We start from the raw sequence: 57,671 nt of genomic DNA on the forward strand, positions 1-57,671 counted from the left end.
TTCATTTCTTTAGGTTCATCGCCGGTAACATCAATAATTTTAGTTGAAGCAGTTAGCACTACATTCGCGCCTAAAACGGCTTCTTTTTCAACTTTAACACCTTCAACCACAATACTTCTTGATCCTAAAAATGCATTATCTTCAATAATTACCGGTGCAGCTTGCAATGGTTCTAAAACACCACCAATTCCAACGCCACCACTAAGGTGGACGTTTTTACCAATTTGAGCGCAACTACCAACGGTAGCCCAGGTATCTACCATGGTACCTTCGTCTACATAAGCGCCAATATTTACATAACTCGGCATCATGATTACTCCGCTGGAAATATAGGCTCCATGTCGTGCTACAGCATTAGGAACCACTCGAATTCCCTTTTCTTTATAACCTCTCTTTAATGGAATTTTATCATGGTATTCAAAAATCCCGGCCTCTAAGGTTTCCATTTTTTGGATAGGGAAATAAAGCACCACTCCCTTTTTCACCCATTCGTTTACCTGCCAACCGTTTTTGGTAGGTTCGGCGGTTCTTAATTTACCTGCATCTAATAGAGATACAACTTCGCGAATGGCCTTTATGGTTTCTGTCTCTTTTAGTAAATCCCGGTTTTCCCAGGCTTCATTGATCTTAGCTTCTAAATGATCCATTTTTCTTGATTTTTAGCAAATATAAGAGCTTAAGGCTAAATTTTGGTGGTAAAGCAATATAAACATTACCTTTGCGCAAATTTTGCAGATGGCACGAATTATGGCACTTGATTTTGGGACAAAACGCACCGGTATTGCCGTAAGTGATGAACTAAAAATGATTGCTTCGGGACTTACTACAGTAAAGACTCCTGAATTGCTTGAATTTCTTGAGAAATATTTTACTGCAGAAAATGTTGAATTGGTGTTGGTGGGAGAACCCAAGCAAAAAGATGATTCAGCTTCTGAAAGTGAGGTGTATATACAGGAATTTTTAAAAGTTTTTACTAAAAAATTTCCGAAAATGCCGGTAAAAAGAATAGATGAACGGTTCACCTCAAAAATGGCATTTCAGTCTATGATAGACAGCGGACTCAAAAAGAAAAAGCGTAGAGATAAGGCACTTATAGATGAAATAAGCGCGACGATTATTCTGCAAACTTATTTATACGAATAATTAAATAAGGATAAATAATAAATTAGAAGCTGAAACATCCTGAAGTTTCGGGACAGCTTAACATTAAAAAGACTTTTTTAAAAAGGTTATTATAAAAAAATAAAATCAAAAAAATGATTTTACCAATTGTAGCTTACGGAGATCCGGTTTTACGAAAAAAATGTAAAGAAATTCCGGAAGATTATCCAAAACTGGATGAGTTAATAGATAATATGTGGGAAACCATGTATAATGCTTTTGGAGTAGGTTTGGCAGCACCACAAATTGGTCGCCCTATTCGGTTATTCCTTGTAGATTCAAGTCCGTTTGCAGAAGATGAAGAACTGGAACTGCAGGAACGGGAAGAACTCAAAAAACTTAAAAAGGTTTTTATTAATCCTAAGATCGTGGAAGAAGAAGGGGAAGAATGGGCTTTTAACGAAGGTTGTTTAAGTATTCCTGAAATTAGAGAAGACGTATTTAGAAAGCCAAAGATTACTATAGAGTACCAGGATGAGAATTTTAATTCACATCGAGATACTTTTACCGGTTTGGCAGCGCGGGTAATTCAGCACGAATACGACCATATTGAAGGAATTTTATTTACCGATAAACTTTCCAGCTTAAAAAAGCGTTTGCTAAAAGGAAAACTCGCCGGCATTTCAAAAGGGAAAATAAAAATAGAGTATAAAATGCGTTTTCCGGAAATGAAAAAAGGCCGGTAATCACTTTGATAATTAGTTCTGGCAGCTGATATTTGCCAGCCAAAATTTAACACACACTTTATGGGATTAGATAAAATATTAGCGATTTCGGGAAAACCCGGTTTATATGAATTAACCGCTCAAAGTCGTGGCGGATTTATTGTAAAATCAATTCCTGACGGAAAAAAAATGGCCGTGAACATTCGCCATAACGTAAGTTTATTGAGCGAAATTGCTATTTATACGTACACGGAAGAAGTTCCGCTTGCAGAAATCTTTGAAAAGATCAAAGAAAAGGAAGATGGAGGAGAAGCAATTAGCCATAAATCTAATAAAACTGAATTGGAGAATTATTTCGCTGAAATTCTTCCGGATTATGATGTAGACCGGGTTTATGCCAGTGATATGAAAAAGATCTTTCAATGGTATAACCTTCTAATTAAAAACGGCATTACCGATTTTGCTACCACTGAAGAAGAAAATTCAGCCGATAAAGATAATTCCGGGGAAGAAGAATAGGCGACCTATGTTCCACTCGTCATTGCGAGGAACGAAGCAACCTTCTTAAAGATTTTTCATTTCTATGACATTCAAAAAAACCTCAGAGGTTCAAAATCTGTGAGGTTTTTATTTTATAAAATATTATAACCAAAATTTAAGGTGATTGGATTTTTTAGTTTACCGTTAAAGCCCTCATTTCTCATTACATTATTTATTGAATAAATAATTTCTAAACTCATTTTCTTGTACCTAATCCCAGTCCCTAGATCTATATTAGGATCTGCAATAGTTTTCTCAAATGTAAAATTCGATTGAAAGTTCTCCAAATTATAGGCTCCAGAAGGGTCTGTTAGGATATTGGCAACAGCAGCACCCTGAAGATATAGGTTTATATCCTTTTCCAGATGATAATAATACCTAATTCCCAAAGGAATTATTATACGAGAATAATCTATAAATAAGTCTTCCTTTTCTCCTGCCCAGGCGTCTGGATTGGAGGGTGTAAATCCTTTTTTGTAAATTAATGTTTCATTTGAGGTTTTGCTGTATTGAAAAGACGGAGAAGATAAAATAGAAAATTTATTATTAAGGAAGGGGAATATGTATTCTATTTCTACACCTAATCGTGGCGATAAGAATGAATCTGAATCTTGTTCATTTGAAAAAGATCCCATTTGTACAAATTTTATAGCCGAATAATATACTCCCGCTTTTACGGCCAGGTTCCATTCTCCTTTTCTTCTTTTATCGGTAAAATTCACGAATTTTTCTTCTTGACAATTGTTGTATTTAGTGAATATTTCAATTAATGAATTGTCTTTATATTTTAAATTAGAGAATTGTACCGGATCTATAGAATGGCATTCCAGATTATTTATTAATTGCTGTTTGTATCTATTGTTGGTTCTTATTTTTGTATCATCAACTAAATACTTTTTAAAAATTAGCGGTTCGATTTTTCCCTTATCCATACTATAGAAAAATCTTGCAGGGAGATTTTTAGATTTGTAAGAATATAAACTTGCTTTACCTTCTATAGCAACCTGCAGGAATAGTGTATCCAGAGTGTAGTTAGGATCTCTCTTATCATCCAAATTTTTATGGTCATCTTTAGAAAGATCTAAATTTACGATGGCTCTTTCAAATTTATAGGGTGTATTTAATATTTCAAAGACTTTTACTTCCTCAATTGATTTGTCTTTAATTTCATCATTTTGGGATAATTTATATTGAAAACCTTCTGGATTTTTTATTGCTTCAGGATTATCAATTAAACATTCTATTTTTTCTCCCTCATTATCGATAAAATATCCCGGTTGAAAATTTTGTGAATAAGATGATAGGCTAAAGCATAAAAGTGTAAAGCTTAATAATAATTTTTTCATTTTTTTTGAAGATGATTAGTGATAGCGAAGATATCTATACATCTTTTTTTAACAAAAAATTAAGGCTTTAATTTTAAGAAAATTAGTCCAATACCCCCAAAAACTTCAGTCCAAAAATAAAAGCGCCTTCCCGTTGGCCATCCATATTGGAGATCACGTAATCTAATCTTAGCAGTCTGTATTTTCCAAAACCGAGATTATCTATACCTACAGAATATTCAGAATAAGGTTTTTGGTCTTCTGTATAAAGTGCGTGCGCCCCAACAACTAAATTATAATTCAACTGATTTAAAAAGGGAATTTTCCCTAAAATCCAGCCTTTAAAATCGTGTTCGGCGTGAGCTTCAGCATAGGTATTATTAGTACTCATCGCATAATAGGGTAAAAGATTAAACCTTGATAAATTGATGAATCCATTGTTTACCCGCGTTTGATTGCCAATAAAATGGCGGTAATCTACAAACGCCATATCTTCAGCATTTAAAAACGTTCCCCCATTTAAGTTATAACCAAATTCACCTTTATTGCCCAGTTTAAATGTTTGTGTAACCGAAGCTTTAAATTGATCGAAATTATATTCTTCTATACTTGCACCAAAACCTTTTTCATAGCCTAAATACAGTGTAGGATATTTCTCGTTGTTAATATTAAATTTCCCACTTGGATAACTCATATATTTTTGTCCAAACCTAATTCGGGTATTAAGGTTTAGTTTAAAAATATCGTGTTCTCTAAATGGCACCGAACCCAAATTATCGGGTTGCAGAGGATTGTTTGAAGTGTATTGCACATCGTCATTATCAATGATTACCTGATCGGTAGTGTTGATTAATGGGTTCCTGCTTTCATAACTAAAGTCTCCAAAAAAATAGAGCCCGTTCATTATTTCCTGCTGATAAGCAATTTCAGCAAAGGAACGTTCGTAAAGCTTCAGGTAATTTCTTTCAAAAAAGATAGTGGTAATATCGTTTAATCGTTCAGAAATTGGAGTTCTGTCATTAATTTGTGCGGTTTCAATTCCGCCGGAAATACTTAAAACTGGCCTGCTGGAATTATTAAATTGTTTCTGAAACCCACCTTTTATCCTAAAGCGGTCATCACTGAATCCATAATTAAGTGTAGAGTACAAACGCCAGAATTCCCCGGAATTCTCATTTTCATTATCATTTTGGCGGTAAGAAATGGTGGTAGAAGTATTCCAGCCCTGCACGGTATTAAAGTGTGTACCCATAAGCGGGGAACTTATATTAAAATACCTGTCTTTGTGGGAATTTTGCCAGGAATAACCGAAAACAGGATCGGTTAAATTGAATTTATTTCGCACGTTATCTATAGAATCTAAATAGGGCATAGAATTTCTAAGTGTTTGAATGCTGTCTTTCTTTACATAATCGTTAATTTCTTCATCTGTTAAAGGCACCGGTCGCAATTTTTCCCAGTAAGCCGAATCTTTTTTATTGGCAGCTTCGGCAAAAGACATTATCTCTCTGCCAAAATCATTTTTATTGAATTCTGGGTCAAAATTATAATCGCTGTAAACCGCTGTAAATCTTCCATCTCCTGAAATTCCAAACATGGCAAATTCAAAATCTACCGTTTGTGAAATTTGAACATAAAACCCGTTTTCTTTAGAAAAGCGGTAGTTCTGTTTAAAATCTAAAGTCTCAATGGGAGGCACCTGTACGGCCTGACCGGTGGTTTGCAATTCTACACCAAAAATTTGCCAAAGCTCTTCAACAATATAAATATGGCCTGAAAAAACACGGTCTTTTTCACGCTTCGGGCTTACTTTTATCTTGTTGATGAGGTTCCCATTTTCATCATAAAAAATTCCATCTAACTTATAATCGTAATAGTTAAAAGCATATTCTGCGATTGGAGAAACCATTTCACTATTAATCTCAATGGTATTTTCATAAAATGAAAAATAAGATTCCTGCGCCGAGTTTAAACTGAAACCATTATCGTCGCCACTCACTTTAGAAGCAATAATCTTTTCCTTAAAATCATCGGGACGTTTGTATGAAATTTCAGAAATTGTTTCACTTAAATAAACGATACCGCTTCGGGTAGAGTCGAGTCCGCCGCCAAGATCGCCAACTTCCTGTCCCAGTATTTTTTCCGGGGCATTTTTAATTCGCCATAATCCGCGGGAATAATAATCGGCGGTATAAGCTTCAAGTTTTTCGGCGTTTCGTTTTCTGAAATCTATCGCTTTTCTGATTATCGCGTTTGCGGGATTTTCACCTGAAGAAATATTTACTTCATCCAGACTGGTAGTTTCGGGTATTAAGCTTATATCTAATTCGTGGGGAAATTCTTCAATTGAAATAGTTTTTTTCTGAGTTTGATAACCCAAAAACTGAAAGACTAAATTGTAATCTCCCGGCCTATTTATTTTTAGTTCATAAACGCCATTTTCATTAGTCGTAGTTCCAAATCTCCCATCTTCAGTATAAATATTGACATAGGGGAGCGTTTCGTTTTCCGTATCGGTAACCTTGCCGGTAATTTGGGCAGTTAAGTTAATTGATGAAAGAATAAGAAAAATGATGATGATTTTTTGATGCATGATGATGAATTTAAGAAGTGGCCAAATTAGGCAAAATAATTATGCTTAGTCTATTTATCTGTTTGCTAAAGCTGTACTTTTTTCTGAAATAATCCCCACAAACCCAGGGCAGGTCCTATAGCAAGCAAACTTAAACTATACACCGGTTCCAATTGATTCAAATAAGTAATTAACTGGATACTCACAATAGTAATGGCAAAACCTATGGAATTTACAATGGTAAGGGCTGTGCCTTTAATTTCCGGTGGGGCGTTTCTAGCTACCAATGTTGAGAATAGAGGTGAATCGGCGACTACCATAATTCCCCAAAAGCATAAAAATGAGATGAGTATTGTTGCTGAAGGCTGTAGAAAAATGAAAGGAAAAATTATACAACATAAACCCGATAGGAGTAAAGCGGTCGCAGCGGTTCGTTTTATCCCGGCAATTTCTGAAATATAACCACCCAAAACACAGGAAAGTCCGCCAATTCCAATAATTATAAATGACCAAAACGGAATATCAAAATTACTTTCGGGAAACGAAATTTTATAAGTCGCTAAAATAATTGGAACAAAAGCCCAAAAAGTATAGAGCTCCCACATATGCCCGAAATAACCAAAAGCGGCGCTAAGCAGATTTTTATTCTTAAAAACGCTAAAAACAGCATCAACTTTAAACTTGCCCTTTGCTTTTCTAAATGGACCGTTGGGAACAAATAGAAAAATTAAAAATCCGCCCAGAAATGCGAAACCGGAAGTGGCAATAATAACATAACGCCAGGGTAGGTTTTCGGTACCGGTGAAAGTCTTTAAAAAATGCGGAAAAGCAGTACCTAAAACCAGGGCTCCAACCAAATAACCGAGCGATTTCCCGAGGCCCATGTCATAATAATCTGCAGCGATCTTCATTCCTACAGGATAAATTCCAGCCAGGGAAAATCCTGTGAGAAAACGCAGTAAAAGTAAGGAGTTTAAATTGTTGTTTTCGAGAACAATTCCTAGGTTAAAAATTGCTCCAAAAACCGCAGAGATAAAGAAGAGTTTTGAAGGTGGAAACCGGTCGGCAAGGCTAAGAAAAGCAAAGATGAGCGTGCCCAGAATAAAACCGAATTGTACCGCAGAGGTTAAATGTCCTAAAGCTTCGTCTTGTAAATTAAAATTGAGGTAAAGCTCAGGCATCACCGCATTACCGGCAAACCAAAGCGAGGTGCAGCAAAACTGGGAAAAAACGATTAGCGGTAGAATCTGTTTTGCCGGCTGCATCCAGGATTTATTTGTATTCTTTCTTAATCCTGTCTAATTTTCGTTTGCTTTCGCGGTCTTTAATAGTCTCTCTTTTATCGTAGAGTTTTTTACCTTTTGCAAGCGCTATTTGCATTTTCGCGAGTCCGCGGTCGTTAATAAAAACTCGCAGCGGAATAATGGTAAGTCCGGAATTCTTTACTTCTTTTTCTAGTTTTCGTAATTCGCGGCGCTGCAAAAGGAGTTTCCGCTCACTTTTTGGATTATGGTTAAAATGAGTGGCGTGAGAATATTCTTCAACGTGCATATTAATCACGAATAATTCGTGATTCTGAAATTCACAAAAACTTTCGGCTATAGAAGCTTTTCCCTGCCTAATGGCTTTTATCTCGGTACCGGCCAGTTTTATCCCGGCCACATATTTATCGAGGATTTCATATTCAAACCGAGCCTTTCGATTTTTTATATTTATGGTATTGCTGGTCTTCTTCATAAGAAACAAAAATAGGAAGCTTTACAGAAACATTACCTGTATTTACAGAATTCGTAACACTTTATATCGAATTTCCGTTGGATTAGCCGTTATTCCCTTGTAAACCTCTGTTGTACCCCTTCTTCTTCCCCGTCATCATCAACATCATCCATTCCTTCTACGAGGAGCGTTTCAGAATTTAGGGTAACAATATCCATAACAACCACATCATTTCCAGAAACGGTAAGACTAATGGTGTTACCAGTCGCGGTGTATGTTCCTTCCTCATCAACGTCTTCTTCACAACCCCATATATCAATCTGTCTGTAAGTTCCGTCTTCGTTGAATTCAACATAATCCTTACCGCAATCTTCGTGGTCGTTATAAGGTGTTTCTTCACCTTCAACAATTAGAGCGTCTATATACCAGATGCCCAGTAATTCTTCATTAATTTGCGGTGTTTCATTTGGTGAATCATCATCTGTGTCACAGGCTGTGAATAATCCAAAGCTTAAAAATGCTAAAAGTAAAATTGGTTTTTTCATAGGTGTATTTAGTTTGAAGCCGCAAAATAGTAAAATGAAAATGAAATAAGGAAAATCACAACTGCTATGTGTGACTAATGTTACCCGTCAATTCATCATTTTATCTACCTTTGCAAACCATTTTGTTATCTCAACAGCCTGTAATCTTTATAATTTTTAAGATGAAAAAATACTTTTTAGGAGCACTTATTATAGCACTCACTTTTGCATGTAATTCTAATGAAGAAACTGCGCAGCAAATTATAGATAAAGCCATTGAAAATGCAGGCGGAGAAAATTATAAAAAGGCCGAAATAAGTTTCGATTTTAGAAAAGGTTCCTATAGCAGTAGTAGAAAAGGTGGGAAATTTGAATTAGAGCGCATCCTGGCCGATTCTACCGCCACCCAATACCGGGACGTAGTAAAGAATGAAGGTTTTACCCGTTATTACAAAGATACCGCAGTACAACTTTCAGATTCTATGAAAAACGTTTATGCAAATTCAGTGAATTCGGTTCATTATTTTGTGCAGCTGCCTTTTGGTTTAAATGATGCCGCAGTAAATAAAGAATTAATAGGAAAAGACACCATTAACGATAAAGAATATTATGAAATAAAGGTTACTTTTAATGCAGAAGGTGGAGGTACAGATCACGAAGATGTTTATATGTATTGGATTAATACCCAAAATTACCACGTAGATTATCTTGCATATAGTTTTGAAGTTAATGAGGGCGGGTTGCGATTTAGAAAGGCTTACAACCCCAGAACTATAGAGGGCATTCGGTTTGTAGATTATGAGAATTACAAAACCGATGATTTGGATACTCCTCTAAATGAACTAGATGATCTTTACGAAGCCCGGCAACTGGAATTACTCTCCAAAATTGAAAACAGAAATATAGAAGTCAATCTTTTGAATTAAATTCTGAAGAATATTCTTACGCACACCTGTTAATTCTTCCTAATTAACGTGTTGTTTTAAAAGCTTTAACAACGCCTTAGTTCACATTCTTTGCCTCAGTTCATAACTTTAAATTTCCAAAAAAATAGTTATGAAAGAGAAAACATTGAAAACCATTAACCCGGCCACGGGTAAAGAATTAGACACTTACGAATATTTTACAGACCAGGAAGCAAAAGATGCCGTGGAAGAATGTCACCAGGCATTTTTAAAATGGCGTGAAAAATCTCCAAAACAAAGAGCTGAGGTAATTAAAGCAATAGGGGAGAAGCTAACCGAATACAAAGCCGAATTGGTAAAATTAATGACTGCCGAAATGGGTAAATTACTCAAGCAAGGAGAACAGGAAATTGATCTTTGTGCAGGAATTTGTGAATGGACAGCAGCCAATGGTCCCGAAAATTTAAAAGATGAAGAACGTGAGTTGCCAGATGGCGGTCGCGGAATAATCACTTACTCACCTATTGGAGTAATCTACGGAATCCAACCCTGGAATTTCCCCGCTTACCAGGTAATTAGATATACAATTGCCAACCTTATGGCTGGAAATGGAGTTTTACTGAAACACGCTGAAAGTGTGACCGGTTCAGGATTACTTCTCGAAAAAATATTTAAAGAAGCCGGTTTGCCCAAAGACCTTTTTAAAGTGCTTTTAATAGACCACGACCAGTCAGATTCTATAATTGAACACGATCTTGTGAGGGGTGTAACCTTAACCGGAAGCCCGGGAGCCGGGAAAATAATTGGTGAAAAAGCAGGCGCTAACCTTAAGAAAACTGTTTTGGAACTTGGTTCTAATGATGCTTATTTAGTACTTGAAGATGCCGATATTAAGAAAGCTGTGGAATGGTGCGTAAAAGGTAGAGTTTATAATAATGGCGAAACCTGTGTGGCTGCCAAAAGATTTGTGGTTACCGAGAAAGTCTACGATGAATTTAAAGAAGCTTTTGTAGAAAAGATGAAGAATTTAAAAGCTGGAGATCCAACCAGTGATGAGAGCGACCTTGGGCCAATGGCACGAGAAGATCTTCGCGAAGAATTGCACGAACAGGTTGAAGACAGTGTGAAGAAAGGAGCGGCAGTACTATGCGGCGGTAAAATTCCCGATGGTGATGGCTTTTATTATCCTGCTACCGTTTTGGCAAACGTAAAGCCGGGCCAACCTGCTTACGACGATGAACTTTTTGGACCCGTGGCTTCGTTGATAAAAGCTAAAGATGATGAAGATGCAATGCGAATTGCTAATGATAGCCGTTTTGGACTTGGAGGGGGAATTTTCTCTGAAGATGTAGATAAGGCCGTAGAATTGGCCAGTAAGCACTTTGATACCGGGATGGTATTTATTAATTCATTCGGGCTTGCACAACCAAATATGCCTTTTGGCGGAGTGAAAAATTCAGGTTACGGCCGTGAACACGGTGGCTTCGGACTTAAAGAATTTGTAAACGCCAAAGCGATTAATATTCTAAACGGATAATTTTTCGTAATAATTATATAAAAATGTAGTTTGAAAGCTTTTAGTTTTTAAACTACATTTTTTAATTCACATATAAAACTTGTGAAGTTCTTGAATCGTCTGGATGTACGGTTACTATAAATAAACTACCGTAAACTTTTTCATCAATATCCTGGTATTTTTTTCTTCCTAAGATGTAATTTACCCATTCGGGGTTTAGGTTGCTATGCCCAACTACCAAAACTGTTTTATTTTTTGTGTTTTTCTGAAAATCTTTATCGTTTAATTTTTCTGTATTGTAGAACTTAACCTCTTTGTTTTTAGCTTCAGCTATAGGCCGGGCGGTATTTAAGGTTCTTTTGTATTCTGAACTATATATAAGATCAAAATCTATATCCTTAAAGGTTTTTACCCAATCCTGGGTTCTTTTTTCACCTGTTTCGGTTAATTCGGGGTCTTCGTTTTGAGCATCTGTGGTATCCTTTTCAGCATGCCGTATAAAATAATAGGTGGTAATTGCTTCTGAAGGATCTTTGGCAGCTTCCATAATTTCCTCTGGTTCTTTATCTTCAAAATTGCAGGAGGTTAAAAAAATAAGACTCAAAACTAAAAGATATGGTTTCATATTTATTTTATTTCCAGTTCTAAAAGAATAAACTGCGTAATTTGATCACTAAAGCTACTAAAATTATCGTCTGAAACCAGCAACAAAGATTTTTTTCCGTTTAGTAAATCGGGGCCAAAGGTCATTCCTTCAATATTATCTATAGTTTCCTCGGTGAGGAAATTTTTAACCGATTTAAAATCGAAAACCAGTCTTTTTTCAGCATACTGGTAATTAGATTTACGAAGATTTTCCAGTGCTAAAGTATTGGTAGCTTCTGAAGCATCTACATCAAAAATCTTGACCGTATTCCCGTTAGAGCCATACCCGGCAGAATAAGCGCGTTCCAGAACAAGAAATTTATCTTCAGCATATTCCAAAATTTCGGTAACCCCATTTACAGCAAACCAGTTAATTGGAAACTTTGAAATTCCGTCTAATTTATATGCGAATTGTCGTTCTGGCTTTTGCGTATTTTTATTGTATTTGGTAATTCTTACCGGCGAGTTTGTAGCATAGATTTTAGGTTTAGGACCATCTTTTTCCAGTGGAAGTTCCATTGCTACCCAATAAGCTTTTTTATCAAAACTTTGGGCTAAACCTTCAAAAACTCCATTATTTCTGGGTTTTTGTTCTCCCGAAGCTTTAAAATAATCCGGAATTTCGTAAGCTGATAAAAATTCTCCCTTGGTAGAAATATGAAAAACGGAGGGATCTTTCCCATTTTGAATAGAACCTTCGGCTGATAATACTAATTCATTTTTTTCAGCATCAAATCTAAATCCTTCTAGATCGGGCGTGTGTTGTTTGTAAAACTCATAGTTTCTATTCAATTTAATAACTTCAGTAATTAAAACTGTGTCTATAGATCGGTTCAACAAGGGAATTTCAGCTTTATAAACTCGCGGATTGGAAGCCTGGTCGCAAACAAGGTAATAACTGCCATTGTGAAAATCTATACCTGAAAGTCCGCCCACTATGGTGCCTTCAACTTCAAGATTTTGCGGGAGTACCACATCGTCTAAATAGCGCAATTTAATATTTGAATTGTCAATATTTTTTGTTGTAGCGCAGCCAAAAAAGCTTACAGCCACCAGGAGTAAAAGGAGTCTTTTCATCAAGGTATTTTAGCTTCAAAAATAACAAATCCTTAAGAGAAATATGGGAGTTTATTGAGAGTTTAAGCTGGCTTCATATTGTAAATTGAAATTATTATTAACACCTAAAACCATATATTATGAATAATGATCAGTTAGAAGGAAAGTGGAAACAAGTTAGAGGTCAGTTTAAGCAAAAGTATGGTGATGTGACCGATGATGATACCACTTATTCTGAAGGAAAATTTGATGAAATGCTTGGTCGTTTACAGGAAAAAACTGGTAAGACTAAGGAAGAATTAAAAAGAGAAATTGATAGTATGTAATTTGCAACTATGAAAAAGAGAAAAGGCTGGATAAATTTTTATCCAGCCTTTTTTTTTGATTTTCATCTAAAATTATTCGGTTTCTACCGGGTTGGTTTCATTTCTAAATACCAACTCCTCGTTAAACTCATCTATTAGAATAATACTGTCGGTTTTAATATTTCCCGCGAGAATTTCTTTAGATAGCTTATTTAAAACTTCCCGCTGAACTACTCTTTTTACCGGCCTTGCGCCAAACTGTGGATCAAAACCGCGACTGGCAAGGAAACTAATTGCTTCATCTGTAGCATCAAGAACAATGTGCTGTTTTTCAAGCATTTTCTTCACCTCTTTAAGCTGAAGTGAAACAATTTTCCTGATATCTTTTTGCGTTAAAGGACTAAACATTATAATATCGTCTATCCTGTTTATAAATTCTGGTCTTACGTTTTGCTTCAATAACGCCAGAACTTCAGTTTTTGCAGATTCCATTGCGGTATCCAGGTCTTTCATATTTTCATATTTATCCTGAATAATATGGCTTCCCATATTGGAAGTCATAATAATAATGGTGTTTTTAAAATCGGCCAGGCGTCCTTTATTATCGGTTAGCCTTCCTTCATCCAGCACTTGCAATAAGATATTGAAAGTATCTGGGTGGGCTTTTTCAATTTCATCTAAAAGCACCACGGAATAAGGTTTTCTTCGCACTGCCTCGGTAAGCTGGCCACCTTCGTCATAACCTACATACCCTGGAGGCGCTCCTACCAAACGACTCACAGAATGCCTTTCCTGGTATTCACTCATATCAATACGTGTCATTGCAGATTCATCATCGAATAAGTATTCTGCAAGCGCTTTAGCCAGCTCGGTTTTTCCAACTCCCGTGGTTCCAAGAAACAAGAAAGAACCAATTGGCCGTTTTTGATCCTGTAAACCAGCCCGGCTTCTTCGTACCGCATCACTTACAGCAATTATGGCTTCTTCCTGTCCAACCACACGTTTATGTAATTCGTCTTCAAGTTTTAATAACTTTTCACGATCGCTTTGCAACATTTTAGTCACCGGGATTCCGGTCCATTTTGCCACAACTTCAGCAATATCTTCGTTGGTTACTTCTTCCTGGATAAGTGATTTTTCATTCTGATTCTCGGTTACGGTTTTTTGCAATTCTTCCAGCTTCTCCTGGGCTTCTTTGATCTTTCCGTAGCGAATTTCGGCTACTTTCCCGTAATCGCCTTCACGCTCTGCACGTTCTGCTTCAACTTTAAAGTTTTCAATATCAGATTTTAAATTCTGAATATTATCTACCACGCCCTTTTCATTCTGCCAGCGCGCGTGCAACTCGTTTCGCTCTTCTTTTAGGTTTGCCAGTTCAGCCCGTAGTATTTTTAGCTTATTTTCATCTTTTTCGCGTTTTATTGCTTCAATTTCAATCTCCAGCTGCATAATTCTTCTATCCAGAACATCGAGTTCTTCGGGTTTAGAATTAATCTCCATCCGTAGTTTTGATGCCGCTTCATCCATTAAATCAATGGCTTTATCGGGCAAGAAGCGGTTGGTAATATAACGCTGAGATAATTCTACCGCGGCAATAATTGCTTCGTCTTTTATTCTAACCTTGTGGTGAGTTTCATATTTTTCTTTAATTCCGCGTAAAATAGAAATTGCACTTTCAGTATCTGGTTCATTTACAATAACTTTCTGAAACCTTCTTTCCAGGGCTTTGTCTTTTTCAAAATATTTTTGATACTCATCTAAAGTAGTGGCACCAATAGCACGCAATTCTCCACGAGCCAAAGCAGGTTTTAAAATATTCGCGGCATCCATAGCGCCCTGGCCGCCACCGGCACCCACAAGCGTATGAATTTCATCTATAAAAAGCACGATATTCCCATCACTGGAAGTTACTTCTTTAATAACTGCTTTAAGGCGTTCTTCAAACTCTCCTTTATATTTTGCCCCGGCTATAAGCGCTCCCATATCCAGGTTATAAATCACCTTATTTTTGAGGTTATCTGGAACATCGCCGGCAATAATTCTATGTGCCAAACCTTCGGCAATTGCCGTTTTACCGGTTCCCGGCTCTCCAACCAGCATTGGGTTGTTTTTAGTTCTTCGGGAAAGGATTTGCAAAATTCTACGAATTTCTTCGTCACGGCCAATTACAGGATCCAGTTTTCCTTCTTCGGCCATTCGGTTTAAATTATTGGCGTATTTATCTAAAGAATTATAGGTTTCTTCTGCGCTTTGTGAAGTTACACGATCACCTTTTCGTAATTCTTCTATTGCTGCTTTTAAAGATTTCTCAGTCGCGCCCTGGTCTTTTAAGATCTGGGCTACTTTACTGGAAGATTTAAAAATTGCGAGAATAAGATGCTCAATAGAAACATATTCGTCATTCATCTTCTTAGCGATTGTAGAAGCTTCGTTAACTGCTTTTCCTGCTTCGCGTGAGAGAATAATATCGCCTCCGCTTACTTTGGGAAAACTCTGTAAGGTTTTATCTAAAATTTCGTTGAAGAGGTTGACGTTTATGTTTAATTTTTTCAATAGAAAAGGCGCTACATTTTCGTCTACAATACTTATTGCTTTAAAAATGTGTTCATTTTCAATTTGCTGATGACCTAACTCCTGAGCAAGTTGTTGTGCCTGCTGGATGGCCTCCTGGGATTTTATGGTAAAATTATTAAAATTCATAGTCGTTTATTTTTTGAATGAATAAAGCAATTGATATACCATTAAAAAATTAAGACAAAATGGCTGTTATTATTCAGAAATTAACGCCAAATTGACACTTGGGTTAAAGTTTTGAAAATAATTTTGATTTGAGAAGGAGATTAAATTTATTAAGAATTAATTTTATACGAAAGAAATAACTATGGGATTACTAGATAAAATTTTTAAAAGTGATGGGGATGAAGCGAAAGAAAAAGCTGAATTTCCCTGGACAGATTTAACCGATAAAGACCAAATTACCATTGCGAAGGAAGAATCTAAAGAAAGAACGATAGGAATTTTTAAGCATTCCACCAGTTGTGGAATTAGTAAAATGGTGTTGAGGAATTTTGAAAGGGAATATGAAGAAAATGAAAATACGAAACTTTATTTTCTGGATCTAAGAAAGCATCGTGACGTTTCTAACGCGGTGGCCGATGAGTTGAGTGTGAGACACGAAAGTCCGCAGTTAATTATTCTGCAAAATGAAGAAGTAGTGCACCATGCTTCTCACCAGGATATTGATGCCACAAAATTGAAGGATTTATCCTAAAAAATAAATTCTTGTTAAAACTGCCAGTAAGCTGAGTTTGATGAAATTCCATTTGTATCTTTTATCTACAAAAACCAATAAATTAAACTGTAATGGCTAAGAAGGAAGATATTAAAAAAATGGAGGAGAACTGGGAGTCTTTAAAAAAGGAGGATAAAAACCGGGAGCAGGAAGAATTCCGTGATCTTAAGCAAAAAGAACGCGATAGGGATAAAAGCAAATCCAAGAAGCAACCGAATAAAGAAGATTCTACAAAAACCGGGAAAGCTAATGCCCGTGAAGAGCGCGAGTTTATGGATCAAACCCAGAAAGAGAAAACGGCAAATAAAGATAAATTGTAGAGGCCTTAGAATACTTTATATTTAGTTCAAAATTTTATAAGACCTGCCCAGATTATTCAATGGAGCAGGTCTTGCATTTCATTTTTTCAGGAAAACGATTAAGAGTTATTCTTTTGCACTTTCCTGTTTTGCATCTTCAAACTCAATATCGGCGTCTATAGATCCTTTGAAAGCTTCAATCCAGGCATTCTTAAAGATATTTAAGACTGTTGTCCAAACGCCAGATTCAACATTATTTAGGTCTCCTTCTAAAGGAACACGGGTTGCCAAAGTATCAGTGCCCTGGTTTTTGAGAGCGAACTTTAAAAAACCGACAAAACCTTCCCATAACTTCTTGAAAATTCCGCCATCATCATCTTTTTCAATAAGCTTAGTGTTAATCAACATGGGTTTTATATAACCTTTCAGAAATCCATTGGCTATAGCAAGTTCACTGTATAATTCAAAGGTTCCACTTTCAAAATCCACTCCCGCGTAGCGGCGGGTAATTTCGTTTAACGATGTAGCCTCAGCTTTTTTTAGACTAAATTCCATATCCATATCGGGAATTTGTTTTAGTAAATTTAGATTTCCATGAATTCCTACATCGCCACCGCCCATAGAAACAGCATTGGCCCATAAATGGGAAGGAAGTTCTTTTTCCCTGTCTACAACATTGCTAAGATTATGTGCTTTTAAACTAATTTTTTCTAAAAACAAACTAATTTGAGGCTCTGTAGATACTTCTACAAAATTCGCAGTTCCGTTATGTACTACAAAATGGTTTATATCTATAGGTACTAAATTGGTGAGAGCTTTAGTCCAGTCTTCAACATCTGCTTCATCTTTCTTTTCCTGGTTTTCAAAAATGTAGTTGAAATTAGGATCTTGCATCTCAATTTCACTCACAATTTTGCCTTTAAACAAAGAGCGCCAATCTATTGAAATATCACTATAAGGAAAGTCTAACAGCGGTTTTTCTCCCTGGGAGTTTTCTTCCATTAAGATTAAACCTTCAATTTGGTAAGCGCCACGCCAAAGGGAAAGATCAACATCTGAAACACTACCTTCATAGCCCGGAATATTATTGAGGGTTTTAGTAACATAATTTTCTAAAATATAGGGAAGTGCAATCCTACCAATAATCAATAGCACGACGATAAGAACTGGTAACACATACCTTTTCTTAGTGTACTTTTTTCTTTTCTCATTTTTACTCATGCCCAGAAGTTTATGCTAAAATGAGATTAAAAATCAGTATGTTAAGTTAAAAAATTTTTAAAAATGCATCAGCAAAAAAAAGCTAAGGAATATTAACCGTATAGGACGCTTCAAAAGTTTTATTGGCTTCTAGAATTTCAATCCCTTCTTTGGTTTTTAGGTTTTGATCGGTGCCCTCAATATCGGCAATTCCTAGCCAGGGTTCAATGCAAACATAGGGTGCGCCCGGTTTAGCCCAAATTCCCAGGTTTTTAAAATCTGAATATTCTACTGATAAAATTGCACCAGAATTTTTACTTTTTAATGCAACTTTTTTAGACCTAATATTTTTGAAAATCAGTGCGTCTTTGGCAAAAAGCTCTTTATGTAGTCTAATTTTATCTTCGTTGTCTAATATTCCCTCGGTGTTATAACTTACCAGTCCATTTTTGCTTAAAACATGGGTTCGTAAGTCCATTTTTTGATCAAATTCCAGGTAATAATCTTCGTAAACTTCATTTTTACTAATAGGAGTATTAAACGCAGGATGCCCGCCCAGTGAAAAATAAAGGGGTTTTTCGTCTAAATTGAAAACTTGATGTTTAATTTTCAGGCTTTTTTCATCCAGAATAAATGAGATTTCAAACCTAAATTTAAATGGATAAATTTCTAAAGTTTTTTCTGAATATTCCAGTTGAAATGCTAAAGAATTTGAAGTTTTTTCCTTGAATTTAATTTCTTCATTATACCTAATAAACCCGTGTTTAGGCATTTTATAAGTTTTTCCGTCAAAAATATATTCCCCGTTTTTTAAGACACCAATTACTGGAAACAAATTAGGCGCCTGGCTTGCCCAAAATTCAGGATTTCCCTGCCATAAATGTTCTATTCCGGTTTCCAGGTTTTTAAGGCTGGATATTTCTGCGCCAATGGAATTTACGTTAATACTTAAGAACTCGTTCTGTAACTCGTGCATTTCAACAATTATTTTTTCTTTCTCCTGTTCGCATTTTTATCCCCGCGAGTTTTTGGCTTTTTATACTTTTTGGCAATTTCTCTTCGGTAAGATCCGCCAAGATTCTCTTTCCTGTTTTTTTCTTTCTTCTCGTGAAAAGCAGGGCCGGGAGCGTTTTCGTCCTTATTTTTCCCCGGGTTATTAATTTCAAAAACCTTAGGTTGCTCTTCCGGAATTAATTCTGAAGAAATTTCAATTTCCGCAGGTAATTCTTCCTGCGGAACTTCCATTTTCATCAGAGCTTCAATTTTTTCAAGTGATTCCAATTCAGCTTCCGTAGTCATTAATATCGAATTCCCTTCCTTTTCGGCCCTTCCGGTACGGCCAATTCGGTGCATATAATTTTCAGGATATTTTGGCGTATCAAAATTGATCACGTGGCTTACCGATTCAATATCAAGTCCACGAGCCATAACATCGGTTGCAACTAAAATTCGGCAAAATCCGCTGCCAAATTGTTTGATACTACGCAAACGATAATTTTGGGTTTTATTGGAATGAATAACCGTGCATTCATCATGGAAATACTGTTCTAATTCCGGGTAAAGTCGGTCGGCCATTCTTTTATAAGCCACAAAGATCAAGACCTTGGAGTAGGTTTCTTTATCGGCTAAAAGATGTTTTAGTAAATTTACTTTAGTATAGAAGTTCGGGATTTTATAACCGGTTTGTTTAATATTATCAAGGGGCGTTCCACTGGCAGCGACAGAAATAGTTTGCGGACTTTTAAAATTAGCCTCGATTAGATTTTCAACATTTTCAGTAATTGTTGCTGAAAACATAATGTTTTGTCGGTTCTGCGGAAGCAATTCAAAGATATTATTGATCTGAAATTTAAAACCCAGGTCTAACATCACATCTACTTCATCTATCACTAATTTTTGAATAGATTTTAACTGAAGCGCGCGTCTAAGTACAAGATCGTACAATCTTCCCGGTGTGGCTACCACAATATCCTGGCCCTGTAAAAGCGATTGATGCTGCGTGTTCATATTTACACCACCATAAATACCGGTGATACGAACATTCATATAAGCGGTTAGTTTTTCAATTTCTTCAACTACCTGCACCACAAGTTCGCGCGTAGGCACCAAAACCAGTACCCGCGGATTTTTTTGTTCCGAATATTTAAGCATTCGTAATATTGGAAGCATATAGGCAAAGGTTTTCCCGGTACCGGTTTGCGCGATGCCCACCATATCTTTCCCAGACATAATTGTAGAAAAAGATTCCTCTTGAATAGGTGTAGGCGTGTTAATGCCAATATCTTCCAGCGCATTGCGCAGGGGAGTGGTAATATTTAAATCCTGAAAAGTCACTAAATGAAGTTTTTATGAACCGGCAAAGTTAGTGAAACTCTAATTTAAAATTGCTCCTGGCAATTTTAAATTAGTTAGTTGAACTAATCCCGTGGCAGGACGGGAAATAATCTATAAAAGTTCTGAATTATTTTATTTTCAAAAACCGTCTTGCTGAACTTGTTTCAGCATCTAAGATGAATAAATGTAAAACTCAACTAAGACCTCCGATAGAAATCGGAGCAGGCTCTGAACCTAGTTCAGAGTGACGAGGAATTACAAACTTAGAATAAAATGAAAGCTCACAAGTTTTTCAATTCTATCAATAAGGAATCATTTCATTTATTTCGGTATTTTTGATAAAAATCATTTAGATGAAAAAGATTCTTGCCTTTACCGGTTCCAATAGTAGTACTTCCATTAATTTTCAGTTATTAACACATGTAGCTAATCGCATACAGGGGCACGAGGTAAAAGTTCAGGATTTTACCCAGTATGAATTACCAATTTATAGCGTCGATAGGGAAATGGAGAAGGGTATGCCTATAGGCGCCACCATAATTAATAATATTATTAAGGACCACGACGCATTGGTAATTGCGGTGAATGAGCATAATGGCAATGTTTCAGCTTACTTTAAAAATATAATCGATTGGCTTTCCCGATTAGACCGTAATTTCCTTGAGGGAAAAAAGATTTTATTGATCAGTACTTCTCCCGGCAAACGTGGAGCCGCATCAGCTTTAGAATATACTAAGGGGATTTTACCAAGATTTGGCGGCGAGGTGATAGAAAGCTTCAGTTTACCTTCCTTTAATGATAATTTTAAAGACGGGAAGGTGCTAAATGAAGTACTGGATATGGGAATAGAAGATGTGTTAACCACTTTTTCTCATCAACTGGAAGAATAAAATTATCTCGCTTTTTTTATATTGAATTCTTCGTTGGCCTTGCCAATACTGGACAATTCAGTTTCAGATTTCCCTGTAAGTCCCATATCTTCCTTGTGTTTGTCTACCGGGCTTCCGAATAATATAAGCCAGGCTTCTTTTAGTGATTTAGCCTTCCAGATATCCTTGCCAACCTCAATCCATTCGTGGAAAACGAGGAAAAAAGGATTGTAGGAGTTTACCGGTTTGGTAATACCATAACGGGGTTTTTCATCTTCTTCCTGGAAAGTTCCGAAAATACGATCCCAGAATATAAAAGTAGAACCATAATTTTTATCCAGATATCTTTCATTTACCGAATGGTGTACCCGGTGGTGCGAGGGCGTAGTAAAGATATACTCGATTGGCCGGGGTAATTTTTTTATTAATTCGGTATGAATCCAGAATTGATAAAGTACTTCCAGTTGATGCACAATAAAGAACACCAAGGGATGAAAGCCTAACAATACTACCGGTAAAAAGAAAATGATCTTTAAATTCTGCGTCCAGGATAATCTAAAAGAAGTTGATAAATTATAATGTTCAGAAGAATGATGAACCACGTGTGTAGACCACCAAAAACGTTGTTCGTGAGCAAATCTATGTGCCCAATACCTGCTAAAATCCAATAATATTAAACATAATACATAAGACCACCAGGTATGTGGAATTTTAAACGGCGCCAGATTAAAAAAGAAAAGGAACACCATAAAGACTCCTATTTTCATAAACCCGTTCAGGATTAAATTACCAATCCCAATGGCTGTAGAAGCCAGGAAATCTTTCCCCGAATAAAGATTTTTGTACTTTTTTCTACCAATAAGGAATTCAAGTAAAACAAAAAAGAACATAAGTGGGGCCACAACCCAAATAACAGTAGTGAAATCAAGGTTTTCTATATCGGCTAAAGTAAGTTTTTCTGAATCTGTAAACATTGAAAATATTGGATCTTTATATTGAATTTTGCGCTTGGGAGGACTTGTCTTAATATTAAACTTTTTTCCTGCGATTTCAAAAGTATTTTTAGTTAATTTTTTTTCTGCTTTAATAAGGCTTTGTTTTCAATTAAATTTTTGGCAAAATCACAAAAGATTTTAAATATGTGCTACGTTAAATTGTTCTTACCTTTGCGCCCAAAATTGAAGCCAGGTGCGTACTAAACTAACTTATACTTTAGAAAAGCCGTTAAAATTCAAACAGCAACTCTTGCAATGGAGTAAGCAGTTTGAAGAAATTGCCTGGCTGGACAGCAATAATTACCATCAGGAGCATGGCGAATTTGATGCTTTGCTGGCTGTGGGCGCATTTACCGCAATAAAAACCGATTACCACCAGGCTTTTGCCACACTTCAGGAATACCAGCAAACCACTAAAGATTGGATTTTCGGTTACCTGTCTTACGATCTTAAAAATGACGTGGAAAGACTTTCTTCTAAAAACCACGACGGATTGGATTTCCCGGATCTCTATTTTTTTCAGCCTCAAAAACTATTCTTGCTGAAAGGAGACCAGTTGGAAATGCATTATTTAAATATGCTGGACGATGAAATTGAAGAAGATTTTACCGAGATTTCAAATCTATCAATAAACCAGATTGAAACCGGAAAACCGGAAACCGAAAACCCGGAATCAAAAATACAGGCTAGAATCTCTAAAGAAGAATATCTTCAAAAAGTCGAAAAAATGCTCGCTTATATCCAGCGCGGCGATATTTATGAAGCAAATTTTTGCCAGGAATTTTTTGCTGAAAATAGAGAGATTGAGCCTTTTAAAGTTTTTCAGGACCTTAATGATCTCTCGGGCCCGCCATTTGCGACTTTTCTCAAACTGGAAGAACATTATTTGCTTTCGGCTTCGCCAGAGCGCTATTTAAAGAAATCAGGATCAAAATTAATTTCCCAACCTATAAAGGGCACAGCCAGGCGCTCGCAGAATTCAGAAGAAGATATCAAAATTGCCGAGGAGCTTTCCAAAGACCCGAAGGAGCAATCTGAAAATGTGATGATCGTAGACCTGGTGCGAAATGACCTCTCTAAAATTGCGAAAATAGCCAGTGTAAATGTAGATGAACTTTGCAAGGTTTATTCCTTTAAACAAGTGCATCAAATGATTTCTACAGTTTCTGCGGAACTTGATGACGGCATTCCGCCGGTAGAAGCTTTACGAGCAACATTTCCTATGGGAAGTATGACGGGGGCGCCAAAGATTTCAGCAATGAAAATTATTGAAGAGCTGGAAGAAACAAAACGCGGACTCTACAGTGGTGCGGTGGGTTATTTTACTCCAAACGGCGATTTCGATTTTAACGTGGTTATACGCAGTATTTTATATAACTCGGCGAAAAAATATGTGTCTTTTTCGGTTGGAGGCGCAATTACTGCCGGTTCTAAACCGGAGAAAGAGTATGAGGAATGCCTGTTAAAGGCAGCCGCAATGCGGCATGCTTTAGAATAAATTTTTCAAGAATTTCAAATAATCTTGGCCAAAAAGGTATTTTAAAGTCCTCCCTTTCGGGGAGGATTTAGGAGGGGCTTTTCGTATCTTTGATTTTCTATGGAAAAAGCTTTCAAAAATGAGATCAAATCTCAATTCCCGTACTTGTGTAACACCAGGCTTTTGCTTGCAGTAAGCGGCGGGGTAGATAGCGTGGTACTGGTCCATTTATGTAATTCGGCTAAACTTGATTTTGCTTTAGCACATTGCAATTTTAACCTTAGAGATGAAGAAAGTGATGCCGATGAAGATTTTGTAACCGACCTTGCAAAAAGGTTAAAAGTGAAGCTTTTTGTAGAGAATTTTGATACCGAGCAATACGCTAAAGATAATGGCCTATCCATTCAAATGGCGGCACGAGATCTTAGGTATGAATGGTTTGAAGAATTAAGAATAAAACATCAATTTGATTATACCCTCACGGCTCATCACGCGAACGATAGTTTAGAAACTTTTTTTATTAATTTATTACGAGGTGCCGGTCTGGAAGGTTTAAGCGGTATAAATGCTGACAGTAATAAGATAATAAGACCTTTGCTTAATTTCTCCCGAAAAGAAATAGAAGCTTACGCGAGAGATAATAATATTGCCTGGCGAGAAGATAGCACGAATGCTTCTACAAAATACCTTCGGAATAAAATTAGGCACGAGCTTGTACCTGTTTTAGAAGAAATAAATCCGCAGTTTTTAGAAACTTTTTTAATAACTCAATCTCATTTAAAAGAAAATGAGGAATTGGTAGAGGATTATATGAGTTTGCTCTACCCAAAAATTATAGGTAAAACAAAATACGGTTACAGCCTGGATATAAATTATCTTAAAAAAGTACCGAATACTTCAGCCATTTTATACCAATTGCTTAAATCTTTCGGCTTTACCGAATGGAACGATGTTTACAATTTATTAGATGCACAACCGGGAAAAATGGTTTTTTCAGCATCACACAGGTTAATAAAAGATCGGGATTATTTGCTGCTTACCGAAATTGATAAAACGGAAAATAAAACTTATAAAATTGCGAAAAATGAAGATTTTGCAATGTTGCCAATGGGAACTTTTTCATTTTCAGAAGTTAAAGAAATAACAGAAAAAACTTCAAATTGTATTTATGTAGATCCTGAAAAATTGGATTATCCGCTCATGGTAAGAAAATGGCAGGAGGGCGATATATTTTATCCTTTTGGGATGAAAGGAAAGAAGAAGTTAAGCGACTTCTTTAAAGACAAAAAATTATCTTTGCCCGAGAAAGAAAACAGCTGGTTGCTGTGCTCTGGCGAAAAAATTGTTTGGGTGATTAATCAGCGTGCCGACAGGCGTTTTTCAATTACTTCACCCGATCAAAAAATTATAAAAATCACTTTCAGTTTATGAAATATCTGGCGAGTCTGCTCTTATTTTTTATTCCATTTATCCAATTACAGGCACAATATTTTGACGACGGGAGCGGAGATTCCCAAATGGCAGATCCCATAAGCTGGGAAGCTTCCGTAGAAAAGGAAAACGATAGTATCTTCACGCTTATTTTTACTGCAAATCTTGAAGATGGCTGGCATTTATATTCGCAAAAGGAAGCCGATATTGATATTGCGCCTATCGCCACGACTTTCTCTTATAATAATACTGAAGAAAATTTTGAACTTATTGGTGAAACTACAGAGCCAGATATAGAACCTATTTACGACAAGGTTTTTGAAGCCGATATCACCTATTTTGAACATGAAGCGGTTTTTAGGCAACAAATAAAAGTACAGCCTGAAAGTGATCCTGAAATTATTGCCGAAATTTATTTCTCTGTTTGTGATGATGAAAAATGTTTGCCTCCGGAAACCGAACGTTTCAATATTTCTCTTGAAGACAATGAAATAACCGCAGGTTTTACCGACCTGGAAATTTCTGAAAAAGACAAAGAACTTACCGAAGCATTAAACATTAATGTTTCAGGAATGGAAAAATTTGCCCCTGAAGAGGAAGAGGGCAATAATTTTCTAAATATTTTTCTGCTTGGTTTTATTGGTGGTTTAATCGCTTTGCTTACACCTTGTGTTTTTCCTATGATTCCGCTTACGGTTTCATTTTTTACCAAGGGCGCTAAAAACCGACAAAAAGGATTGGTTAACGCGATTTTATACGGTTTTTTCATATTCATTATCTATGTTTTGCTCAGCTTACCTTTTCATTTACTGGACAGTGTAAATCCTGAAATTCTCAATAATATCTCCACAAATGTTACGCTGAATATTATTTTCTTTATCATTTTCATCATTTTCGCGTTCTCTTTTTTCGGTTATTATGAGATCACCTTACCGAGTTCCTGGAGTAATAAGATGGACGATAAAGCTTCTAGCGTGGGAGGTTTTGTAGGCATCTTTTTTATGGCACTTACATTAGCTTTAGTTTCTTTTTCCTGTACCGGCCCTATTTTAGGTTCACTCCTTGGTGGATCGCTTACCAGTGATGGTGGTGCGATGCAGCTTTCTATGGGAATGGCTGGTTTTGGTCTTGCGCTGGCGCTTCCTTTTGCACTTTTCGCTCTATTTCCTAACTGGCTTAATTCTTTGCCAAAAAGTGGCGGTTGGCTAAATACGGTAAAAGTAACCTTAGGTTTTATAGAATTAGGACTGGCCTTTAAATTCCTTTCTAACGCCGATCTTGTGGAACATTGGGGACTTCTAAAGCGTGAAATTTTCCTTGGAATATGGATTCTTGTAGGTTTAGGACTTATGGCTTATTTATTCGGATTTATTCGTTTTCCTCACGATGGGCCTAAAAAGAAAATCAGTAAAGTTAGATTTGGTGTGGGCGTGCTTACTTTCTTATTTGTACTTTATTTAATTCCCGGTTTAACCAATACTTCTGCAGCCAACCTTAAATTATTAAGTGGTTTTCCTCCACCATTATTTTATAGCATTTACGACAAAGGTACCGAAGCACCTTTAGGCCTGGAAGCATACAAAGACTGGGATAAAGGCCTTGAAGCCGCCCGGGAGCAAAACAAACCTATAATCCTGGATTTTACCGGTTGGGCCTGTGTAAACTGCCGGAAAATGGAGGAGCAGGTTTGGAGTAATCCAGAAGTTTTTGACGTTTTAAATGAAGAATATATTCTTATTTCCCTGTATGTAGACGATAGAAAGGAACTCCCCGAGGCAGCGCAGTTTAATTATCTAAAACCAAAAGGAGGAATAAAACCTATTGAAACTATTGGTGATAAATGGGCAACTTTTCAAACCCTTAATTTTAAAAATAATTCCCAACCATTTTATGTGTTGCTGGATAATGATGTAAATCTTCTTAACGAACCTGTTGGTTACACGCCAAACGAGTCAGAATATCTTACCTGGCTTCAAGAAGGTCTTACTAAATTCCAGGAGACAGCGGTAAAATAATCTAAAGCGGGTTAAGCCAGGAAGGCATAAAAGGGAAAATGTTTTTAATTTAGAAGCAGGCCTTGACGCATTTAAAACTCGATTATCGACTAAAATTCCTTTAGGTTTGTCGGGGTAATTTCTATCTTAGGGGCTTAAAATATCCCTTAACTATGAAATTACTCCGTTTAAGTTTTATTCTTCTGTTTTTGAGTTTTTTACCCGTTCATCTTATTTCACAAGAAGAATATGATGTAAAAGAACATTATAACAAAACAGAAGTAGATATCCCAATGCGGGACGGAACTTTGTTACACACTACCATCTATTCCCCAAAAGATACTACTAAAGAATATCCTATTTTAATGCAACGAACTCCATATAGCTCCCGGCCTTATGGAAAAGATCAATTTCGTTCGCTTATTAGCCCGAATGAATATTTGATGAAAGAAGGGAATATAGTGGTTTACCAGGATGTACGGGGCCGCTGGATGAGTGAAGGGAGGTATGATAATATGCGGGCAATTATTCCGAAAAAATCTGGAAATGAATTTGACGAATCCAGCGATACTTATGATACTATTGAATGGCTTATTGAGAATGTAGATAATAATAATGGTAGGGTAGGAACCTGGGGAATTTCGTATCCCGGTCACTACGCTGTTGCTTCTTTAGTAGATGCTCACCCAGCTCTAAAAGCCTCATCTCCACAAGCCGGAATAGGTGATTTCTTTTTTGACGATTTTCATCACAATGGGGCTTATTTATTGAGTTACTGGAGAGCAACCGCACTTTTTGGATATGACAAAACCAGCCCTACTACCGAAGCCTGGTACGAATTGCCGGGTCTTGGTACCCAGGATCAGTACCAGTTTTTTTTAGATGTGGGACCACTTAGTAATCTGGACGAATATTATGGAGAAGACAATATATTTTGGCAACAACTAAAAGAGCATCCAAATTATGATGAATTTTGGCAGAGTCGCGGGATTATTCAGCATTTAGAAGATATTGAACCCGCCGTAATGGTTGTGGGCGGATTGTTTGATGCTGAAGATCTTTACGGTCCTTTTAATACTTACAAGAAAATTGAAGAAACCAGTGATAATTATAATATCATGGTTTTTGGCCCGTGGAGCCACGGCGATTGGGCGAGACAAACCGAAAGGCAGGCTGTAGGAAATGTTTATTTTGGCGATAATATTTCTGAAAATTATCAAAGAAATATTGAAACAAAATTCTTTAACCACTTTTTAAAAGAAGACGGCGATGGTGATGTAGATCTAGCTGAAGCTTATGTTTACGATACCGGAGCCCGAAAATGGAATTCTTATGAAGCCTGGCCTCCAAAAGAAGCAGAATCTAAAGTTTTTTACCTGGGAGATAACCAGGAATTAACCAACGAAGCTACCAATAATGAAGAAAGCTTTGTAAGTGACCCTGCAAAACCTGTATCATATAATAATGAAATTAAAGCGGTGTTCACTCCAAGAGAATATATGACAGGCGACCAGCGTTTTGCCGCCAGGAGACCAGATGTTTTGGTTTTTGAAACCGAAGTACTGGAAGAAGATATGAAACTTACCGGTGAGATTTTGGCACGTTTAAACGTGGCAACCACAGGAACTGCGGCAGATTGGGTGGTAAAAGTAATAGATGTTTACCCGGCCGACTCAGAAGATTACGAAGAAACCATGGACCATCTTGATATGGACAACTACCATATGATGGTGCGTAGTGAAGTGATGCGAGGCAGATTTAGAAACAGTTTTGAAAATCCCGAGCCATTTGAGCCTAACAAGAAGACCCCGGTAAATATTACGCTGCAGGATATTAACCATACCTTTAAAAAAGGACATAAATTACAAATTCAGGTGCAAAGTACCTGGTTTCCGCTTATAGACAGAAATCCTCAAACTTTTGTGCCAAATATTTTTGAAGCCGAAGAAGAAGATTTTCAGAAACAAACCCACACCATTTATGGAGATTCTGCAATAGAATTTTCAATATTAAAAGAATAGCCTATGAGTATTAGATTTATTCATAAAATCCTTCTAATCAGTTTCCTGTTTTTAGGTATTTCATGTAGTCAAAAAGAAGGAAATTATTCCGAAGAAGAAATAGCAGAACATTCGGCAGAATTAAATGAATATTTTGAAAAAGAATTTCAAAAAGACGTGGAAGAATCGCCTATGATGCAAACCCAATTGGGACAAAAAACCAATTATGGGAAGTGGGACGATTTTTCACACCTTAAATATGCCGAAGATCGAAAAAAAGCTAAAAAGCGTTTAGAATATTTAAAGAAAGTAGATGCTTCAGCCCTAAACGAGCAAACGCGTTTGAGTTACGATTTATACCTTCAGAAATTAGAAAATGAAGTCGCCGATTATGATTTTCGGTTTTATAATTATCCGGTAAACCAGATGTTTGGGCGCCATGCCGAGCTGCCAGCTTTTTTAATTAATATGCACCGTATAGATTCTATAAGCGATGCCGAAGCTTATATATCCAGGCTAAAGGGGATTCCCAAGGTTATGGAAGAGGTTATTGGAAATCTAAAAATTAGGGAACAAAATGGGATTGTTCCGCCGGTTTTTGTTTTTGACAGGGTTTTGGAATCCAGTAGAAATGTAATTAAAGGCAAACCCTTCGGCAAATCTGTAGAAAACAGTGCCTTACTCAACGACTTTAAATCTAAGCTATCTAAGCTGGAAATTACAAAAGCGCAGGAAAAAGAACTCATTTCAAAAGCTGAAAATGCTCTGGTTAAAGAAGTAAAACCCGCTTACGAAAATTTAATTTCTTTTCTGGAAACTCAACAAAAACGTGCAAATAATGATGCTGGCGCGTGGAAATTTCCAAAAGGAGACGAGTTTTATGCCAATGCTCTTAAAAGAACTACAACTACTAATCTTTCGGCCCAGGAAATTCATCAAATAGGGTTGGATGAAGTAGCACGTATTCACGGCGAAATGGAAAAAATAAAAGAAGAGGTAGGCTTTGAAGGCACACTACAGGACTTCTTTGAGTTTATGCGTACTAATGAGCAATTTTATTACGCCAACGATTCTCTTGGTAAACAAAAATATCTTGCTGAAGCTACCGAAATTATAAACACAATGAAGGCGAATTTAGACGAACTTTTTCTCACAGAACCTGAAGCAGAACTGGTAGTAAAAGCGGTAGAACCTTTTAGAGAAAAAAGTGCCGGGAAAGCATTTTACCAACAACCTGCAAAAGATGGTTCAAGGCCGGGAACTTATTATGCTAATTTATACGATATGGCTGCTATGCCTACTTACCAAATGGAAGCTTTGGCATACCACGAAGGTATCCCAGGCCACCATATGCAAATTGCCATAGCCCAGGAGTTGGAGGATATTCCGCAGTTTAGAAAGTTTAGTTTTTACACCGCTTATGTGGAAGGTTGGGGCCTCTACAGCGAATTATTACCAAAGGAAATAGGGTTTTACAAAGACCCTTATTCTAATTTTGGTAGATTGGCAATGGAACTCTGGCGTTCTTGCAGGCTAGTGGTAGATACGGGAATTCACGCTAAAAAATGGACCAGGCAGGAAGGAATAGAATATTATAAAGCGAATACGCCCAATGCAGAAAGTGACTGCGTGAAAATGGTAGAACGACACATTGTTATGCCGGGGCAGGCTACAGCCTATAAAATAGGAATGAATAAAATACTGGAGTTAAGGGAAGAAGCAGAACAAAAACTAGATGATGATTTTGATATTAGGGAATTCCATGATGTAATTCTATTAGATGGAGCTTTACCTTTGAATATTCTGGAAGAAAAAGTAGATAACTGGATTTCCGGTAAAACCAACTAAAAAAAATAATTTGAAAACTCAAAAAGAAGATTTAAAAACGGTAGCTATTGTTAATAATAACGGGAGTGAACTCCAGGTTCTTAACTATGGTGCTGCTGTTATAAGCCTTAAAATAAAAGATAAGGCCGGGAATAAAGTGAATGTGGTGGTTAGCCCGCGGGCAGAAGAATTTATAACTTCGGCCTATAAAGAGCATAATAAATGTTTTGGTGCTTCGGTGGGGCGTTATGCCGGTAGAATTTCCAATGGGGAGTTTCAGTTGGATAATACTACCTATAAATTAAATGAAACCAATAATGTTCATCTTCACGGCGGCGAGAATGGATTTCAGTATAAAATATGGAAAATTGAAGAAGAGGAAGTGGCGCCCAATCCTTCAGTAAAACTAACTTATTTCAGCAAGGACGGGGAAGAATATTATCCTGGGAATTTACAGGTTGAGGTTAAATATACGCTTACTGAAAATGATGAATTGCTTATAGAATATTCGGCTAAAACCGATAAAAAAACTGTGATTAATCTTACCAATCATACTTATTTTAACCTTAATGGAGGTGGCAGTATAAGCGATCATTTTTTAAAGATTGAAGCTGAAAAAATCCTTGAAGTAGATAAAAACTTATTGCCTACCGGTAATTTAACCAAACTTAAAAAGCATCCTAAAAACTTTATTGAAGGTAAATTAATTGGAAACAGGAGCCTGGATGATACCTATGTTTTAAAATCTGATAAAGATGAAGTTGCGGCAAGGCTTTTTGCTCCTTTAACCGGAATAAAGATGGAAGTAAAAACCAATCAAAAAGCACTGGTGGCTTATGCTCCAGAAAACCTTCCGGAAGATTTGAATTACCATACCGAAATCGCTGAAGAATATCCTTCGTTATGTTTAGAGGCACAAAATTTCCCTGATGCTCCTAATTTTAGAAACTTTCCTGAAGCGGTTTTAAAACCGGGAGATCAGTACTACAATTGGATCTCATATAACTTCTCGGTTAGCGGTCAATAATAAGTTTATGCCTTAAGTAGGATCAAAACTCATATATAATTTTATATTTAACAAAATTTTTAAATAAGCTATGGTTGGAATTTTATCATTCATTGGTTTTACCCTATTAGTGGCTGTAATTGCCTATTTAGCCACCAGAAAAACCGATGAAAGTACAAGTGATGGATATTTTCTTGGTGGAAGGAGCCTTACTGCAGGAGTTATTGCAGGTTCGGTTTTACTCACAAATTTATCTACAGAACAAATTGTAGGTTTAAATGGCCAGGCTTTTAGTGAAGGAATTTTAGTAATGGCCTGGGAAACCCTTGCAGCCATAGCCATAGTAATAACCGCATTATTCTTACTACCACGTTATTTAAAAGGAGGGCTAACCACAGTACCACAATTTTTAGAAAAACGTTTTGATAGAGGAACCAAAACCCTGGTTTCGGCGCTATTCCTATCGGGGTATATGATTATTTTCTTACCTATTGTTTTGTATTCCGGTGCATTAGCAATTAGTACGATGTTCGGAATTCCTGAAATGTTGGGAGTTAGTGCAAATACCGCCTTATGGCTTACGGTATGGGGGATAGGGATCGTAGGATCTATTTACGCAATTTTTGGAGGGTTAAAAGCTGTAGCAGTTTCAGATACTATTAATGCTGTAGGTTTACTCGTAGGAGGTTTGTTAATTCCCATTTTTGGACTTATGGCTATTGGAGACGGCGGAATTATTAATGGGCTGGAAGTTTTAGTAGATTCTAATCCCGAGAAGTTTAATTCTATTGGAGAGCCTGAAGCTTCGGTTCCTTTTTCAACAATATTTACCGGAATGATGCTTGTGCAATTATTTTACTGGGGAACCAACCAGGCAATTATTCAGCGAGCTCTGGCGGCTAAAAACCTTAGGGAAGGCCAAAAAGGTCTAATGCTAGCTGCTTTTATAAAGATTCTCGGGCCAATTATCGTAGTTCTTCCGGGTATTATTGCCTGGCATATGTTTCAGGGCGATTTAGAGAATGCCGACCAGGCATATCCTGCTTTGGTAAATGCGGTACTACCACCGGTGCTTACAGGATTTTTTGCGGCTGTACTTTTCGGTGCAATTTTGAGTTCTTTCAATTCAGCATTAAACAGTTCGGTTACCCTTTTTGGAATAGATATTTACAAACAATATTTTAACCAGGAAGCCAGTGAAGCGAAAGTAGTAAAACAAGGAAAACGCTTTGGAATATTCCTGGCCATTGGAGCTATGCTTATTGCGCCTTTTATAGCCAATGCGCCCCAGGGGCTTTTTGGGTATTTGCAGGAAGTAAACGGAAGTTACAGTATTCCAATTTTAACTATTGTTATTGTAGGTTATCTTACTAAACGAATTCCAGCGATTGCGGCTAAAGTGGCTATTTTTAGTGGGGTTGGGTTCTATTTAATCTATTTAGGACTAAAGTATTTTGTGGTAGGAGAAGATGCACTACCGCATTACCTTCACGTAATGGCGATATTATTTGTTCTGAACGTACTTATTATGTTTATAATCGGTAAATGGAAACCAAGAATTGAACCTTTTATTTTAGATTATACCAGGCAGGTAGATATTCAACCCTGGAAACTGGTAAAACCGGTTGGGCTTGGAATTGTGGTACTCGTGGTATTTATCTATGTATATTTTGCTCAATAATTAAGTGCAAAATCCGAGCTTAAAGAATTTTTATATCTTAGTTTAAACTTCAATTTTTAATGAAACCGTTTCAAAAGGATTTCTACATTCAAGAAGATAAAATGTACGTGGCTACAGACTGCGTAATTTTTGGATTTGATGAAGGAAACCTGAAGCTTCTCATTTTTAAAAGAAGGGTTAAACCACTTATGGGAACCTGGTCTCTTATAGGAAGTTTTGTGAAATTGGATGAAGATGTGAAAGAAGCCGCAAAACGTGTTTTAAAGGAAATAACCGGCCTGGAAAACGTGTTTATGGAAGAACTAAAAACCTATGGCACCACGTTTCGTGATCCTGGATATAGAACTATTTCTATTGCCCAGTATGCTTTAATAAGAATTGGCGAGTATGATAAGGAACTGGTAGAGAGACATGGAGCGCATTGGTATGATATAGAAGATGTGCCAGATTTGGTGCTGGAACATAATCAAATGGTAAAAGATGCCCTGCTTAGAATACGCAGAAAAGCCAGGTATAAACCCATAGGATTCGAATTACTTCCAGAGAAATTTACCATTCCGCAATTACAAAAGCTTTATGAGGCCGTTTATCATAAAGAAATCGATTCCCGAAACTTTAGAAAAAAAGTACTTTCCTTAAATGTGTTGGTTAAATTAGACGAAAAAGATATGTCTACTTCGCGGCGCGGTGCATTTTTATACAAATTTGACCGCAAAAAATACCTGAAACTTCAAGAGTCCGGCTTCAATTTTGAAATCGCCTAATTGAAGTTTTTTCTTCTAAAATGTGTTAAGAAAATTTTAAAAAAAATCTATTCCGAAAAATTTGTTTTCTGAAAATTAATTGTAAATTTTACGTTTATAATAATTTGCGAAGAAAAGATAGTTGTGGAATACATATTTGAGTCAATCGTTTTTCCTTCAGCCTTGTTTTTATAATTAAAGTCTTATTCCTGGTGAGTTTCACCTGAATTTTGACTTTTCTATTTTCTATTTTATTATACCAACTTAATATATAAATAATGGACAAGAAATTCACAAGACGTAATGCGTTAAAAAGTATAGCCATTGGTTCAGGGGTTTTGAGCCTGGGTGGAGTAGCATCTTCTTTTGCTGCTATGAAATATATAGATAACAACAGCTTACCTAATAGAAAAAAGAACAATGTTAAGCATTCGGTTTGCCGATGGTGTTTTCAGAATATTCCTTTAGATGAATTTGCAAAAACCTGTGCGAGTATGGGAATTCAGGCAATAGATCTTTTAAAACCTTCAGAATGGGATACAGTGGAAAAATATGGCCTGGTTTGTTCTATGGCAACAGACGATTTTGCCATTATTGAAAATGGATTTAATGAGCCAAAAAACCATAAAGATCTTCAGGAAAAATATAAGGGTTTAATTGATAAAGCTTCAAAACATAACATTAAAAACGTAATTGTTTTCTCGGGAAATAGACGCGGAATGGATGAGAAAACCGGAATTAAAAATTGCTCAAAAGGTTTAAAGCCGCTGCTTAAATACGCTATAAAGAAAAATGTAAACCTGGTAATGGAGTTGCTTAACAGTAAGGTTAATCATCCAGATTATATGGCAGATCATACCGAATGGGGTGTTGCCCTGGCTGAAGAAATGGGAGCAGATAACTTTAAATTGCTCTACGACATTTACCATATGCAGGTAATGGAAGGAGATATTATTGCTACAATTAAAAAGCACCATAAACACATAAATCATTATCACACTGCCGGAGTTCCCGGTCGTAACGAAATTGGTGATACCCAGGAACTTTTTTATCCTGCAATTATGAAAGCCATTGTAGAAACCGGTTTTGAAGGTTTTGTTGCCCAGGAATTTATTCCTACCAATTCCGATGAAATTTCTTCATTAAAGAAAGCTATTGAAATTTGTGATGTTTAAAATTTATATATGAAGAAGAGATTTTTGCTGAGTTTTATATTTTTTGTAATCAGTTTTATAAGTTTTGCCCAGGAAAAAGAAGATGTTTACGTAGATAATGAAGGCCTGATGCGTTGGGGGCATAACGATGCAGAAGTCAAAGGTTTTGGAGTCAATTATTCGGTACCTTTTGCGCACGGCTATCGAAGTGGTGAGAAATTAGGTATAGATCTAAAAAAAGCGATAGATAAGGATGTTTATCATTTTTCCCGACTCGGTTTTGATCTTTATAGAATTCACGTTTGGGATACTGAAATTAGTGATGAAGAAGGCAATTTAATAGTAAACGAACATCTCGAGTTATTTGATTATTTATTGAAAAAGCTCAAGGAACGTGATATAAATTTCGTGGTTACACCCATTGCTTATTGGGGAAATGGCTGGCCGGAACCCGATGAAGATACTCCCGGATTTTCTAACAAATACGAAAAAGCCGGAAGCTTAACTGAGCCCGGTGCTATTAAAGCTCAGGAAAATTATTTGAAGCAATTCCTGAATCACGTGAATCCGCATACGGGCGTAGCTTATAAAAATGAGCCAAACCTTATTGCTTTTGAAATTAGCAACGAACCGCACCATAAAGGAGAGCCTGAAGAAGTGCAGGAATTCATTGAGAAAATGGTGAAATCAATGAAAAGCACCGGCTCTAAGAAACCAATTTTCTATAATGTAAGTCATAGTATTCATCTCGCCGAATCTTATTTTGATGCTGGAATAGATGGCGGAACTTTTCAATGGTACCCAACAGGATTGGGGTTTCAGAAGGAATTGGAAGGGAATTTGTTACCAAATGTAAACGATTATCATATTCCGTTTAATGATGTAATTGAAGAAAATAACGCGGCGAAACTCGTGTACGAATTTGATGCCGCCGATGTGATGAAATCTTATATCTATCCTGCAATGGCAAGGAGTTTCCGGGAAGCCGGAATCCAGATAGGAACTCACTTCGCTTACGATCCTACTTATTTGGCGTTTGGAAATACCGAATACAATACGCACTATATGAACCTGGCCTACACGCCACAAAAAGCCCTCTCCTTAATGATGGTGGGAGAGATTTTTCATCAGGTTCCTGTAAATGGTGATTTTGGTATTTATCCAGAAAACCTGGAATTTCAGGATTTTACGATTGATTATGAAAAGGATCTCGCGGTATTAAATTCTGAAGAAAAATTTATTTATACCAATACGAATGATAATCAGCCAAAATCCTTAAAAAACCTCAAGCAAGTTGCCGGTTTTGGTAATTCTGAAGTGGTTAAATATGAAGGTAAAGGCGCCTATTTTCTCGATAAATTAGACGACGGTGTTTGGCGATTGGAAGTAATGCCTGATGCTATTTTGGTCGATAATCCTTTTGGAAGCAACAGCCTTGAAAAAACCGTTGCGGTGATCAAATGGAATGAATGGGAAATGACTTTAGATCTTGCCGGTTTAAATGAAGACTTTAGCCTGAAAGTTTTAAACAAAGACAATGAGTTTACACCTGAAGTTAAGGGGAAAACTTTTAAAATTCGTCCCGGAACTTATCTTTTGAAAAATAAAGGAGCCGAAATTGATGAAAATTCAGATATAAATTTAAGGTTCGAGCTGGAAGAGTTTACCGCTCCCGAAAGTACCGTAGCGCAAACTTATGTTATGCACCATCCGATAAAAGAACTTACCGAGAATTCTTCAGCAGAAATTAATGCAGAGATCGTTTCAGACAAAGAAATAGAAAAAGTAGAAGCCTGGCTGCAAAACGGGAATACTTATGAAGCTATTGAGCTTAAGAATAATAACGCTTATAATTATTCGGCGGAAATTCCGGAAAATGTGTTGAAAAATGGCTTTTTGGAGTATCGAATTATCGTTACTACTAATAAAGGAAAAGAAACTTTCCCCGGTGAAGTTTCTGGAAGTCCTGAAGATTGGGATTTTTATTTTGAAGAGGTATATACCACACAAATTGTAAAAGAGACTAAACCGCTTTATATTTTTAATGCTTCAGAAGACGAAGATTATGTAGTAGGCGAGTGGAGCCCTGAAAATAAGCTCGTGCCAACTGATATTCCGGGCGAAGCAGATTATCAGGTAAAAGTGGAGAAACTTTTTGAAAAAGATGTTGAAAACCCTGAGGCAGAACCGGTTTACGATTACTCTTTTCGATATAATTTCAATAGAAAAATTACGGGTCGTAAAAGCGAGTTAAATTCCAAAAATAGCCTTGTGATCAAAGCCAGAGCATTAACCGAAAGAACAGATAAACTTCAAATTGCCTTGGTAATGAAAAACGGAGCGGCTTTTGGAACTACATTAGATCTTGACCAGGAGACCAAAACTTATAAAATTGATCTTTCCGCTTTAAAACCGGTTAAAACAGTGAGTCTGCCAAGACCTTATCCTTCATTTTTACCGTATTATTTCGAACATTCTTATGAAGGCGATTTTGAATTAGAAAATACAGAAGCGCTGCAATTTTCAATCGGCCCGGGAATTGAAGATATTAAGCTGGAAAAGCCGCAGGGAGTTGGGATTATTTCGGTGAGTTTGGAATAATAAAATGAAAAAGGCGGTTTGAATAAACTTCATTCGTCAAGCTGAACTTGTTTCAGCTTCTAACTTGTTCTAATTGCTAGCATCTTAGATTCTGAAATGAATTCAGAATGACGAGTTAAAAATATTTTCCTTCCTACAAACAAAAATGCCTTTTGAAAATTTTCAAAAGGCATTTTTTATCTAATCTAAACAAGAGACTATCCGCATTTGGAAGAGCCGCAATCCTGACAGGTAAGGCAGCCTTCCTGATAGATAAGATTAGATGAATTACAATTGGTACATTTTTGTTTCTTGGCAACGGTACCATCGGCGATAAAGCGTTTTAGCGCCCTGGCAACTCCGTTTTTCCAGGTGTTTATAGATTCACTGTCTAGCTGCAGGCTGCTTATTAAATCTACAACCTTTTCAATTGGCATCCCGTGTCTAAGCGTGGTAGAGATCAATTTAGCATAATTCCAGTATTCCGGGTTGAATTTATGCGATAAGCCTTCTATAGTTGTCTTGTAACCTCGTTTGTTTTCATATTGGAAATCGTAACGAGAAGTTCCATCTTCATTTCTAGCTTTTATAATTGTCCCTTCAGTTACCCAGCGTGGAAGCAGAATTCCTTCTTCATCATCGGCAAAACCGGTGAAGATCTCGTAAGGTCTATCGTCAATTAAGCCAATGAAAGCAATCCATTTGTCTTTGTTATTCTGAAAACGAACCACATCTGCAGTTAAGCTTTGCGGACGAGTAGTTGGGAATGGCGTATTGTTTTCTTCTTCAGCCTCTTCTTTTTTCTCTTCGTTAGAAATTAGAACTCCAGAGCGAGAACCATCACGATACACGGTAACTCCTTTGCAACCGGCTTGCCAGGCTTCTAAATATAGCTGACCAACCAATTCTTCGGTAGCATCGTTTGGTAAATTAATGGTCACACTAATAGAGTGATCTACCCATTTTTGTACAGCTCCCTGCATTCTTACTTTACTCAGCCAATCAACATCGTTAGAAGTGGCTTTGTAGTAAGGAGAAGCTTTTACAAGTTTGTCCAGCTCGGCTTGTGTATAATCATCGGTTATTTCGTGGCCATTAACCTTCATCCATTCTTTAAATCGATGGTGGAAAACCACGTATTCTTCCCAGGAATCGCCAACTTCATCTACAAAATCTACACGGGAATCTTTATCGTTAGGATTTACTTTTCTTCTTCGTTTGTAAACAGGCATAAATACCGGCTCAATTCCAGAACTGGTTTGCGTCATTAAACTCGTAGTACCTGTAGGAGCAATAGTAAGTAAAGCAATATTACGGCGGCCGTATTCCAGCATATCATAATACAATTTCTCATCTGCCTCTTTAAGTCGAAGAATAAAAGGATTTTCTTTTTCTCTTTCTGAATCAAAAATTCCGAAAGCACCTCTTTCTTTTGCTGCATAAACTGAAGCTCTGTAAGCTTCAATAGCGATGTGCTTATGGATTTTTACTGAAAAATCTACACCTTCATCACTTCCGTATTTAATACCTAAAGCGGCAAGCATATCACCTTCAGCAGTGATGCCAATTCCGGTTCTTCTACCTTCTTTAGCTTTGGTTTGAATGTTTTTCCAAAGATTATATTCTACACCTTTAATTTCTGAACCTTCAGGATCTGCTTCAATTTTAGCAAGAATTGCATCAATTTTTTCTAATTCAAGATCAATGATATCGTCCATAATGCGCTGTGCAGCGGCAATATGTTTTTTGAAAAGTTCAAAATTGAAAGAAGCCTCTTTAGTAAACGGATTTTCTACATAAGAAAATAAGTTTATAGCTAACAGCCTACATGAATCATAAGGACAAAGCGGAATCTCCCCACATGGGTTGGTAGAAACCGTTTTGTAACCAAGATCGGCATAACAATCTGGGACCGATTCGTTAATTACGGTATCCCAGAAAAGAATTCCAGGCTCAGCCGATTTCCAGGCGTTATGTACTATTTTTTTCCAAAGCTTATTAGCTTCGATCTCTTTAGATTTCTTCGGATTTTCGCTAAAAATTGGATATTTCTGAACATAATTGCGATCTTCTTTAACCGAGCGCATAAATTCGTCATCAATTCTTACCGATACATTGGCGCCGGTTACTTTTCCCTGCTCCATTTTTGCATCTATAAAGTCTTCAGAATCTGGGTGATTAATAGAAACAGAAAGCATAAGCGCTCCACGACGCCCATCCTGCGCAACTTCACGAGTGGAGTTAGAATATCGTTCCATAAAAGGAACGATACCGGTAGAAGTAAGGGCAGAGTTTTTTACCGCCGAGCCTTTTGGGCGAATGTGGGAAAGGTCATGACCAACACCACCACGGCGTTTCATAAGCTGAACCTGTTCCTGGTCTATTTTCATAATCCCTCCATAAGAATCTGAATCGCCATCGTTACCAATTACGAAACAGTTAGAAAGGGAAGCAATTTGGTAAGGGTTACCTATACCGGCCATTGGGCTACCTTGAGGGACAATATATTTAAAGTCTTTAATAAGGTCAAAAACCTCATCTTCACTCATTGGGTTTGGGTAGCGTTGCTCTACACGGGAAATTTCTTTTGCAATTCTACGATGCATATCGTTTGGCGTAAGCTCATAAATATTCCCCTGGGAATCTTTAAGCGCATACTTATTTACCCACACCCGTGCGGCTAAATCATCTCCTTTAAAATAGTCTAACGAAGCTTTAAAAGCCTCATCCTGGCTATAAGTCTTAGGAGCGGCGGTAGTAGTGTTCACACCCATATTAATTTTAGATTTTGGATTAGTAATAGTTTCAAGCGGAATGTAAATATAGACAAAGAAGTACAAGAATATAAAATCTTGTTAAAAAAAGTTATCAAACAAAAATTGTTAATAAGCTTATTATCAGTTAAATATGAATTTATCAACATTTGAAAGTTGACAAATTTGTAAAAAAATAGAATTAAAGTTTGTGCGGGAGTAAATTGCTGAAGCTGAAGTAGAGAAAGTGATTTTTACTGGATAATCGGTACTAAATGCTCCGAAGACTGCCTCGAAATCAAATTAAATTTTTCAATAATAATGCGTGAATTTGCTCCAAAATTCTTTACTGAATTATAGCTTAAAATCTACGAATATTTTAGTGGAATTTAAACAAAAACGGTCACCTATGTAATAACATCTTTAAAGAAAGATGCTATTACATAACCACAAAGATTTATAGAAAGCTATTATTTAATTTTATGTCCTTTAACTGCAAAAAACCATATATATAAATAACTTGGGATAACAATCCAGTAAGCTGATTGCGGATCAAAGGTATCAGCAAGATAGCCATAAATAAGTGGTAAGATTGCACCTCCCGCCAGGGCCATAATTAAAAATGAAGATCCAATTTTAGTAAACCTACCCAATCCGTGTAGTGCAAGTGGCCATATGGCCGGGAATACCAGGGCATTAGCAAGACCTAACAAAGAAATACTTAAGACCGATATGTATCCATTTGTAAAAATGGCGACCAGGCCCAATATTATTCCTAATATTCCAGAGAGCTGTAAGGCATTCTGCTGACTAATATATTTTGGAATCGTTACGGTACCAATTAGATAACCAACGATCATTGCAATTAATGTATAAGTGGTGAAAAATTTAGCTACATTGGTAGGGATATCGTGGGCATCTCGGGCATAGCTAATCACTGTATCCCCGGCAATTACTTCCACACCAACGTAAAGAAACATTGCAAGGGTACCCAATAATAAATTAGGGAATTGTAAAACATTGGTTTTATTTTTATTGGCGGCTGCGAGTGTTTCATCTTCTTCATCAGTTTTAATTTCAGGTAATGATGAATAGTAAATTAAAACAGAAAGGCCTATAAGGATTATTGCCATTACAATATATGGTGTTATTACCCGTGCTGAAAGCGCATCCAGTTCAGCGGCTTTTTCTACCGCATTCATCCCAGTAAGGCTCGCTTCCACTTTGTCCATATTTTTAAGCAAAATAGCACCAAAGATGATTGGGGCCAGTGCTCCTGCAAGTTTGTTACAGATTCCCATTATACTCATCCGTTTTGCCGCACTTTCAATAGGACCTAAAATGGTAATATAAGGGTTAGCAGCAGATTGCAGCAGGGCTAAACCAGTGCCTTGAACAAATAATCCGAATAAGAATAAAACGTAAGTTCTTGATATAGCCGCTGGAATAAAAATTAGGGCACCAACAGCCATAACAACTAATCCCGTAGACATACCCTTTTTAAATCCTATTTTTTTTAGAACCCATGCCGAAGGTATTGCCATAACCAGATAGGAGATGTATGAGGCGAAAGCTACAAGGTAGGATTCAAAATTATTGAGCTGACTCGCTGTTTTGAGATATGGAATTAAGACAGAGTTCAACCAGGTAACGAAGCCGAAAATGAAAAATAATACTCCAATTATGATGATGGATTTGTTTGTTTCTTTAGTCATGGATTTATTTTTAATATTCTATTTACTTAAAACAGTATTGTGATAAAGGCTTAGCTCATTGCTCAATTTGCCTTTGGGTTATTTTATGATAATCGGTACATATTAGAATTTTAAGCGAAAAATTTACCAGTAACCCCGGTTACTGGATTTATAAAGAATACACTTAAAATTTTCATAGCAATATTTTTATAAGTTCTGTAAAGCCTTTTGAGCTTTATCTATCATTACAGAAGCTGATTTATTGTTAAGCTCATCTATTGTGAAAGAGGACAGTATTTTATCAATTTGTAAAAGCGCTTCAGTATTATTATTCCTTTTAAATTCAGACTTTAAGATTTGAATTTTTTCATAGGCTTGTATTCCAGCTAATAGCTTTTCAAAGCGTATAGATGTTCTTCCGCCCGGATAAATAAAATAGGTGTCTCCAGCTGCCCAGGTGGTAAACCTGCTGTCTAAAAGTGGCTCCAGAACCCAACTGTTGTAAGCCCAACGTAAAAAACCATCTAACTTTTTATTGGCGGCATACCAGCCATACCATTCGGTTTCTGAAGGCTCACTAAAAGTGAAGCTATTGGGATAGGGATGGGAGCAACTGGTATAGAAAGTACTTGTTTTCCCCTGTTTTTTACGGGATTCAATAATTTTATCGGGATAATTTTCACTTAATGTAATGGAATAATCATCTATAGCATCAAACAATTCAGGATGACTATTACCTGCAAAAGATATTTTAAAATTCTTATCAGCATTTTTTATAACTTTCATAGCCGCTTCCATAGATTCCATAGGGCGTTCATCCATAGCGATATAAGTTTTATCAAACCATCCTTTTTCTTTTAAATGGGCAGCGAAGGCTTTAAGCATAGCTGTCCAGGAATTTTTGTATTCTTCCTCTCCGGGTTTGGTTTTAAGGTGTTTTGTAGTATTGGCAGCTTCATCAAAATAAGCAAAGCTTAGTTTCCAGGGAATCATACTGTAGGCATTAATTTGTTTGGTCACGCCTGAATCCATCATAAATTCTACCCACTTATCAAAAACATCAAAACTAAAATCCCATTTGCCATCAAGCTTCTTAGTCCACCGAACCATAGAATGAAAAGCATCCTGTGTTTGGCCATCCCAGGGACGGTCAATAATACTTGCTGTAATAGATTTTCCTCCAGCATTTACATAATGATGAATATCCTCTTCCATAGCTTTAAAGTGTTCATCACTCCATAAATCGGTTTTATAATATCGGGCTGCAGCATATGGATTTTGCCATAGATCCAGATGGAAGTTCCATTCTTTTGGAGCTGACAAACGGCGTTCTTCTACCGTAATAGTTATAAATAACTTTTTTAAAATTTTACTACCATCCTTTATTTTTAAAGTTCCCGAATAAAGCCCTGGTTTGGTATTCCGGGGAACCTGAATGGATAACCAGCCGGGTCTTGTAGTTTGTTTTAATACCTTGAAATCTTTTATTTTATGATCTATAACATCGGCCACTAAAGTTGAATCAAAGTTTGCCGGGACGCGATGGCCACAGGCTCCTTTTTGATCTTTATTAAGTTCATCGGTTAATACATAGCGAACAAATGCACTTTCTATTTGCTCCTTTGAAATAACCTGGTTATTATTTCTGTTTTTTAAATCTGATATTTCTACACTTAGGCTTAAATCTTTTTTTCCTGCTGAAACTACCCATTGGGCAGAAAGTTTTTCTCCCCTCCAGCCTTGCAGGTTTAAATCAGTTGAAAGTGAATCTTTCGATACCGGTTTTTCTTTCTCGTACCTCTTACTGGTTTTACCCCATCCCACTATAGTTCTTTGAGAATCATTCCAAAGTTTAACAGGAGTGGGAGTTGGGTTTGCTAATTCGTGATACGAATCAACTGGAAAAGGCATCTGGTTTGTGTGTTGCCCGGAGTGAGTGACTCCTTCCGGACTTTGTGCCTGAGAAAAATTGAACCAACCCAGGAGAATAATAGCGCTCCAGGTTTTTATTATTCTGAATTTTTTGAAAGTCATATGATGAAATTGAATATTATAATCAATTTAGCTTCTTGTAGCGCTAAATACTGCTTTTAGTGGATTAAAATCAATATTGATTTAGACCCTCAATTTGGTATTGATTGAACCACCATTCACCAGGTTAATAGGCTTCACATTTTATATTTTTAAGCATATCTATAGTTATTTTCTTAAGATCGTATTTAGGTTTCCAACCCCATTCCTGTTCGGCCACCTCATCATTAATGCTCTGTGGCCAGCTGTCTGCAATATGTTGTCGAAAATCAGGTTCATATAAAATTTTGAAATCTGCGATATGTTTATTGATTTCTTCAGCAAGTTCAGCCGGTGTAAAACTTACTCCGGAAACGTTATAGGATGTACGTGTTTTAATTTCTGAAGCAGGTGCTTCCATCAATTCCAATGTGGCTCTTATGGCATCGGGCATATACATCATGGGTAGACGGGTATCTTTACTAAGAAAACAGGTGTATTTTTTATCTTCTTTAGATTTATAAAATATATCTACAGCATAATCGGTAGTACCACCACCAGGTTGGGCTGAATAAGATATTAAGCCAGGGTAACGCAGGCTTCTCACATCAACTTTAAATTTTTTAGCATAGTAATTACACCACTGCTCGCCGGCCTGCTTAGAGATTCCATATACTGTACCTGGAATCATTCTAGGGTTTTGGGGGGTATTTTTACGCGGAGTGTCATTTCCAAAAACAGCAATAGATGACGGCCAGAATATTTTAAGCTGGTATTTTCTGGCAGCCTCTAAAATTCCTAAGAGACTCCGCATATTTAAATCCCAGGTAAAAAGAGGATTATCTTCCCCTTTGGCTGAAAGGATAGCAGCTAAATGATATATCTGGGTAATATTTTCAGTTACAATAATATTTTCAATGTGCTTAGAATCGGTAGCATCTAAGGTTAGAAATTTTACTGAATTAAATTTTTTAGCTGATTCTGAGTTAATATCACTGGCCAGAATATTACTGGCTCCATATTTTGAAGCTAAAGCAGTGGTGAGTTCAACTCCTAATTGTCCCGCTGCGCCCGTAATTAATATTTTTTCCATTAAAAAAGTAGTGAAAGTATTTTTAAGATTGATTTAGAGTTGTTAAGGTAAATTTTCAAAATTTATTTGTGGTGCATTCCCGGTTGCTTCCCTTTCAAAATTAGTATTGACTTCGGTTGTTTCATTAAAAAAGCCACAATTTTTCAAATAATATCCTCCTGTGGTCTCTCCTCCGGCATAATCAAGCCTATGTTTTTGATTGGCGGTGGCATCAGCTGTGAAAATGGTCTCAGTGAATTCTATCCAGCCCTGTTCCTCATCATAAAGCCATTGGTTTTTATAGTGAGCCTTACGGGAAATATCTCCAGTAGCAGGGACAAAATTTTCCAGGAAAGAATATAAACGGCCTAAATAATTACTGGATTTTGGCCTTCTAAAGCTTGCAATAAGTTCCCATTCGTTATTTTCTGGCGTATAGAAATATGCGGAATAATCTGTATGATTTGGACCTGCGGGCTCACCTTTCAGTAGGAATTTGTAAGTGGTATTGGTTTTCCACATAAATTTTTTAAAACTCTGTCCTCCAGAGCCTTCATTGCCAAACTCGCCGGTATAGACATCATCTCCTTTTTTAAGCATAATAATTTTTTGATCTTCCGGAATTTCATCAGGGTTTTGCGTCTCGTAAGGACTCCAAACCGAAAATAGGATTCGACGTTCATTTTCTGAATTTACCTGCATGCCAAAATAACCGTGAGAAAATCCATTTGCCATATAGTAAGAACCTATCACATCTTCTCCCTGTGGTACCACTATTTCATTGTAAAAATAAGTGGGTTTTTTACTTTCTTCCGGGATGGGGTAACGCAAATGAACTGAAGGGCCACGACGACCAAAATGGAAATTGTCTTCTACGAAATTCACTTCCCCCTCGGTAACAGATCCAGCCAAAAGGAGTTCTTTGATTGTTATTTTTTCATTTGATTCCGGTTCTATAACTTTAATAGATACTTGCTGGTAACCTGAATCTTCAAGTTCAAATTCACCTAAATAAACCTTCTGGAAGTCTTTGTTTTTAACCTGAATTTCGTGGCTTTCTCCAGCCAGTGATACTTTTAGTTTGGTATTTCCTGAAGTTGATTTCAGGTTAAGTCCAAGTTTTACCAATCCTGATTTGTTGGTTCTAAAATAACTTTGAATAGGTTTTTTGCCATCCCAATTATGTACACCTTCTTTTTTAATAATTTTTCTATCTTCTTCCTGATTGTTGGAAATCCACGAATTTTCACCTAAAGGAATTTGATAGGTATATTCTGGTTCCTCTTTATCCTGTGTACAAGAAGTTAAAAATATACCCAGATAGGTTATTAATATAGCAACTTTGTATATGTTGAATTTCATCAATTTTTATTTTAAGGAAACCCCAATTAATATTATTGGGGTTTCATATTAGTTTGGGGGGAAAGCAGCTTGTTTAGAGATTAATTCTAATTATTCTTTCTCATACTCAAATAAATTAATATCCTGTATTATTAGGTGTCAGTTTGGGATTCTTATCGATCGCACTTTGTGGAATAGGCAAAAGATTATTTTTAGGAGCTTGAAATTCCCTGGTCTCGATTAAATTTCGTGGTAACGTCATCGAAACATGATGATCTCCATTTGGTTGAGTAGTCTCAAGAACCCTTCCTCTTTTTGCGCCCAATAATTCACCATTCATAACTATAGACGCTATATCCCAGCGTATAATATCATCTCTACGAAGTCCTTCCATTGCAAACTCAACTCTTCGTTCATTTCTAATAAGTTTTCTCACGCTTTCCTGATCAGCATATTTTTGCTTATCCACTGCAGGCATCCCTGCTCTTAATCTCACCGCATCTATTGCTTCATAAAGTTCACTGTCTATTTGCCCTAATTCTACTTTTGCCTCTGCAATAGTCAGGAGAACTTCTGCATATCGAAAAAGAAAGATATCATTTCCCATATTCCAGAAAGGAGCACTGGGATCTATATCTATAAAAGTGGTATATTTTTTAAAATTATATCCCGTTTTTGAAGCGTTATCAGCTGTATTATAGTAATCTGGGTCATCTTCTTCAATTGAGCGGTAAACCCTGCCGGCAAATACCTGCCCGGGATAAACGACTGTGGCTCTTAACCTGGGATCACGATTTATAAATGGATTTTCAGGATCATAGTCTCCCTGGCTTTGAGCTTCCTGAATAGTTCTTCCGTCTGCCATCTCAAACGCATCAACCAAAGACTGAGTAGGAACTACAGATGACCAGCCACCAATACTATTGGGTAAGAATGGAGTAAAACTCATTGCATAAATATCAGGCGTATGCTGTACAGATAGAATGATTTCGTTATTCTGTTCATTAGCTGGATCAAAAAGGCCTTTAAAACTTGGGTGTAATGAATAGCCAGTGATGCTTTTTGCTGTTGTTAAGGCTTGTTCATAATTTTTAAAATATAGATAGTAGCGCATAAGGAGAGCTTGAGCGGCCCCTTTTGTAGCTTTTCCAAATTCTGAACCTGAATATGATTCGGGTAGAATATCGATTACTGCAGTTAATTCATTTTCAATAAATGTGCGAATTTCTGCTTGTGGATTTCGTGGCACTTTAGCTTCTTCGGGTGTAGCAAAATTTTCAGTAATTAAAGGGATATCACCATAATTTGTGGTAAGCACATAATATTCATATGCGCGAATAAAGCGGGCTTGAGCCTTATAAATTATTCTATCTTCTTCCGGAACTTCAACTGCATTATCTGCATTTTCCAGAAATTCATTACATCGGTTTATTGTGGCAAAGTTGTAATACGATGCTCCGGGATCTGCTGGTGATAATTTTCCATTCCCAATATTCGTCCATCCTTCCCAGGGGAAATTATTGAAAGCATTATCAGAACCAGCATCGCGATATAATATTGAGTTACCACTTTCAAAGCCGTTATAACAGCCTGTTAGCGCCAGATCTAAATCTTTTTTGCTTTTCCAAAAAGTGGAAGGGGAAAGTGCATCATTAGGTGCTGTGTCTAAAAAAGAATCTTCGCAAGAGGTGAATATAAAAACGATTCCTATAAAGTAAATTAATTTTTTCATCTTGTAATAATTAAAAAGTTAGATTAAAACCGATAGAATTGGTCATTACAACCGGGTATCCACTACCACGCCCGGAAGGCGCTTCAGGGTCCCATCCTTTGAGATAATTCGTAATAGTAAATAAATTCTGAGCAGTATAATAAACTCTTAGTTTTGAAATATTCCAGCCGTCTAAAACGTTGGTTGGAATGTTATATCCAAGTTGAAGATTTTTCATTCTTAAATAATCTGTACTTCTTAACCAATAGCTTGTGGTAGAATTTTGAGGCATGCTTGGTCCATTAATTGCATCAATGAGTCTTGGCACGTTAGTGTTTGTGTTTTCTGGAGTCCATCGGTTTAACCACATTGCAGATGGTTTTTGTCCGTCTCCATTAACGGCGCCAATAGCATCAAAATCCATATAGCCATAGCCACCTGTGGCTCCCTGAAAGATTGCCAGTAAATCAAAATTTTTGTAAGCTAAACTTAAATTAGCTCCAAAATTTAGAGTAGGAGTAGAGTTGCCTAGTAACACACGATCGTTGGCATCTACCTTGCCATCGTTTGTGATATCAACATAACGTAAGTCTCCTGGTTGAATCTGTCCTGGATACAAGGTATTGGTAGGATATGCATCAATATCTTCCTGGTTTTGATGTAAACCATCGGTTTTATAGCCATACCAGGAATCAAGTGATTCACCTAACTTCCGGATTTGACGTCCACTAATAACTTCATTTGTACCTGCAAGTTCTACTAATTCATTTTTATTGTAGGCTACATTACCGCCAAAACCAAAATCTATTTCGCCAAAGGTCTCTGTATAGTCAAGACTAACTTCAATTCCTTTATTATCTAACTTACCTACGTTATCATAAAAGTTATTTAATGCAAATTCGTTGGGAGCGGGCACTTGCATAATAATACCTTCGGTAAGTTTTTTATATATATCTATGGTGACATTTAATTTATAAAGTAACCTGGCATCTATACCTAATCCATAGCTTGTAGTTTTTTCCCAAATTAATGCTGCATTTTTCGCATTCGCAATGGCTGCTCCAGAATTAATTTCACTATTAAACGGATAGTCTATTCCAAGACCTAAAGTTGGTACAGTAGGATAATAGTCATTTAGGGCATCCTGGTTACCAAGTTGACCCCAGGAACCTCTAAGTTTTAAATTGTTCACAGTACTTTTTATTCCTTCAAAGAAATTTTCATCAGATATTCTCCAACCTGCAGAGAAAGAAGGAAAGACTCCAACTCTATTATCTTCTGCAAAACGAGATGATGCATCTGCTCTTAAGTTTGCTTCAAATAAATAGCGGCCTTGGTAATCGTAATTTAATCTACCAAACCAGGAGGTCATATTTAGTTCTCTTGTATAGCCTGTATTTTTCATGCCGTTTGTGGAGCCGGCATCTAAATTAGGAAGTTCATTACTTGGAAAGTTTTCACGGTAAGCTGTTGTTCTTTTAAAATTATAAGATTCAGCATGGTATCCAACCAAAGCACCTACATTATGTACATTTTCAAAAGTTTTATTGTAATTAGCCGTTAAATCAAGCGTATTTCGAGTAGTTGTTCTAAGGTCTTCGGTGAGTTTTGTTGGACCGTGGTATTTGTTCTCGTTATATTGGATTTCTTTATTCATTTCTGAATTATCCTCTTCTACATTTCTATGGGACATAAGGGCTTTAACATTAAATCCTTCGAAAAGGTCGGCTTGTATAGAACCAATTCCCACAAAGGTTTTCCGGTTATAATTAATTTGAGGCCCCATATCTATCCAGGAAATAGGGTTGCCGTCTGAAATGGTCCCATAACTGCCATCTTCATTTTTATAAGGAATCCAGGGTGCAATTCTGTTTGTTTGCCTAATAATTTGATCTAAACCGCCGCCAACATATGTATTGTTAGGCTGTTCACGATCCATTTGTGTGTAGGACAGGTTTAAATTGGTGGTTAACCATTTTTTAGGGGTGATTGTAAGATTTACTCGAGCATTATACTCATCTTTCCCTGTGTGCTTTATTATCCCATCCTGTTTTTGATAATTTAGGGATGCTCGATATTTAGTGTATTCTGTACCACCTGATATGCCTAAATTATTTGTGGTGACAAATCCCGATCCCTGGTACAGTAAATCCTGCCAATCTGTATTTGGATGGCTGTAAGGGGCACTTCCATTTTGAAAAAGTTCAAGGTCATTTTCATCAAATTTTGGGGCTTTACCACTATTTGTTAAGGCTTCATTATAAAGCACAGCATAGTCGTACGATCCCAGATAATCTGGTAATCTAGTAGCAGATTGCCATCCAAAATTACTTGTTAGTCGTACTGAAGGTTCTCCTGTTTTTCCGGTTTTAGTTGTAATTAAAATGACACCGTTAGCAGCTTTTGAACCATAAATAGCAGCTGAAGCAGCATCTTTTAGTACTGAAATATTTGCAATATCGTTTGGCTGAACATCATTCAAGGAACCTTCAACTCCATCTATTACTACCATAGGAGACGCCTGGTTTAAAGTACCAGTACCACGAATTCTTATAGTACCACCATCGTTACCCGGCATACCTGATGATTGGTTTACCGAAACACCCGGCAACAATCCAGAAAGTCCGGCAGATACACTGGTCATAGGTCTATCCTCAAGCATATCCCCATCTACAGATGCTACGGAACCTGTTAAGTTTACTTTCTTTTGGGTGCCAAATCCTACCACAACCACTTCGTCTAAAGCTGCAGCATCTTGCTCCAGAACAATGTCGATATTAGTTTTGCCATTAACCTCTATTTCTTTTGTAGCATAGCCCATATAGCTGATAACTAAAACTGCATTACTGGGCGTTTGAATAGTGTAGTTTCCATCAAAATCTGTCATTGTGCCGTTGTTGGTACCTTTTTCTACGATGTTAACACCAGGAAGGCTCATACTGTTGTCTGTAACAGTCCCTGTAATTTCAATGGTTTCCTGCCCTAACATTATGTAAGGCAAAAACACGACAATGAAGGTTAGTAGTAATTTTTTCATAAAATTTATTAGTTATTATTTAAAGGTAAATTAATAAAATGAAAGTTTTAACTTTCGTATAGTTTGCAATTTCAAACGTTTTCTTTACTTATCCAAAATAAATTATTAAAAAATTGTTTTTTGTAAGTTTAATTTTTTTAATTCTTTTTTATTGAAATATTTTATGTAAGATTTTTGTTTAATTAATTTTTAAACTATTTAAAAACAAGGTGTTGGAATTATCTTAAGAGTAGGTGTATATATTAAAGGTTTTTAAAATTATATTCGTTAAGAGAAGAAGGGGAAATTTGGATAAGAGAAAGTTTAAATTTTATAAGTTCAATTTTAAGTTGACAGAAGTATTCTTTTGGCGAGAAGAATTAAATGAAACTCTAAACAAGGTTTTGATTGTTTTATATGAATAATTATAAAATATGTATTAAATAAAAGCGTCTCGTTAAAATTTTAAACGAGACGCTTTTTAAAAAGAATAGAATTTGGCTAATTCTATATTTGAAAGTAAAACGTTACCTTCTTTTAGAGCAACAAGTCTTAACAGGTTGCAATTAAATATTTACGCTTACTATTGGGTTGGATTTTGCGTAAGGGTACCCGGGTATGAATTGATGGCATCCTGCGGAATATAAAACAGCACACGGAAATCGGTAGCGGGAATCACCTCATTTTGGTTGTGTGGTCCTGGATATTCCCGTGTTAGTGCCTTTCCATTTCGGAAAACATCATAGCTTCGTTCAGCCTGGTAAGCTAATTCAAGCTGACGTTCTTTATCAATTCTTTCACTGGCATTTGAAGCATCTAGCGAGCTGTAACCTCCGTCTACAATAGAACGCTCCCTGATCGTGTTAAGATCTTCCAGTGCTGCGCTGTAATTACCAAGTTTTGCATAAGCCTCAGCACGGTTCAGGTAAATTTCACCTAAACGACTAATGACTGGAGAGTGTAAGTGAGATTCTTCTCCTTCTAGAGAAGCTTTAGTAATGTAAAATTGTGGGTAAACCCGGTTTAATGAAATATAGTTGTCTATCACACCTGTATAAGTCTTTCCATCTCTATATTGAATAGAATAAATCTCCTGATTAGCGTCAACAGGAGTGAGTGTATAAGAATCTGTGTCGTCCTCCGCAATTATCGTGTTCCCACTACGAGTAATCTCTGCCTGTACATAATTTAAATCGTCACCATCTTCCTTGATAAAGCGGAAAACTTCAGGAGCACTATTATCATAGGTTGGCTGGATAAAGGCTGCACGAGCATCTACTAAACTGTAGCTTTCCGGGCGCCAGTCATTACGACCTGTTTCGTCTAACAAATCAATATATTTTGCACTGGCATACATTTCTCCCCAGCCCATACCGCCTATATTGGCGTACATGCCTCCAACACCATAATAGTGATCGTAACCTGAAAATTCTGATGCAACTCTTTTTATTGCGAATATGGTTTCTGCATTATTTTCGGGAATAAAGGTGTTATACTCCATAAATTCCTCTCTTGGCAATAACGAATACTTGCCGGAACCGATCACTTCGGTTGCATAATCTACAGCCAGTTGAGTATATTCAGTATTAGGAGATTCATAAGTGCCACTCATAAAAAGATAAACACGGGATAACATAGCTTGTGCTGCTTCTTTTGTGGCATAAATTGATTCTTTTTCTATTGTAAGTAATTCTTCAGCCCTTTTTAGATCAGTAATAGCTTGTTGGTAACTTTCCTCTACTGTAGCACGATCTTCAAGCTCTAAATTTATTACATCATCAGGTGTACCATTAACTATAGGAACCCCAAGGTTTGTTTGAGGATTTTGATAGTAAGGACGGCCAAAAGCACGGGTTAAGTAAAAGTACATCATTCCCCGAACGTAGTAAGCTTCGCCAAGGTTGTTATCTATCTCTTCACTTTGTCCCTCTTCAATCATATCAATAATATTTGAAGCTTGTGCGATGGCTTTATAGCCTGAGTCCCAAAATTGTGTCAGGCGATAATTGTTTGGCGTGCGAGAATATGATATAAATTCATAAAACGCATCAGTAGATGAGCCGCGAATCATCATATTGTCGCCTGCATATTCACCCATACGGTGCATAGGATCTGACCAGCTTTTTAACTGGGCATACATCCCATTCAGCAGGGATTCAAGAGAAGCATCGGGATCATTGACTATGGTCTCGGAATCCAGGCTTCCTTGAGGTAGACGGTCAATATCGCAGGCTAAAAGTACTGTCGTGGCCAAAAAGGCTATAAGTATTTTTTTCATGATATTTTTTATTAAAATGTTAAGTTAAGTCCCAGCATAAATTTACGTGTGGATGGGTAAACTCCAGGTCCGGTAGAGCCCATCACTGCTCCATTACTCGCGGGAATTTCAGGATCTACTCCTGAATAATCTGTTATAACGAACAGGTTTTCACCAGTTAAGGAAATACGTGCATTACTTATAGCAAACTGGCTAAGGTCAATATTATAACCCAGGCTTAGTGAGCGTAGTTTTAAGAAATCACCGTTTTCCAGATAGCGAGTAGAAGTAGCATTACCTTGATCAGGATTATTATACTTAGCGATTGGATGGGTGGCTATATCCCCTGGTTGTTGCCATCGGCTCCATCCAGGTCTAAGTTTCATTTGGTTACGATCTGTATATGTTCCGTCTGAATCATATTCCTGACGAGAATAGTTATATATTTTACCACCTAAAGCATAACCGAACATAGCATCAAGGTCGAATTGTTTGTATGATAGTCCAGTAGAAAATCCACCAAAAACATCAGGAGATACTCTTCCAGTTTTTTCAAATGTTGCTTCTGAGTAGTTGGAAGTGGTAGTTCTTGAAATTTCATTTCCCTGATCATCCCTTTCCACATTGTACCACAGTGGAGCTCCATTCTCAGGATCCACCCCGGCCCACTCTTTTAAGTAATAGGTGTCTATAGGCCTTCCAGGTTCTAACATGCGTTGTGCAGAACCGGCAATTCCCAACCCATCACTTATAATAATTGGTCTTACAGTATAATTTCCGCTGGCATCTTTTGTTTCGTAGAGTTTTGTGAGTTTATTTACATTATGCCCTAAATTTAAGTCTACACTCCAGGTTAGATCTTCGTTTCGGATTATATCACCGCCAATGGCAATTTCAATTCCTTTATTTTCCATTTCCCCAATGTTCTGCCAAATACTGGTCACACCTGTTAATCCCGTAATAGGAACCCGATACAGGATATTTTCAGTATTCTTTTCATAATAATCAAAGGTTAGTCTTGCTCGGTCATTAAGAAATCTTGCATCAAATCCTACGCCGCTCGTAAACGTTTTTTCCCAGGTTAGGTCATCGTTTCCTATCTGACTAATTAATGCTCCTGGGTTTTCATTGTAACTTGCATTAGTCGAGATTGAATATAGATCGTATTGCGGGTAAAGGGAACCTGGACGGTTTCCTACAGAACCATAGGCAAGACGTAGTTTTAGTGCGTCTACCCAATCTGCATTAAACCAATTTTCTTTGTGAATATTCCATCCTCCACTAATCGAGTAGAAATTTCCATATTTAGCATTATCTCCAAAATTGGATGCACCATCCCTACGAAAAGAAACCTGAGCATGGTATTTGGTGTCATAGGAATAATTTGCGTTAAAAAGACCAGACTGTACAGCCCATTCACTAATACCTCCTCTGGTTCGTTCCGGTACAGATACAACATCTAATACCTCAAAACCAGGTATAAATCCGGTTCCATAAGCATCAAGGGTTTCACCGCGGTAGTCATTGAATTCATAAGCAAGAATTCCGTTAAGTTCATGCTTGCCCCAACTTTGGTCAAATCGTAAAATTTGGTTGGTGTATCTGCGTGTGGATTCCGATCGATAATCGGTTATTCGTCCATTAACACTCTGGCCTCCATTAGAACGCGGGTCGGTATAGCCTTTAGATTTATAGCTGTTGTAGCGATAGTTGTTAACAGAAGAAAACGTTAACCAATCGGTCAGTTCAATATCAAAATCCATATTCCCCATAAACTCATAGTTTTTGTTTGAGGAATGATTCCATTGAAGATCATACAGGTAATTCGTGCTGGCACTATTTACCCAGTTGCTAGAACGATGAGGTTCTAAATTCCCGTCTTCATCATAAGGACTGTCCCACGGAAAGTTGGAATACATAGCCGTTGTAGAATACTGCCGATCTTCCACATCTCGAAGTGAACCATTTATTGATGGTTTTATAGTCAACCAATCAGTAGGTTTATATTCAGTTCTGAATCTGAAATTGTAGCGGGTATAATCATAGCCCTTAACAGCGCCCTGCTCATCATACAAACCTACAGACATATAAGACCTAAGTGTTTCAGAACCACCCTGAACAGAAACATTGTAATTTTGTGTAAACCCGGTAGTAGTGGCTAGATCCCACCAATCGAAATTACTGTTGCGTAATTCTTCGTTCCAGCGGGGAAATGAAATCTGATCAGCGTTTTCAAATGAAGCGTAATAATCATATAACTCCGCTCCATTCATCATTTCCAAATTCCCGTTATTCAATTCATTAAAACCTATATTAGAAGAGGCGCTTATTGTTGTTTTTCCTAGTTTCGCCCTCTTCGTGGTTACCACAACAACTCCGTTAGCACCTTGAGAACCGTAAATAGCAGTTGAGGCTGCATCTTTTAGTACGGTCATAGTTTCAATATCATCCGGATTTAATTCTCCAGGCCCAGATCCAACTATAACCCCATCAATAACCCATAGTGGGCTGGTAGTTCCGCTTAAGGTTGCCTGTCCCCGAATTACCACACTTCCTCTGGACCCAGGTTGGCCAGATCCTGGCGCTACGTATACTCCTGCCGCTTTTCCGTTTAGCATATTTTCAACCGAAGGTGTTGTGATATCTCTAAGTTCATCTCCTTCCACGGTTTGTAGGGATCCTGTTAAACTTTCTCTTTTCTGTGAGCCATATCCAACTACAACAACTTCATCCAGTGCCGCGGCGTCCTGTTCTAACGAAACCTGGATTTCGGTTTGGCTATTCACTTTTACCTCTTGCGTAGCATAACCTAAAAAAGAAATTTCCAGCGTTGCATCTCTGGGAACGTCAATTTTAAAGTTACCGTCAAAATCTGTTAAAACCCCGTTTGTTGTACCTTTTTCAATAACATTGGCACTAGGTACGGGAATACCCGTTTCAGCATCCAGAACTGTTCCTTCTACCTCTATTTTCTCCTGACTGTAAGCCGAAGAAGAAAACATTATGCAGAAAAAAAGTATTAATGAATAGCAGTTTTTCATGATATAATTTTGTTTTTGTTAGTAAATTAGCGGTAATTATCTATAAAAGCAAATAAAAACCTTCGAAAACTTTCGCTAATATATTGATAATAATTTATTAACAAAAAAATTAACAAAAAAAATAGAAAATAAAGATGGTTGGGGTCTGTTAGTCATAGTTTCGGAAGAATAATAATAGTATGTATAAGAAAAGTATTTATAAAATTTAAAAAATTGATATAATGAAAAATAAAAAATTTCGTAACATTGTTTTTTAAAATATTTTGTAATGATAAAGATAATTTTTTCTGTTTCTTTTTTCTTCCTGTTTTGTTTCACCTCGATATTTGCCCAACACCAAAACGATGTAGATGTCTTCCAAAATCCAAATTATCAGGAAGAGAACCGCTTACCTATGCGGGCTTCCTATTTTCCTTTTGAAAATGAAGAACTTGCCCATCTCAGAGATAAATCAAAATCAAATAGATTTCTAGATCTTAACGGCACCTGGAAGTTTCTTTGGAAAGAACATTATAAATATCTTCCTGAAAACTTTCAAAGGGAAAGTTTCGATGATTCAGACTGGGATGATTTTAAAGTTCCAGCTAATTGGGAGTTTAATGGGTATGGCACTCCCATATATGTGAACCATCCTTTTGAGTTTGCGGTAGATAATCCAAATCCTCCATTTATAGAAAACAAAAAACAACCAACAGGTATTTACCGCCGTAATTTTACACTGCCGGAAGCCTGGAAAGATCAACAAGTTTTTCTCCATCTAGGAGCAGTAAAATCTGCGTTTAAGCTGTATGTGAATGGTGAGTATGTTGGTATGGGGGAAGATAGTAAGCTGGAGTCAGAGTTTGAATTGACAAATTATCTTCAATCAGGTGAAAATTTAATTACGCTGGAAGTAAGACGTTGGAGTGATGGTAGTTATCTGGAAGCGCAGGATTTTTGGCGAATTAGTGGAATTCAGAGGAAT

42 protein-coding genes (2 of these 42 only partly in view) are annotated in these 57,671 nt (G+C 36.8%); 20 read left to right on the plus strand and 22 right to left on the minus strand.

Going from position 1 to position 57,671, the window contains the following annotated elements:
• Window positions 1–647, minus strand: the 5' portion of a protein-coding gene (locus tag BM084_RS00570; protein WP_075326268.1) for a 2,3,4,5-tetrahydropyridine-2,6-dicarboxylate N-succinyltransferase. The gene continues 169 nt to the left of window position 1, outside the view; 647 of the gene's 816 nt are visible here — the first part of the coding sequence; the start codon lies at window positions 645–647; the stop codon falls past the left edge of the window.
• 88 nt (window positions 648–735) lie between these two features.
• Here BM084_RS00570 and ruvX point away from each other — a divergent pair, with 88 nt between their 5' ends.
• The 3 genes from ruvX to BM084_RS00585 all read left to right on the plus strand — a co-directional run bounded on the left by ruvX (window position 736) and on the right by BM084_RS00585 (window position 2,345).
• On the plus strand, window positions 736–1,143 hold the full coding sequence (gene ruvX, locus BM084_RS00575; RefSeq protein ID WP_075326269.1) for a Holliday junction resolvase RuvX: 408 nt from the start codon (window positions 736–738) through the stop codon (window positions 1,141–1,143).
• Between the two features lie 113 nt (window positions 1,144–1,256).
• A complete protein-coding gene (gene def, locus BM084_RS00580) occupies window positions 1,257–1,847 on the plus strand; it encodes a peptide deformylase (protein ID WP_075326270.1) in 591 nt (196 codons plus the stop codon).
• A 60-nt stretch (window positions 1,848–1,907) separates the two neighbouring features.
• Window positions 1,908–2,345 (plus strand): DUF5606 family protein, encoded by a 438-nt coding sequence (locus tag BM084_RS00585; RefSeq protein WP_075326271.1) that lies wholly within the window; start codon window positions 1,908–1,910, stop codon window positions 2,343–2,345.
• Between the two features lie 113 nt (window positions 2,346–2,458).
• On the opposite strand, the gene BM084_RS00590 is transcribed toward BM084_RS00585, so the two are convergent.
• From BM084_RS00590 to BM084_RS00610, 5 genes are all read right to left on the minus strand, one after another.
• Window positions 2,459–3,712, minus strand: coding sequence for a hypothetical protein (locus tag BM084_RS00590; protein ID WP_075326272.1), 1,254 nt, complete (start codon window positions 3,710–3,712; stop codon window positions 2,459–2,461).
• A gap of 82 nt (window positions 3,713–3,794) precedes the next feature.
• Window positions 3,795–6,284 carry a DUF5686 and carboxypeptidase regulatory-like domain-containing protein gene (locus tag BM084_RS00595; RefSeq protein WP_093302015.1) on the minus strand — a complete coding sequence of 830 codons (2,490 nt, stop codon included), beginning with the start codon at window positions 6,282–6,284 and terminating at the stop codon, window positions 3,795–3,797.
• 65 nt (window positions 6,285–6,349) lie between these two features.
• Window positions 6,350–7,528 (minus strand): MFS transporter, encoded by a 1,179-nt coding sequence (locus BM084_RS00600; RefSeq protein ID WP_093302018.1) that lies wholly within the window; start codon window positions 7,526–7,528, stop codon window positions 6,350–6,352.
• A gap of 7 nt (window positions 7,529–7,535) precedes the next feature.
• On the minus strand, window positions 7,536–8,000 hold the full coding sequence (gene smpB / locus BM084_RS00605) for an SsrA-binding protein SmpB (RefSeq protein ID WP_075326275.1): 465 nt from the start codon (window positions 7,998–8,000) through the stop codon (window positions 7,536–7,538).
• A gap of 89 nt (window positions 8,001–8,089) precedes the next feature.
• A complete protein-coding gene (locus tag BM084_RS00610) occupies window positions 8,090–8,524 on the minus strand; it encodes a lipocalin-like domain-containing protein (protein ID WP_093302020.1) in 435 nt (144 codons plus the stop codon).
• Window positions 8,525–8,685: 161 nt separating this feature from the next.
• Between BM084_RS00610 and BM084_RS00615 the strand changes: the two genes are divergently transcribed.
• Window positions 8,686–9,429: a DUF6503 family protein gene (locus tag BM084_RS00615; RefSeq protein ID WP_093302023.1), complete on the plus strand. Its 744-nt coding sequence runs from the start codon at window positions 8,686–8,688 to the stop codon at window positions 9,427–9,429.
• A 130-nt stretch (window positions 9,430–9,559) separates the two neighbouring features.
• Window positions 9,560–10,945: an NAD-dependent succinate-semialdehyde dehydrogenase gene (locus BM084_RS00620; protein ID WP_075326278.1), complete on the plus strand. Its 1,386-nt coding sequence runs from the start codon at window positions 9,560–9,562 to the stop codon at window positions 10,943–10,945.
• A gap of 61 nt (window positions 10,946–11,006) precedes the next feature.
• On the opposite strand, the gene BM084_RS00625 is transcribed toward BM084_RS00620, so the two are convergent.
• Both BM084_RS00625 and BM084_RS00630 read right to left on the minus strand, forming a co-directional pair.
• The gene (locus BM084_RS00625; RefSeq protein WP_075326279.1) at window positions 11,007–11,549 is read right to left on the minus strand and encodes a SixA phosphatase family protein; all 543 of its coding nucleotides are present in this window, start codon (window positions 11,547–11,549) and stop codon (window positions 11,007–11,009) included.
• A gap of 2 nt (window positions 11,550–11,551) precedes the next feature.
• The gene (locus BM084_RS00630) at window positions 11,552–12,646 is read right to left on the minus strand and encodes an esterase-like activity of phytase family protein (protein ID WP_093302026.1); all 1,095 of its coding nucleotides are present in this window, start codon (window positions 12,644–12,646) and stop codon (window positions 11,552–11,554) included.
• 119 nt (window positions 12,647–12,765) lie between these two features.
• Between BM084_RS00630 and BM084_RS00635 the strand changes: the two genes are divergently transcribed.
• Window positions 12,766–12,951 (plus strand): CsbD family protein, encoded by a 186-nt coding sequence (locus tag BM084_RS00635; RefSeq protein WP_075326281.1) that lies wholly within the window; start codon window positions 12,766–12,768, stop codon window positions 12,949–12,951.
• Window positions 12,952–13,023: 72 nt separating this feature from the next.
• Here the strand turns inward: BM084_RS00635 and clpB are convergent, their stop codons facing one another.
• On the minus strand, window positions 13,024–15,630 hold the full coding sequence (clpB, locus tag BM084_RS00640; protein ID WP_075326282.1) for an ATP-dependent chaperone ClpB: 2,607 nt from the start codon (window positions 15,628–15,630) through the stop codon (window positions 13,024–13,026).
• A 181-nt stretch (window positions 15,631–15,811) separates the two neighbouring features.
• Between clpB and ytxJ the strand changes: the two genes are divergently transcribed.
• Window positions 15,812–16,201, plus strand: a complete 390-nt coding sequence (gene ytxJ / locus BM084_RS00645) for a bacillithiol system redox-active protein YtxJ (protein WP_075326283.1) — start codon at window positions 15,812–15,814, stop codon at window positions 16,199–16,201.
• A 92-nt stretch (window positions 16,202–16,293) separates the two neighbouring features.
• Window positions 16,294–16,542 (plus strand): hypothetical protein, encoded by a 249-nt coding sequence (locus BM084_RS00650; protein ID WP_093302028.1) that lies wholly within the window; start codon window positions 16,294–16,296, stop codon window positions 16,540–16,542.
• 105 nt (window positions 16,543–16,647) lie between these two features.
• Here BM084_RS00650 and BM084_RS00655 read toward each other — a convergent pair whose 3' ends face one another.
• The 3 genes from BM084_RS00655 to BM084_RS00665 all read right to left on the minus strand — a co-directional run bounded on the left by BM084_RS00655 (window position 16,648) and on the right by BM084_RS00665 (window position 20,055).
• Window positions 16,648–17,742 carry a DUF748 domain-containing protein gene (locus BM084_RS00655; protein WP_093302030.1) on the minus strand — a complete coding sequence of 365 codons (1,095 nt, stop codon included), beginning with the start codon at window positions 17,740–17,742 and terminating at the stop codon, window positions 16,648–16,650.
• A gap of 82 nt (window positions 17,743–17,824) precedes the next feature.
• Window positions 17,825–18,697: an aldose 1-epimerase family protein gene (locus BM084_RS00660; protein WP_075326285.1), complete on the minus strand. Its 873-nt coding sequence runs from the start codon at window positions 18,695–18,697 to the stop codon at window positions 17,825–17,827.
• An 8-nt stretch (window positions 18,698–18,705) separates the two neighbouring features.
• Entirely contained in the window at window positions 18,706–20,055 is a 1,350-nt protein-coding gene (locus tag BM084_RS00665; RefSeq protein ID WP_075326286.1) for a DEAD/DEAH box helicase, read from the minus strand.
• A 353-nt stretch (window positions 20,056–20,408) separates the two neighbouring features.
• Between BM084_RS00665 and BM084_RS00670 the strand changes: the two genes are divergently transcribed.
• Complete coding sequence (locus tag BM084_RS00670; protein ID WP_093302033.1) at window positions 20,409–20,945, plus strand: NADPH-dependent FMN reductase; 537 nt, start codon at window positions 20,409–20,411, stop codon at window positions 20,943–20,945.
• A 2-nt stretch (window positions 20,946–20,947) separates the two neighbouring features.
• Here BM084_RS00670 and BM084_RS00675 read toward each other — a convergent pair whose 3' ends face one another.
• Window positions 20,948–21,898, minus strand: coding sequence for a sterol desaturase family protein (locus BM084_RS00675; RefSeq protein WP_075326288.1), 951 nt, complete (start codon window positions 21,896–21,898; stop codon window positions 20,948–20,950).
• 214 nt (window positions 21,899–22,112) lie between these two features.
• On the opposite strand from BM084_RS00675, the gene pabB reads away from it, so the two are divergent.
• From pabB to BM084_RS00725, 10 genes are all read left to right on the plus strand, one after another.
• On the plus strand, window positions 22,113–23,417 hold the full coding sequence (gene pabB / locus BM084_RS00680) for an aminodeoxychorismate synthase component I (RefSeq protein WP_075326289.1): 1,305 nt from the start codon (window positions 22,113–22,115) through the stop codon (window positions 23,415–23,417).
• 99 nt (window positions 23,418–23,516) lie between these two features.
• Window positions 23,517–24,827 (plus strand): tRNA lysidine(34) synthetase TilS, encoded by a 1,311-nt coding sequence (gene tilS, locus BM084_RS00685; protein WP_075326290.1) that lies wholly within the window; start codon window positions 23,517–23,519, stop codon window positions 24,825–24,827.
• A complete protein-coding gene (locus tag BM084_RS00690) occupies window positions 24,824–26,842 on the plus strand; it encodes a protein-disulfide reductase DsbD family protein (RefSeq protein ID WP_093302034.1) in 2,019 nt (672 codons plus the stop codon). The genes tilS and BM084_RS00690 overlap by 4 nt, the downstream gene beginning before the upstream one ends.
• Before the next feature lie 152 nt (window positions 26,843–26,994).
• Complete coding sequence (locus tag BM084_RS00695) at window positions 26,995–28,842, plus strand: CocE/NonD family hydrolase (RefSeq protein WP_093302037.1); 1,848 nt, start codon at window positions 26,995–26,997, stop codon at window positions 28,840–28,842.
• Between the two features lie 3 nt (window positions 28,843–28,845).
• Window positions 28,846–30,669: a DUF885 domain-containing protein gene (locus BM084_RS00700; protein WP_093302039.1), complete on the plus strand. Its 1,824-nt coding sequence runs from the start codon at window positions 28,846–28,848 to the stop codon at window positions 30,667–30,669.
• A 10-nt stretch (window positions 30,670–30,679) separates the two neighbouring features.
• Window positions 30,680–31,675 carry an aldose epimerase family protein gene (locus tag BM084_RS00705; RefSeq protein ID WP_083634161.1) on the plus strand — a complete coding sequence of 332 codons (996 nt, stop codon included), beginning with the start codon at window positions 30,680–30,682 and terminating at the stop codon, window positions 31,673–31,675.
• A gap of 70 nt (window positions 31,676–31,745) precedes the next feature.
• Complete coding sequence (locus BM084_RS00710) at window positions 31,746–33,335, plus strand: solute:sodium symporter family transporter (RefSeq protein WP_093302042.1); 1,590 nt, start codon at window positions 31,746–31,748, stop codon at window positions 33,333–33,335.
• 59 nt (window positions 33,336–33,394) lie between these two features.
• The gene (locus BM084_RS00715) at window positions 33,395–34,099 is read left to right on the plus strand and encodes an NUDIX hydrolase (RefSeq protein ID WP_093302044.1); all 705 of its coding nucleotides are present in this window, start codon (window positions 33,395–33,397) and stop codon (window positions 34,097–34,099) included.
• 257 nt (window positions 34,100–34,356) lie between these two features.
• On the plus strand, window positions 34,357–35,253 hold the full coding sequence (locus BM084_RS00720) for a hydroxypyruvate isomerase family protein (protein WP_093302047.1): 897 nt from the start codon (window positions 34,357–34,359) through the stop codon (window positions 35,251–35,253).
• Between the two features lie 9 nt (window positions 35,254–35,262).
• Window positions 35,263–37,833, plus strand: coding sequence for a glycoside hydrolase family 5 protein (locus BM084_RS00725; protein ID WP_093302050.1), 2,571 nt, complete (start codon window positions 35,263–35,265; stop codon window positions 37,831–37,833).
• 197 nt (window positions 37,834–38,030) lie between these two features.
• On the opposite strand, the gene BM084_RS00730 is transcribed toward BM084_RS00725, so the two are convergent.
• From BM084_RS00730 to BM084_RS00770, 9 genes are all read right to left on the minus strand, one after another.
• Window positions 38,031–40,586, minus strand: a complete 2,556-nt coding sequence (locus BM084_RS00730) for an adenosylcobalamin-dependent ribonucleoside-diphosphate reductase (RefSeq protein WP_093302445.1) — start codon at window positions 40,584–40,586, stop codon at window positions 38,031–38,033.
• Between the two features lie 449 nt (window positions 40,587–41,035).
• Window positions 41,036–42,280, minus strand: a complete 1,245-nt coding sequence (locus tag BM084_RS00735) for a sugar MFS transporter (RefSeq protein WP_093302052.1) — start codon at window positions 42,278–42,280, stop codon at window positions 41,036–41,038.
• A gap of 186 nt (window positions 42,281–42,466) precedes the next feature.
• Complete coding sequence (locus tag BM084_RS00740; protein WP_093302055.1) at window positions 42,467–44,293, minus strand: DUF4091 domain-containing protein; 1,827 nt, start codon at window positions 44,291–44,293, stop codon at window positions 42,467–42,469.
• A gap of 124 nt (window positions 44,294–44,417) precedes the next feature.
• Window positions 44,418–45,362, minus strand: a complete 945-nt coding sequence (locus BM084_RS00745; protein ID WP_075326301.1) for an NAD-dependent epimerase/dehydratase family protein — start codon at window positions 45,360–45,362, stop codon at window positions 44,418–44,420.
• Between the two features lie 42 nt (window positions 45,363–45,404).
• Window positions 45,405–46,703 carry a DUF3472 domain-containing protein gene (locus BM084_RS00750; RefSeq protein ID WP_232228820.1) on the minus strand — a complete coding sequence of 433 codons (1,299 nt, stop codon included), beginning with the start codon at window positions 46,701–46,703 and terminating at the stop codon, window positions 45,405–45,407.
• Window positions 46,704–46,818: 115 nt separating this feature from the next.
• Window positions 46,819–48,414: a RagB/SusD family nutrient uptake outer membrane protein gene (locus tag BM084_RS00755; RefSeq protein WP_093302058.1), complete on the minus strand. Its 1,596-nt coding sequence runs from the start codon at window positions 48,412–48,414 to the stop codon at window positions 46,819–46,821.
• A 10-nt stretch (window positions 48,415–48,424) separates the two neighbouring features.
• Window positions 48,425–51,430 carry a SusC/RagA family TonB-linked outer membrane protein gene (locus BM084_RS00760; protein WP_093302060.1) on the minus strand — a complete coding sequence of 1,002 codons (3,006 nt, stop codon included), beginning with the start codon at window positions 51,428–51,430 and terminating at the stop codon, window positions 48,425–48,427.
• Window positions 51,431–51,992: 562 nt separating this feature from the next.
• Complete coding sequence (locus BM084_RS00765) at window positions 51,993–53,687, minus strand: RagB/SusD family nutrient uptake outer membrane protein (protein ID WP_075326305.1); 1,695 nt, start codon at window positions 53,685–53,687, stop codon at window positions 51,993–51,995.
• A gap of 11 nt (window positions 53,688–53,698) precedes the next feature.
• Window positions 53,699–56,707 (minus strand): SusC/RagA family TonB-linked outer membrane protein, encoded by a 3,009-nt coding sequence (locus tag BM084_RS00770; protein ID WP_093302063.1) that lies wholly within the window; start codon window positions 56,705–56,707, stop codon window positions 53,699–53,701.
• Window positions 56,708–56,975: 268 nt separating this feature from the next.
• On the opposite strand from BM084_RS00770, the gene BM084_RS00780 reads away from it, so the two are divergent.
• Window positions 56,976–57,671: the 5' portion of a glycoside hydrolase family 2 TIM barrel-domain containing protein gene (locus BM084_RS00780; RefSeq protein ID WP_093302065.1), read on the plus strand. 2,424 nt of this gene lie beyond the right edge of the window; the window shows 696 of its 3,120 coding nt (coding positions 1–696); it begins with the start codon at window positions 56,976–56,978; its stop codon lies beyond the right edge, outside the window.

The organism is Salegentibacter agarivorans (assembly GCF_900113135.1).
GTDB classification, from domain to species: domain Bacteria; phylum Bacteroidota; class Bacteroidia; order Flavobacteriales; family Flavobacteriaceae; genus Salegentibacter; species Salegentibacter agarivorans.

Bases quoted from the DNA above. Each gene is read 5' to 3' on its own strand.
- ruvX (WP_075326269.1), top strand. From the start codon at position 736: ATGGCACGAATTATGGCACTTGATTTTGGGACAAAACGCACCGGTATT.
- def (WP_075326270.1), top strand. From the start codon at position 1,257: ATGATTTTACCAATTGTAGCTTACGGAGATCCGGTTTTACGAAAAAAA.
- BM084_RS00585 (WP_075326271.1), top strand. From the start codon at position 1,908: ATGGGATTAGATAAAATATTAGCGATTTCGGGAAAACCCGGTTTATAT.
- BM084_RS00590 (WP_075326272.1), bottom strand. From the start codon at position 3,712: ATGAAAAAATTATTATTAAGCTTTACACTTTTATGCTTTAGCCTATCA.
- BM084_RS00595 (WP_093302015.1), bottom strand. From the start codon at position 6,284: ATGCATCAAAAAATCATCATCATTTTTCTTATTCTTTCATCAATTAAC.
- BM084_RS00600 (WP_093302018.1), bottom strand. From the start codon at position 7,528: ATGCAGCCGGCAAAACAGATTCTACCGCTAATCGTTTTTTCCCAGTTT.
- smpB (WP_075326275.1), bottom strand. From the start codon at position 8,000: ATGAAGAAGACCAGCAATACCATAAATATAAAAAATCGAAAGGCTCGG.
- BM084_RS00610 (WP_093302020.1), bottom strand. From the start codon at position 8,524: ATGAAAAAACCAATTTTACTTTTAGCATTTTTAAGCTTTGGATTATTC.
- BM084_RS00615 (WP_093302023.1), top strand. From the start codon at position 8,686: ATGAAAAAATACTTTTTAGGAGCACTTATTATAGCACTCACTTTTGCA.
- BM084_RS00620 (WP_075326278.1), top strand. From the start codon at position 9,560: ATGAAAGAGAAAACATTGAAAACCATTAACCCGGCCACGGGTAAAGAA.
- BM084_RS00625 (WP_075326279.1), bottom strand. From the start codon at position 11,549: ATGAAACCATATCTTTTAGTTTTGAGTCTTATTTTTTTAACCTCCTGC.
- BM084_RS00630 (WP_093302026.1), bottom strand. From the start codon at position 12,646: ATGAAAAGACTCCTTTTACTCCTGGTGGCTGTAAGCTTTTTTGGCTGC.
- BM084_RS00635 (WP_075326281.1), top strand. From the start codon at position 12,766: ATGAATAATGATCAGTTAGAAGGAAAGTGGAAACAAGTTAGAGGTCAG.
- clpB (WP_075326282.1), bottom strand. From the start codon at position 15,630: ATGAATTTTAATAATTTTACCATAAAATCCCAGGAGGCCATCCAGCAG.
- ytxJ (WP_075326283.1), top strand. From the start codon at position 15,812: ATGGGATTACTAGATAAAATTTTTAAAAGTGATGGGGATGAAGCGAAA.
- BM084_RS00650 (WP_093302028.1), top strand. From the start codon at position 16,294: ATGGCTAAGAAGGAAGATATTAAAAAAATGGAGGAGAACTGGGAGTCT.
- BM084_RS00655 (WP_093302030.1), bottom strand. From the start codon at position 17,742: ATGAGTAAAAATGAGAAAAGAAAAAAGTACACTAAGAAAAGGTATGTG.
- BM084_RS00660 (WP_075326285.1), bottom strand. From the start codon at position 18,697: ATGCACGAGTTACAGAACGAGTTCTTAAGTATTAACGTAAATTCCATT.
- BM084_RS00670 (WP_093302033.1), top strand. From the start codon at position 20,409: ATGAAAAAGATTCTTGCCTTTACCGGTTCCAATAGTAGTACTTCCATT.
- BM084_RS00675 (WP_075326288.1), bottom strand. From the start codon at position 21,898: ATGTTTACAGATTCAGAAAAACTTACTTTAGCCGATATAGAAAACCTT.
- tilS (WP_075326290.1), top strand. From the start codon at position 23,517: ATGGAAAAAGCTTTCAAAAATGAGATCAAATCTCAATTCCCGTACTTG.
- BM084_RS00690 (WP_093302034.1), top strand. From the start codon at position 24,824: ATGAAATATCTGGCGAGTCTGCTCTTATTTTTTATTCCATTTATCCAA.
- BM084_RS00695 (WP_093302037.1), top strand. From the start codon at position 26,995: ATGAAATTACTCCGTTTAAGTTTTATTCTTCTGTTTTTGAGTTTTTTA.
- BM084_RS00700 (WP_093302039.1), top strand. From the start codon at position 28,846: ATGAGTATTAGATTTATTCATAAAATCCTTCTAATCAGTTTCCTGTTT.
- BM084_RS00710 (WP_093302042.1), top strand. From the start codon at position 31,746: ATGGTTGGAATTTTATCATTCATTGGTTTTACCCTATTAGTGGCTGTA.
- BM084_RS00715 (WP_093302044.1), top strand. From the start codon at position 33,395: ATGAAACCGTTTCAAAAGGATTTCTACATTCAAGAAGATAAAATGTAC.
- BM084_RS00720 (WP_093302047.1), top strand. From the start codon at position 34,357: ATGGACAAGAAATTCACAAGACGTAATGCGTTAAAAAGTATAGCCATT.
- BM084_RS00725 (WP_093302050.1), top strand. From the start codon at position 35,263: ATGAAGAAGAGATTTTTGCTGAGTTTTATATTTTTTGTAATCAGTTTT.
- BM084_RS00730 (WP_093302445.1), bottom strand. From the start codon at position 40,586: ATGGGTGTGAACACTACTACCGCCGCTCCTAAGACTTATAGCCAGGAT.
- BM084_RS00735 (WP_093302052.1), bottom strand. From the start codon at position 42,280: ATGACTAAAGAAACAAACAAATCCATCATCATAATTGGAGTATTATTT.
- BM084_RS00740 (WP_093302055.1), bottom strand. From the start codon at position 44,293: ATGACTTTCAAAAAATTCAGAATAATAAAAACCTGGAGCGCTATTATT.
- BM084_RS00745 (WP_075326301.1), bottom strand. From the start codon at position 45,362: ATGGAAAAAATATTAATTACGGGCGCAGCGGGACAATTAGGAGTTGAA.
- BM084_RS00750 (WP_232228820.1), bottom strand. From the start codon at position 46,703: ATGAAATTCAACATATACAAAGTTGCTATATTAATAACCTATCTGGGT.
- BM084_RS00755 (WP_093302058.1), bottom strand. From the start codon at position 48,414: ATGAAAAAATTAATTTACTTTATAGGAATCGTTTTTATATTCACCTCT.
- BM084_RS00760 (WP_093302060.1), bottom strand. From the start codon at position 51,430: ATGAAAAAATTACTACTAACCTTCATTGTCGTGTTTTTGCCTTACATA.
- BM084_RS00765 (WP_075326305.1), bottom strand. From the start codon at position 53,687: ATGAAAAAAATACTTATAGCCTTTTTGGCCACGACAGTACTTTTAGCC.
- BM084_RS00770 (WP_093302063.1), bottom strand. From the start codon at position 56,707: ATGAAAAACTGCTATTCATTAATACTTTTTTTCTGCATAATGTTTTCT.